Genomic DNA, 57,671 nt, shown 5'->3' with positions numbered 1-57,671 from the left:
GCGGTAGTCCTCCACCCGGGCCGGCAGGATCATCGACTCCACGGCGCTCGCCGGCATGGCGTACCCGGCCAGCTGCTCGAGGGTGGACAACACGGCATCGGTGCCGCGGGAGCGCGAGCCCACGCCTTGCCACTCGGTCAGGAACCGTGCGTACGCGACCTGCTCCACCGGCTCGACCTCGCGGCGCAGCGCGGCCAGCGAGCGACGCTTGATCAACGCCAGCACCTGGGTGTGGCAGAACTGGTCGACGTCCGGCGTCCCCGGCGCCGGGTCGACGAAGGAGCCACGGACCACGGTCCCGGCCCGGACCAGGTCGGAGCAGGCGGCCTCCACCACCGCGCGACCCAGCCCGTAGCGTGCGGCGACCACGGCGATGGTGAACGGCCCGTGGGTGCGGGCCCAGCGCTGCACGAGGTCCTGGATCGGGTGGCTGCTGGTGTCGGTCTCGAAGGCGGCGGCCACCCCGGGTGGCACCGGAACACCCAGACCGTCACGGAGCCGGGGCACGTCCTCGACCACCGCGACCATGTCCCGTCCGGCGATGCGGAGCCGGACAGCGCGACGGGCGCCGGTCAGCTCGTCCAGCGCACGCTCGAGGTCGAGCTCGCTCACCCGGTCGATGAGCTCGACCGAGGCGAACGGGCCGGCGGTCCGCAGCAGGTCGTACAGCTGCTCGGTGGTGGTGGCGCGGCGCTGCTCGCTCAGCCCCTGCAGATCGGCCTCGGTCGCCGCGATGACCTCGGGGTCGAGCAGCTGCCGCAAGCCGTCCTTGCCGAGCAGCTCGGCCAGCAGACCGGCGTCCAGGGACAGGGCCGCGGCCTTCTTCTCCGCGAGCGGCACGTCGCCCTCGTAGACGAAGGCGCCGACGTAGCCGAACAGCAGCGACTTGGCGAACGGCGACGGCTCGCGGGTCTCGACCTCCACCAGGCGGATGGTCCGGGCCGCGAGCTGGCGCTGCACCTCGATCAGACCGTCGAGGTCGAAGACGTCGGTCAGGCACTCCCGCATCGTCTCCAGCACGATGGGGAACTCCGGGTACTGCGCGGCGACGGTGAGCAGCTGCGCCGAGCGCATCCGCTGCTGCCACAGGGGCGAACGGGACTTGGGGTCGCGCCGGGGGAGCAGCAGGGCCCGGGCGGCGCACTCCCGGAAGCGGGCGGCGAACAGCGCCGACCCGCCGACCTCGTCGGTGACGATGGCCTCCAGCTGCTCGGGGTCGACGATCACCAGATCGGCACCGGGCGGCTCGGACTCGGTGTCGGGGACGCGGAGCACGATGCCGTCGTTCGTGGCGGTGGCCTGCACCTCCATGCCGTAGCGGTCCCGGGCGGCCCGCTCGATGGCCAGCGCCCAGGGGGTCAGCACGCCGGACCCGAGGGGGGAGTGCAGGCACACCCGCCAGTCACCGAGCTCGTCGCGGAACCGCTCCACCACCACCGTGGTGTCGGTGGGCAGCGCGGCCGTGGCCTCGTGCTGCTCCGCCAGATAGCTCTGCAGGTTGCGCGCCGCGAACTCGTCCAGCCCGGCCTCGCGCAGCCGATCGTACGCGACCCCGTGGTCGAGAGTGCCGATCTCGCGGACGAAGGCGCCGAAGGCGCGACCCAGCTCCAAAGGCCGGGGCGGCGAGTCGCCCTTCCAGAACGGCAGGCGGCCGGGCACACCCGGGGCGGGGGACACCAGCACCTGGTCGTGGGTGATCTGCTCGACCCGCCAGCTGGTGGTGCCGAGGGTGAACACGTCCCCGACGCGGGTCTCGTAGACCATCTCCTCGTCGAGCTCGCCGACCCGGCGACCGGGGTTGTGCTTGCCGGAGGCCGATCCCTCGCCGACCAGGAAGACACCGAAGAGGCCTCGGTCGGGGATGGTGCCGCCGGAGGTGACGGCCAGGCGCTGCGCACCGGGTCGCCCGGTGAGGACCCCGGTGTCGCGCTGCCAGACGATCCGCGGGCGCAGCTCGGCGAAGTCCTCGGAGGGGTAGCGCCCGCTGAGCATGTCCAGGGTCGCCTCGTAGGCACTGTGCGGGAGCTCGGTGAAGCCGTTCGCCCGACGGACCAGTGCGTAGACGTCGTCGGCCTTCAGCTCGGTCGGCGTCCCGTCCGGACCGCCGATGGCGGCGGCCGCCACCACGGCGACGATCTGCTGGGCCAGCACGTCGAGGGGGTTGCGCAGCGTCGCGACCTCCTCGATGGCACCGACCCGCATCCGCTCGACCACCACGGCGGACTCGATCAGGTCGCCACGGTGGTTGGGGAAGAACACCCCGCGCGACGTGGCACCCACCTGGTGACCCGCCCGGCCCACCCGCTGCAGCCCGCTGGCCACCGAGGGTGGCGCCTCCACCTGGACGACGATGTCGACAGCACCCATGTCGATGCCGAGCTCCAGCGAGGAGGTCGCCACCACGCACGGCAGCCGACCGGACTTGAGGTCGGCCTCGATCTGCGCCCGCTGCTCCTTGCTGACCGAGCCGTGGTGAGCCCGGGCGACCACCCGGGCGCCCGTGCTGCCGTCGTGACCGGCGCTCGACCCCGACTGCGCCATGATCTCGGCCGGCGGGGCGTGCGTGGTCGGTGTCCCCGGCGGCTCGGCTCCGCCGTCGGGTGGGGGGTCGGTGGCCCGCGCCTCCTCGTCCCGCTCGGCCCGCAGCTCGTTCAGGTGGGCGGTCAGCCGCTCCGCCAGCCGGCGGGAGTTGGCGAACACGATGGTGGAGTGGTGCGCGTCGATCAGGTCGAGGATCTGGTTCTCGACGTGGGGCCAGATCGACGGCCGGGGCGGCGGGGAGCCGTCGGAGTCGAGGTCCGGGCTCGGCGTCGAGGCGGTGGACGCCAGGTCACCCATGTCCTCCACCGGCACGACCACCGAGAGGTCCCACGCCTTCGACGCCGGCGGCGCCACCACCGTCACCGGATGGACGCCACCGAGGTAACGAGCCACCCGCTCCGGTGGCCGGACGGTCGCCGAGAGACCGATCCGCTGGAAGGGTCGGTGACTGCTCGCCTCGCCCGAGGTCCCGGCCTGCTCGGCGACCAGGGCGTCCAGCCGCTCCAGCGACAGGGCCAGGTGGGCCCCGCGCTTGGTGCCGGCGAGGGCGTGCACCTCGTCGATGATCACGGTCTGCACGTGGCGGAGCACATCCCGAGCCGCCGAGGTGAGCATCAGGAACAGCGACTCGGGGGTGGTGATCAAGATGTCCGGCGGCCGGCTGACGATCTTGCGCCGGTCACCGGCCGAGGTGTCGCCCGAGCGAACCCCGACGCTGATCGACGGCGGTGTCTGCCCCAGTCGGAGGGCGGTCTGGGTGATGCCGGCCAAGGGTGCCCGGAGGTTGCGCTCCACGTCGACGGCCAGCGCCTTGAGCGGCGAGACGTAGAGCACCCGGCAGCGTTGCTTGGCCGTCGGGTGCGGGTCCTTGATCAACGAGTCGAGGGCGGACAGGAACGCCGCCAGGGTCTTGCCCGATCCGGTCGGCGCGATGACCAGGGCGTTCTCGCCCGACGAGATGGCCCGCCACGCGCCGGCCTGGGCGGCGGTGGGCTCGGCGAACACCTCGGCGAACCAGGTGGCGGTCGCCGGGCTGAACGTGGCCAGCGGGTCCGCCGCCGTCGGGGTCTGAACAGGCACCCGCTCATCCTGCCCGGTGGCACCGACAGTCGGGGTCCTCGCGCCGGAGGGGAGCGTCCCGGCGGGAGCTGCGGTCCGGACTGATCCGGACGCTCCGGGGCGCGGCTGCTCACGTGGGCGGTGGTCCTCGCCGCCGCCGCAGTTGGGACTTCGGCGGGAGGCCCCTAGTCTCGTCCTCGCGGAGCAGGTGAGCAGACGGAGTGGACCGATGAAGGAAACCGAGCTGTGGGCGCGGCTGGACACCCATCTGGGTCGCGGCTACAGCCGAGTCTGGTCGGCCGAGCACAGCCTGGCCGAGCTGGACAGCCGGACCGTCGACCAGGCCTTGGCGGCCGGGCTGTCGGCCAAGGAGATCTGGCGCGCCGTCTGGACCGCCCTCGACCTGCCGGCCCGCGAGCGCTGACGCGTCGGCGTGTCGGGCTGTTGTTCGAACACGTGTTCGCCTAGGCTCGCTGGCACGAGATATCCACAGGTGAGAGACGACCTCGAGCGCTGTCCACAGATCTGATCGCGCCCCGGTCGGATGTCGGTGGGGATCCTTAGGGTCTTGGCGATCGAGAACACACAGCAGGCAGCCACCCGCAGGGGTGAACGAGAGGAACGACCGTGGCGGTAGCAGACCGGGACAAGGCGCTCGAGGCAGCGCTCGCCCAGATCGACAAGCAGTACGGCAAGGGCTCGGTGATGCGTCTCGGTGACGAGGTCCGGGCGCCCATCGAGGTCATCCCGACCGGTTCCATCGCGCTGGACCTGGCGCTCGGCATCGGTGGTCTGCCGCGCGGCCGCGTGGTCGAGATCTACGGACCGGAGTCCAGCGGCAAGACCACCGTCGCTCTGCACGCCATCGCCAACGCTCAGGCCGGCGGGGGCATCTGCGCCTTCATCGACGCCGAGCACGCGCTGGATCCCGACTACGCCGAGAAGCTGGGGGTTGACACCGACGCCCTGCTGGTGAGCCAGCCGGACAACGGTGAGCAGGCCCTGGAGATCGCGGACATGCTGGTCCGCTCGGGTGCGCTCGCGCTCATCGTCATCGACTCCGTCGCCGCCCTGACCCCCCGAGCCGAGATCGAGGGCGAGATGGGCGACAGCCACGTCGGTCTGCAGGCGCGGCTGATGAGCCAGGCGCTGCGCAAGATGACCGGCGCGCTCAACGGCGCCAACACGACAGCGATCTTCATCAACCAGCTGCGCGAGAAGATCGGTGTCATGTTCGGTTCGCCGGAGACCACCACCGGTGGACGGGCGCTGAAGTTCTACTCCTCGATCCGGTTGGACGTCCGGCGGATCGAGACCCTGAAGGACGGCCAGGAGATGGTCGGCAACCGGACCCGGGTCAAGGTCGTCAAGAACAAGGTCGCTCCGCCGTTCAAGCAGGCCGAGTTCGACATCCTGTACGGGCACGGCATCAGTCGCGAAGGCAGCCTGATCGACCTGGGTGTCGAGGTCGGGATCATCCGCAAGGCCGGCGCGTGGTTCACCTACGACAGCGACCAGCTGGGCCAGGGTCGGGAGAACGCCCGGAACTACCTCCGCGCCAACCCCGATCTGGCCAACGAGCTGGAGAAGAAGATCAAGGAGCTGATGAACATCGGCCCGCAGGTCGACGTGCCCGCCGGGGTCGATCCGGTGACGGGTGAGGTCGAGTTCTGAGCGAGATGACACCGTCTGATCCTGTCGAGCAGGCACGCGCCTGGCTGGAGGAGAAGACCGGTCAGCCGGCTCCAGAGCCCCTGGCGAGGGCCGAGTTCCTTACCGGGGCGGAGTCCCTTACCGGGGTGACCGGGGCCGGGGTGACCGGGGCCGGGGTGACCGGGGCCGCTGATCCAGTTCAGTCTGTCGGCGACCCTCGACCGGCGTCGCCGCGCGGCGCCTGGGGGGCGTCCGGCTCAGGTCTCTCCGCGGCCGAGTCTGGCCGCGCGTCGTACGTTCCGCGAGCCCCGGATTCTGACTCGTCGGGCGGAGACTCTCCCGGCGACGGCCGTTCCGACGGCAGTCCGGCCGGCCGGGGTGCGGGACCCGGAGGGTCACGCACCGCAAGGTCACGCACGCGGCGTTCGTCGACCCGGAGATCGTTCGGGGTGGGCACGTCGGAGCCGGACGACGGGCCACCCGAGCCCGACGCCGATCCGGTGGGCACGGCGCGCACCATCGCGCTGCGGAAGCTGACCGCGTCGGCCCGGACCCGGCACGAGCTGGACGAGGCCCTGCAGAAGAAGAACGTGCCGGACGAGATCGCCGCCGCGGTGCTGGACCGCTTGGAGGACGTCGGCCTGATCGACGACGGGGCCTTCGCCCAGAGCTGGGTGGAGTCCCGGCAGCAGCGTCGGCATCTGTCCCGCTCGGCCCTGCGCCGAGAGCTGCAGACCAAGGGGGTCGACCGCGAGCAGGTGGAGGCCGCGCTGGCCTCGGTGGACAGCGAGGACGAGCTGACGGCGGCCCGGACGCTGGCCGCCAAGAAGGTGTCGAGCATGCACGGCTTGGACCGGGTGGTGCGCGAGCGGCGGCTGGCCGGGGTGTTGGCTCGGCGCGGCTTCGGGTCGGGGATCGTCACGACGGTCCTGGGCGAGCTGCGCGACGGACAGGGTGCTTGACCGGCTGGAAGGTCCGCCCTAACCTGCACTCACGAGGTTTTACGGCAAAGTTGAACGAATAGTTGACATGTGTCGGGTTGTCCCCGGCGCGTGAGTGAAATCGTGAACATCCCCTTATCTGCTGACGCGTAGTCCCACAACTGCACAGGCGCCGCGCCGGGTTTGACCAGCACCTGGTCAGGCGCCGCGGCCTCTCTTCGTCTTTGCCGCAAGGCCTCTTGAAGGCGCGCTTCGGCGTGCAGACAGGAGTGCTAACGATGGTGGACTCTGGGCTTTTCGAGATCGCGGTCCTTGCGGGTATCTTCCTGCTCTTTCTCGTCGTCGCTGCGATCGCTTTTCTGACCTACAAGCGCCACACGAACAAGACCACGATGTCGGATCCGACCCCGGCGGAGGCTTCGCTCGACGAGGGGGCAGCGCTCCGGCAGCAGGAGGCCGAGGGGGCGGCGCTACGGGTCCGCTCCGACGCGGAGGCGTACGCCGGCGAGCTCCGGGCCAAAGCCGATGACCAGCTGGAGGCGATCGAGTCCGCGCGGCGGGAAGCCGAGGACGAGATCCGGCAGCGTCGGCACGAGCTCCGCGACCAGCGGCTCGAGATCGAGCGGCGCGAGCAGCGGTTGGCCGACCGCGAGGAGCGCCTCGACGGCGACAGCCGCGCGCTGGAGGAGAAGGCGCGGCACCTCGACGTCGTCAAGGCCGAGCTCAAGGCGCAGCGCCGGACCCTCGCCGAGGCCGAGGCCGACCACGAGCACGCCCTCGAGCGGATCGCCGGGCTGACCGCCGAGCAGGCCAAGGCCGAGCTGATCGCCGCCGTCGAGCACGACGCGAAGAGGCACGCCGTGATCCTGGCCCGCGACATCGAGCGCGAGGCGACCAAGCAGGCGGAGTCGCGGGCGCAGATGATCGTGGTCGGCGCGATCCAGCGGGTCGCATCCGAGCAGACGTCGGAGTCGGTGGTGTCGGCCGTCCACCTGCCCGGTGACGACATGAAGGGTCGCATCATCGGCCGCGAGGGTCGCAACATCCGGGCCTTCGAGCAGGTGACAGGGGTCAACGTGATGATCGACGACACCCCGGAGTCCGTGCTGCTGTCCTGCTTCGACCCGGTCCGGCGGGAGACCGCGCGGATGACGTTGACCGAGCTGGTCAAGGACGGCCGGATCCACCCCGCGCGGATCGAGGAAGTGCACGAGCGGAGCAAGGGCCAGATCGAGCAGCAGTGCCTGCGGGCGGCCGAGGACGCCCTGGCCGAAGTGGGCATCTCCGACCTGCATCCCGCGCTCATCCCCATCCTGGGCAGCCTGCGTTACCGGACCTCGTACGGGCAGAACGTGCTCAAGCACCTGGTCGAGTCCGGGCACATCGCCGGGCTGATGGCCGCCGAGCTCGGGCTGGACATCGCCCAGTGCCGCCGCGCCGCCTTCCTGCACGACATCGGAAAGGCGCTCACCCATGAGGTCGAGGGCTCGCACGCCATGATCGGCGCCGACCTGGCGCGCAAGTACGGCGAGAACGCCGACATCGTGCACGCCATCGAGGCCCATCACAACGAGGTCGAGGTGCGCACGGTGGAAGCGGTGCTGGTGCAGGCGGCCGACGCGATCAGCGGCAGTCGACCGGGCGCCCGGCGGGAGAGCATCGAGGCGTACGTGCAGCGGCTGGAGAAGCTGGAGAGTCTCGCCTCGGCCCACGCCGGGGTGGACAAGGTGTTCGCCATGCAGGCCGGACGCGAGATCCGGGTGATGGTGGCTCCGGAGCAGATCGACGACATCGAGGCGCAGGTGATGGCCCGTGACCTGGCCAAGCAGATCGAGGAGGAGCTGACCTACCCGGGGCAGATCAAGGTCGTCGTGGTGCGCGAGTCGCGGGCGACGGAGACCGCTCGGTGACCTCGACCGTCGACACCGGCCGTGCGGCAGCACCGGCTTCCTCGCCCGCGCCGCCCCTGGACGTGGTCTCGCTGCGGGCCGACGTCCCGGCCCTGGCGTCCGGCCTCGCGTTCTTCGACTCACCGGGCGGCACCCAGACCCCGTCCCCGGTGATCGAGGCCATCGCCGCCGCCCTGACCGCCCCCCTGGCCAACCGCGGCCACGACAACCCGGCTCAGCGCAACGCCGATCAGATCGTGGTGGACGCCCGGGCGGCGATGGCGGACTACCTCGGTAATGACGCCGCGGGGATCGTGTTCGGCCGCAGCGCGACCCAGCTGACGCTCGAGTTCGCCCGCACCCTGGCCCGGGACTGGGGGCCCGGGGACGAGGTGGTGGTCACCCGGCTCGACCACGACGGCAACATCCGCCCCTGGGTGCTGGCGGCCGAGCGGGTCGGCGCCACCGTACGGTGGGTCGACTTCGACCCGGCGACCGCGGAGCTGGATCTGGACCAGCTCGAGGCGAGCCTGACCTCCCGGACCCGGCTGGTGGCCGTCACGGGCGCCAGCAACCTGCTGGGCACGATCCCGGACCACGCCCGGATCGCCTCCCTGATCCACGGGGCCGGGGGTCCCGGGGCCGGCGGCCACGGGGGCGGGTGCAGAGCCAGGACCGTGTTCTGGGTCGATGCCGTCCACCTGGCCGCCCATGTCCGCGTCGACCGGGCCGCCCTCGGCGCCGACGTGGTGGTCTGCTCGCCCTACAAGTTCGGCGGTCCGCACCTCGGCGCGCTGGCCGCCGATCCCGCCTGGCTCGAGCAGCTGCGGCCCGACAAGCTGCTGCCGTCCAGCGACACGGTGCCGGAGCGGTTCGAGCTCGGCACGTTGCCGTACGAGCTCCTGGCCGGCACCACGGCGGCCGTGGACTACCTGGCCGGCCTGGGCGCGGGAGAGGACCGGGCGGACCGGCTGACCTCGGCCTTCGAGCGGCTCCACCTGCAGGAGCAGCAGCTGCTGACGCGGCTGGAGAACGGACTCCGCGCCCTGGGGGCCGTTCTGTACAGCGCAGCCTCCCGGCGCACGTCCACGGTGCTCTTCGACCTGCCCGGACGACCCGCCGGCGAGGTGAGCCTGGCCCTGGCGGCGCAGGGGGTCAACGCTCCCGCCGGGTCCTTCTACGCCCTCGAGGCGTCGCGGCATCTCGGGCTCGGAGACGATGGCGCCGTGCGCGTCGGCCTGGCCCCGTACAACGACCTCGACGACGTCGACCGGCTTCTCGGGGCCCTCCGGAACCTCCGCTGACCCGCGACCCGGGCGCACGCAAGACCCCGGCTCGCTCGAGACCCGGCTGGCCACGACCGGCGGCCGGCTCGGGCAGCCCGGCTACCGGGGCCCGGTGGTCTCCGCCGCCTCTTCCTGGCGGGCTTCCTCGGCGGCCAGGGCGGGGTTCGTGCCCGGGTCCAACGGACCGGGCTTGATGCCGCGCTTGCCGCTGCGCAGCCGGGACTCCAGCGCCCGGGCCACCCGCGTGAGCGCCCAGTTGATGACGATGTAGATGCCTGCCAGCACGATCAGGGTGGGGATGAGGTTGCCCTTGAAGACCGCCAGGTTCTGGCCCTGGCGGAGCAGCTCCAGGTAGGCGATGTTGTAGGCCAGCGCCGAGTCCTTGAGGATGACCACCAGCTGGCTGACGATCGACGGCAGCATGGCGGTGATGGCCTGGGGCAGCAGCACCGACCACAGGGTCTGGCCGGAGGTGAGCCCGATCGCGTAGCCCGCCTCGCGCTGGCCACGGGGCAGCGAGTGCACCCCGGACCGGACCAGCTCGGCGATGACACAGGCGTTGTAGAACGTCAGACCCACGACCGCGCCGAACAACGGCAGCGCGGTGCCGCTGATGCCGAGCGCGAACAGGCCGAAGTAGTAGGCGAAGAACATCATCATCAGCACCGGGATCGAGCGGAAGAACTCCACGAAGATCCCGCAGACGATGCGGACGGGGGCCAGCTCGGACAGGCGACCGAGACCGAGCAGGACACCGGCGGCGACGGCGATGACGACGCTGATCACTGCCGCCTGCAGGGTGCCGATCAGGCCCGGGATCAGGTAGTCCTTCCACGAGGACCACTCGAGGAACGGGAGCCACTTCGCGGCGGTGAGCTGGTTGTTGGTCGGGTTGGCGAGCCCCCGGATGATCAGGAACAGCAGCCCGAGAAGGAGCAGCACGCCGACGGCGGCCACGATCCGGTAGCGGACGAGGGCCTTGGGCCCGGGGGCGTCGAACAGGACGCTGGACTCGCTCATCGCTGCACCGCCAGCCTGCGGGACAACCAGGTGAAGAACAGGCCGACCGGCAGGGTGAGCACGACGAAGCCGAAGGCCATGATGAAGAACACCCAGTAGAGCAACGAGATGTTGAACTCGAACATGTTGCGCATCATCAGGGCCGGCTCGGCGACGCCGATGGTGGCCAGCACCGTCGTGTTCTTGGTCAGCGCGATCAGCGTGTTCCCCAACGGTGCGATGGCCCCTCGGAAGGCCTGCGGCAGGATGATCGTGGTGATGGTCGGGAGGAACGGCAGACCGATGGCCCGGGCGGCCTCAGCCTGACCCTGGGGCACGGTGTTGATGCCGCTCCTGATCGCCTCGGCCACGAACGAGGCGTGGTAGACCGAGAGCGCCACGACCCCCCAGCGGAAGTTGTTGTCGACGATCGAGGTCGGCGAGTCGGCGGGTGCCAGGTAGATCTGCAGGGTGTTCAGCAGGCCGAAGGCGCAGAAGAACACCACCAGCGTGAGCGGGGTGTTGCGGATCAGGGTGACGTACGCGGTGCCGAAGATCTGGAACACCCGGACGGGGGAGACACGCATGATCGCGACCACGGTGCCGATCACCAGCGCGCCGATCGCCCCGAAGAAGGTCAGCTTGATCGTCATCCAGAACGCGGCGAAGACGTTGTACTCATCCAGCAGGGTCTGCAGGCCGTCCATCGGCTCCCACCTTCAGCTCATCGGACAACGGACGGGTGGACCGCGCGCGGGCCGAGAGAGGTCCCGACCCGCGCACGGGCGGAAAGCGCTTCTCTCAGCTGCAGGCGTCCGGCTTCGGCGGGTTGGTGGCCGCATCGGGCTTGAAGCCCGAGGCGCCGACGGTGTCGGCGATCGCCTTCTCCCACGCGCCGTCGGACACCATCTTCTCCAGCGCGGTGTTGATCTTGCCGCACAGGTCGGTGTCGCCCTTCTTGATGCCGACGCCGTAGCGCTCTTCGGAGAACGGCTTGCCGACCACCTTGAGCTTGCCCTGGTACTGGGACTGGGCCGCGAAGCCCGCCAGGATCACGTTGTCGGTGGTGACCGCGTCGATGGCACCCGAGTTCAGGGCCTCGACGCACTTGGAGTAGGTGTCGTACTCCTGCAGCTGGACCCCGGAGGCGTAGTTGTCCTTGATCTTCTTCGCCGACGTGGAGCCGGTCACCGAGCACAGCTTCTTGCCGTTCAGGCTGTCCGGCCCGGTGATGTCGGTGTTGTCGGACTTCACCAGGAGATCCTGCCCGGCGATGAAGTACGGACCCGCGAAGGAGATCTTCTGCTTGCGGTCGTCGGTGATGGAGTAGGTGGCGAAGATCATCTTCACCTGGTCGCTCTGGATCAGCGTCTCGCGCTGGGCCGACGGTGACTCCTTGAACTCGACCTCGGTGTAGCCGAGCTCCTTCGCCACGTACTGCGCCACCTGGACGTCGAAGCCGGTGTACGTGTCACCCTCCTTGAGGCCCAGACCGGGCTGGTCGAACTTGATGCCGATGACGACCTTGCCGCCTTCGCCGGGAGCACCCCCGGTGTCGCTGTCCCCGCCACAGGCGGCCAGCGGTAGTGCGAGTAGGAGTCCGGCGCCGATGGCCAGGATCCGCTTGGTCAGCTTCATGCATTCCTCCGTTGGTAGGGCTCAACGCTGAGCTCTCAGATCGGTGGGCACCGATCAGTGGGTCAGGATCTTGCTCAGGAAGTCCTTGGCGCGGTTGCTCTTCGCGGCGGTGAAGAAGGTCTCCGGGTCGGCCTCCTCGACGATCTGGCCGTCGGCCATGAAGACCACCCGGTTCGCGGCCTTGCGGGCGAACCCCATCTCGTGGGTGACTACGATCATGGTCATGCCCTGGCGGGCCAGACCGACCATCACGTCCAGCACCTCGTTGACCATCTCCGGGTCCAGAGCCGAGGTGGGCTCGTCGAACAGGATGACCTTGGGGTCCATGGCCAGCGCGCGGGCGATGGCCACCCGCTGCTGCTGACCGCCGGAGAGCTGGGCCGGGTACTTGTCGGCCTGGCTGTCCACGCCCACGCGCTTCAGCAGCTCCATCCCGCGCTTCTTGGCCTCGGCCGCGGACTTCTTCCGCACCTTGATCGGACCGAGCGTGACGTTCTCGAGGATCGTCTTGTGCGCGAACAGGTTGAACGACTGGAACACCATCCCGACGTCGGCGCGCAGCTGGGCGAGGGCCCTGCCCTCGTCGGGCAGCGCCTTGCCGTCGATGGTGATCGTCCCCGACTGGATCGTCTCCAACCGGTTGATCGCGCGACACAGCGTGGACTTGCCGGACCCCGAGGGTCCGAGCACCACGACGACCTCGCCCTTGTGCACGGTGAGGTCGATGTTCTGCAGGACATGGAGGTCGCCGAAGTACTTGTCGACGTCGTCCAGCACGACCAACGGCTCCCCGATGCTGTCCGGGGCGACCGACGGTCCTTCGGTGGGGTCGTTCAGGTCAACCGGCTCCGCCGCTTCCGCCATGGGCCGACCCTAGACGAGATCATGCGGCAGCGGTGGGACGCGGATGTTGAGATTCGGTTACTTCCGGTGTCGGGCGAGAGGATCTCGTCCCAGGCGTCTCACCTGTCCGCACCGCCTCCGTCTGTCTCAGCCCCCGTCGATGCCCCACTCGCGGGTGACCGACGCCCCGGCCGGGATGATGATCATGTCGTCGTGGGTCGGTCCCGGGTTGAAGGCGTTCGGGCCGCACGTCATCGGCTCCAGCGCGATCGACAGGTCGCGGCGGTCGTTGCCGGTGAACACCTGGATCCAGTCCAAGCCCTCGCCCGCCCACAGCTCGGCCCACCGGTCTCCCCGTTCCAGCCGCGCCCGCCAGCGACCGTCCGCCCCCCGGGTCAGTCCGGACAGCGCCGTGTCGAACCGTCGCGCTCCCAGCGGTGCGGCGGTGCGCAGGTCCTCGTCGCGGCCCTCGACCAGGATGAGGTCCACCGGCAGCAGCCGGTCGTCGACATCGAGGTAGCGCTCGGCCGGCACCGAGATCACCACGTCGTCGACGGTGTCCTCACCGACAGTCAGATAGGGGTGCGCGGCGTAGCCGTACGGCACGGCTCCCGAGCCGAGGTTGCTGACGGTGACCGTGGTGACCACGCCGTCCTCGCCGACCGCGTGCACCACCGTGGCCTCGATGGCCCCCGGCCAGCCGGACTGCGGGTAGACCCGGACGCGCTGCTCGACCCGGTCCTCGCCGTGCGCCACCAGCTGCCAGGGAACGTGACGGACGAGGCCGTGGATGGCGTTGTGCCGGTCGGGCTCGGACAGCGAGAGCTGCTGGGCGGCGCCCTCGAAGGTGTAGCGGCCGTCGCGGATCCGGTTGGGCCACGGCAGCAGTTGCTGCCCCCGGCCACCGTGGATGACCTCGTCGGCGGCGAACCCGCGGACCACGTCCCGGCCGTCCACCGCGTACGAGCGCAGGGTGGCACCCACCTCGGTGACGACCGCGCGGCGCCTGCCGGCCACGATCTCGTACTGGTCTCCGGTCGGGTTCACCGCTGTGTGAGTCACGCTGTCCGACTGTAGTGACCGACGCTGTCCGTCTCCAGTGACTGCTCGGTGCGGCGGTGATCGGGACTATCCTGTGACCCGCCATGACCAGCCACACCGCCGCCCGGACGTACCAGATCCGCACCCACGGGTGCCAGATGAACGTGCACGACTCCGAGCGTCTCGCCGGGCTGCTGGAGGGCGCGGGCTACGCCAAGGCCGGCGACGCCGAGCAGGCCGACGTCGTGGTCTTCAACACCTGCGCCGTCCGCGAGAACGCCGACAACCGCCTGTACGGCAACCTCGGTCAGCTCGCTCCGGTGAAGAAGGCCAGACCCGGGATGCAGATCGCGGTCGGCGGCTGCATGGCTCAGAAGGACCGGGGGGTCATCCTCGAGCGGGCCCCGTGGGTCGACGTCGTGTTCGGCACCCACAACATCGGTCAGCTGCCGACGCTGCTGGAGCGGGCCCGGATCGCCGAGGAGGCGCAGGTCGAGATCGCCGAGTCGCTGGAGCGGTTCCCCTCCACGCTGCCGACCCGGCGCGACTCGGCGTACGCGGCCTGGGTGTCGATCAGCGTGGGCTGCAACAACACCTGCACGTTCTGCATCGTGCCGAGCCTGCGGGGCAAGGAGACCGACCGGCGCCCGGGGGACGTGCTGGCCGAGGTCGAGGCGCTGGTGGCCGAGGGCGTGCAGGAGATCACCCTGCTGGGTCAGAACGTGAACGCGTACGGGGTCGAGTTCGGGGACCGGCAGGCGTTCGCCAAGCTGCTCCGGGCGTGCGGGCAGGTCGAGGGCCTGGAGCGGGTCCGGTTCACCTCGCCGCACCCCAAGGACTTCACCGACGACGTGATCGCGGCGATGGCCGAGACCCCGAACGTGATGCCACAGCTGCACATGCCACTGCAGTCCGGGTCGGACCGGGTGCTCAAGGCGATGCGGCGGTCCTACCGCAGCAGCCGCTACCTGTCGATCATCGAGAACGTCCGCGCCGCGATGCCCCACGCGGCCATCACCACCGACATCATCGTCGGCTTCCCCGGCGAGACCGAGGACGACTTCGCCGCCACCCTCGACGTGGTGCGGGAGTCGCGGTTCGCGTCCGCCTTCACCTTCCAGTACTCGATCCGGGCCGGCACCCCGGCGGCCACCATGCCGGACCAGGTGCCCAAGGCGGTCGTCCAGGAACGCTACGAGCGCCTGGTCGAGCTGGTCGGGGAGATCTCCTGGGCGGAGAACCTGGCCCAGGTGGGGCGCACCGTCGAGGTGATGTTCGCCGACGGTGAGGGACGCAAGGACGCCGTCACCGCACGGCTGTCCGGCCGGGCGCGGGACAACCGACTCGTGCACGTCGCCGTGCCCGAGGACGACGCGCACCGACCGCGGCCCGGCGATCTCGCCGAGGTGGAGATCACCTACGCCGCTCCGCACCACCTGACCGCGGATCACGGGCTGCTGTCGCTGCGCCGGACTCGCGGGGGGGATGCCTGGCAGGCGCGGCGGGACGGCGCCGACGTGCCGGTCGCCCCGGGCTCGGTCGGCCTGGGCACTGGCGGGCTGGGCTCTGTCGGACTGGGAATGCCCGGACTCGGCGTACCGGCTCCGCTGCCGCCCGCAGCGGCCTGCGTCGTCGGCTGAGCCGGGCGTCTCGATCACTGGCGTTGCTGGATCAGGCGGAGGGCGTACGCGGGCCAGAACTGCCCGGCCGGCGGCTCGCCATCGCGACAGTTGCCGTCGGAGGCCCCGGGTTCCTTGATCCACAAGAAGGCCACGGCCCGTGCCCGGTCGGGCCCGATCCGAGGGTTCTGGCCCAGCGCCACGCCCGACGGGTTGCACCACGCGTCGATGCCAGCCGGGTCGGCGTCCGGGGCTCCGCGCCCGTTGCGGGAGACGTCGACGACGTACTGTTGGCCGCCGAGCGCGGCCGAGAGGGCGTCACCGTAGACCTGGTTGTCCGTCGTCGTGGCGAAGTTCGAGACGTTCAGGCTGAAGCCGTCAGCCCGAGCGGCTCCGCTGGCCCGCAAGGCCCCCGCCAGGGCGGAGGAGTCGGCGATCCAGCCCGGGTGGCCCGCATCGAGGTAGACGAAGGTGTTCTCGTGCGCGGCCAACAGGTCGACCGCCGCGGCCAGCATCGCGTAGGTGGCCGCTGCGTCACCGTCCTGCGCGCACTGCCCGCTCAGCGCCTGCGGGATGGCGTCCGGTTCGACGATGACCAGTGCCCGCTGGTCGGCGATGGCGTCGGCGACCGTCCGGACCCAGGCCAGGTAGCTGGACTGCTCGCCCGCCCCGCCGGCGGAGTAGGAGCCGCAGTCCCGACCGGGGCGGTGGTAGAGGACCAGCACCGGCAGCTGACCGCTGACCGCGGCGGCCCGGGTGACGCGTCGTGCCAGGGCGGTCGGATCGTCGTTCACCAGCCAGGTGGCGACGGGCTGGGAGCTGATGGGGCCCAGACCGTCCGCGGCGGTCGCGTCGCCCGCGGCGCGCAGCTGCTGCTCGGCCAGGGCTGCAGCCGACTGCGGGTCGACCCACAGGGTGGAGCCGGCAAGCGGATTGGCCGGCTCGGGGTCAGTGCCCGGGCCGCACGCCGCCGTCCCGGCCAGCACGGCCGCGGCGATCGCCCAGGCGACCATCCGCCGACGCAGCCTCATGGCGGCGGATGCTACGCGGCGTCAGGCGGCCGACTCGAGCTTGGCGGCGGTCTTGGCCAACTTGGCCTTCTTCAGCGCCTTCTTGTTGCGGGCGTTGGCGAAGAGGTGGCGGGCATCCTCCGGAGCGAGCTTGCCTTCGGACAGGAGCCGGATCGGACACCGCTTGCAGCGCGGTCGGTCCTCGCAGCACTTCTTCTTCGGTCGTACGGGCACGGAACGACCCTAGCAGTTAGGTGAGGGTTGCCTCACCCAGGCGACCGATGGAGGCGCTGACGAACCGGGGCCGTGGTCAGATGGTGATCATGACCGATGACTGGCAGTGGTTCTGGGCGGGGGAGGGCGGCCGCGACCGCATCCTGCGGGACGAGGTCGAGGGCCTGCACGCGCAGCTGTCGAGTGCCAGCTCGCAGACCCATCGGCTGAGCAGCCAGCTCGCCAGCTTGTCCGGTTCGATCGAGACCCGGTTGACCGCCCTGTCCGCGGCCTTCGACGCCTACGTCGAGCTCGGTGACGTGCGCGAGGAGCTAGCCGCCTTCGAGGAGTCGGCGAGGGTGCGGCGGTCGGTGATGACGGCCGTCGATGCCCTGGCCGGTGGGCGACCGGCCACCGCCATCGATCCGGGCGGTCTGGACTACTGGCTGCCGTACGCGATGAACGCCGTGATCGGGCTGGTCGGGGGACAGCCCGACCCGGCGGTCCTCGACCAGGCCCGGGCCCTGTCGCCGGAGGCGGACACGTTCGTGGTGGCGGCCTGCGGAGCACTCGGCCGGGGAGCCGTCGTCGCGCACCTGCTCCCGGGCGTGCTGGTGAGCGACACCGAGCTGACCGAGCACCAGCAGCGGATCTGGCGGGCCGCGGCTACCGGCGTCTTCGGCGACCTGGACGGTCTGGCCACGGTGTGGCAGCAGGCGCTGGAAGCCGAGCCCGTGGTCGGTTGGGCCTCCTGGGTGGACGGGTACGCGCCGGCTCCGGCTGACGGCATCGGCTGGCTGTGCGCCCTGGTCACTCCTGACGGTCCCTCGGTCTCGCCGACCGGGACCGCACCGCGGCGCGCCGTCGACACCCCGCTGGGTCAGCTCCTGCCCGAGCGGTCCGCCGTGGCGCTCCCGGTGACGGAGGTCGCCCCGGACGGCGAGCTCCGGGCGGTGGCCACCGACCTGATCGGGCGCGGGATGCCGGCGGAGACTCCGCTGCTGCAGCGCTCCCGGGAGCTGCGCGCGCGGATCGAGCGGCCCGGCGAGAGCCCGGGGCCGGCTGCCTCGTCGACCCCCGGCGAACAGCCGGCGACGGTGGTCTCCGAGGTCCGACGCGCTCTGCTGCTGCCCTCGACCTCGCCGGCGGTCAGGGCGACCCTGCTGTCCTGGGTCGGCGGCGCGCTGGCGGCGGTGACGAAGCGGCTGATGATCACCGTCACGCGGGCGCAGCCCGCCCAGGAGACGGTGCGGGTGGCCGGTGCGGAGGTCGTGGTGACCCCGCGGGGGGCCGAGCCGGCAGAGGTGGAGGCCGGCGTGGCGCGGCTGCACGCCCTGCACCACGTACCGCCCGCGCTGTCCGTCGGCCTGACCGCGGCGGCCGGTGTGGCCGTGCTGCTCACGTTGGTGCTGGCGGTGGTCGGCACCGACTGGGCCTGGCTGTTCGGTGTGGTTGCCGTCGGGTGCGCGATCGGTGCCGGTCGCCAGCTGCAGCGACGACGCGCGGCCGGGCGGGACGAAGGGGCCGCCGAGCACCGATTCCGGCAACAGGTCCGGGAGGCGACGGAGCGGGTGGGGCGGGCCGAGGAGCAGCGCTCGGCCGAGCTGGTTCGGCTGACCGGCGAGGCAGCTGCGCTGACGGCGCAGCTGCCCGCACCGGCCGGCTCGCGGACTCAGGCCGGCGGCTGAGTCCGGTTGTCGTCCATCGCCTTCTTGGCCTGCTCGGCCGCCTGGTCGATCTGGCTGCTGTGCTGACCACCGGTCTTCTGGTCGATCAGGTCTGCCGCCTTGTCGATGCCCTGATCGACCTTGTCGTTGTGCTCGTTCAGCAGGTCCTTGGCCTTGTCGAAGATGCCCATGCTCAGTTCCTCTCGCCGGTAGGTTCGGTCACGTCATGTCTACCCTGCAGCACCGACGGTCCTGCGTGGACCCCGCCATCGACCGTACGGTCGTGGTGGTCGGACCCACCGCCTCCGGCAAGTCCGGCCTGGCGATCGCCCTGGCCGAGCGGCTGATCGCCGGAGGTCGACCGGCCGAGATCGTCAACGCCGACTCGATGCTGGTCTACCGCGGGATGGACATCGGTACGGCGAAGCCCTCGGCCGACGAGCGGCAGCAGGTGCTGCACCACCTGGTGGATGTCCTCGAGGTGACCGAGACGGCCACGGTGGCGCAGTTCCAGACCCGGGCCCGAGAGGCGATCGCGGACTGTCGGGCTCGCGCGGTGGTGCCGATCGTCGTGGGTGGCTCGGCCCTGTACATCCGGGCGATCGTCGACGACTTCGTGTTCCCCGGGACGGATCCCGCCGTCCGTGCTCGGTGGGAGGCCGAGCTCGCCGAGGTCGGCTCGCCGGCACTCCACGCGCGGCTGGCCCTTCTCGACCCGGCGGCAGCAGCCGCCATCGAACCGGCGAACGGTCGGCGGGTGGTCCGTGCCCTGGAGGTCATCGAGCTGACCGGACAGCCGTACCCCGCGCAGCTGCCCGAGCGGCGGTATCTGCTGCCGGGGGTGGTCCAGCTGGGTCTGCGGCTGGAGCGTCCGGTCCTGGACGCACGCATCGAGCAGCGGGTCGCCGCCATGTGGGCCGCCGGGCTGGTCGACGAGGTCGCCCGACTGGCAGAACACGGCTTGCGGGAGGGCGTGACGGCCTCGCGGGCCCTCGGCTACCGACAGGTGCTCGAGCTGCTCGACGGACAGGTCGACGAAGCGGAGGCGCAGCGGCGTACGGTCGTCGCCACCCGTCGCTTCGCACGGCGCCAGGACTCCTGGTTCCGGCTGGATCCGCGGATCACCTGGTTGGCCTACGACCGGCCGGACCTGGTCGCCGCGGCCCTCGCAGCCGCTGAAGTGGAAGACTGAGCCTGTGCACAGCCGGACGTTCGCGAAGGGCCACGGGACGGAGAACGACTTCGTCCTGCTGGTGGACCGCGACGCCCGAGAGTCGTTGACCGACGACCAGGTCCGCTGGATCTGCGACCGGCGGGCCGGCATCGGCGCCGACGGGATCCTGCGGGCCGTCGCCGGGCGTCACATCCCGGAGTGGTCGGGTGATCCGGACAGCTGGTTCATGGACTACCGCAACGCCGACGGCTCGATCGCGGAGATGTGCGGCAACGGCGTCCGGGTGTTCGTCCGCCATCTGGTCGACGAGGGCCTGGTCGTCGGACCGACGGTGCCGGTCGGCACCCGGGCCGGACTGCGGATGACCGAGGTGCTGCCCGACGGCCGGATCCGGGTGGAGATGGGTCCGGCGCGGGTCGCCCTCGAGGACGTCCGGGTGCTGACCGCCGACCACCGGGACCTGGTCGCCGTCCCGGTCGACGTCGGCAACCCGCACGCCGTCAGCTTCGTCTCCGACCCCTCAGCCATCGACCTGCGGGACGCTCCGACCTGGTACCCGGCGGAGGCGTTCCCCGCCGGGGTCAACGCCGAGTTCGTCAGCTCCCGTGGCCCGCGGCACCTGGAGATGCGCGTCTTCGAGCGTGGGTCGGGGGAGACCCGCTCCTGCGGCACCGGCACGGTGGCCGCGGCCGCGGCCTGGCACCACCGTCACCACGACGGAGCCGTCGAACGCGCCCCCGCTGCGGGCGCCGTCGTCTACCGGGTCGACGTCCCCGGAGGAACCGTCGAGGTGGAGCTGGGGGAGCGGACCTACCTCACCGGGCCGGCCGTCATCGTGGCCCGGGGTGAGCTCCTCGTCCCGGCCGGACTCGACGCGTAGCCACCGACGCGGAGCAAACGGCTCGCGACTGTTGGTGCTACGTGCGATTCTTGACCCACGATGAGTGTGCCTGAATCCGAGTACGTGCCCACCTCCGCGCCGGACGCCGATGACGACTGGACGGCGGACCCCGCCGACGAGCGGTCCGCGGCCCGGGAGCACGAGCACCCCGACCGCGCCGACTACGACGGCCAGCAGCTGGACCGCGAGGAGCGGCAGTCGCTGCGCCGGGTGGCCGGCATGTCGACCGAGCTCACCGACATCACCGAAGTGGAGTACAGGCGGCTCCTGCTGGAGCGTGTGGTGCTGGTCAGCGTCTGGACCACCGGCAGCGAGGTGGACGCCGAGAACGCCATGGCCGAGCTCAAGCTGCTCGCGGAGACGGCCGGCTCGGAGGTGCTCGAAGGCCTGGTGCAGCGCCGGCAGCGTCCCGATCCCGCCACCTACATCGGTCGCGGCAAGGTCGAGGAGCTCCGGGAGATCGTGGTCGCCACAGGCGCCGACACCGTCATCTGCGACGGTGAGCTGGCCCCGGCGCAGCTGCGCAACCTGGAGGACAAGGTCAAGGTCAAGGTCATCGACCGGACCTCGCTGATCCTCGACATCTTCGCCTCGCACGCCAAGAGCGCCGAGGGTCAGGCCCAGGTCGAGCTGGCTCAGCTGCAGTACCTGAAGCAGCGACTGCGCGGCTGGGGCGGCAACCTGTCCCGGCAGGCCGGTGGTCGCGCGAGCGGCGGCGCCGGCATCGGCGGTCGCGGACCCGGTGAGACCAAACTGGAGACCGATCGCCGCCGGATCCACCGCCGGATCGCCAAGCTGCGCGCCACCTTGCGCGAGCTCGACGGCAACCGTCAGCTCAAGCGGGCCGAGCGTCGGCGTCACCAGGTGCCGTCGGTGGCCATCGTCGGCTACACCAACGCCGGCAAGTCGAGCGTGCTGAACCGCTTGACCGGGGCCGGTGTGCTCGTCGAGGACGCCCTGTTCGCCACCCTGGACCCGACCACCCGACGGACGCAGACCGCCGACGGACGGGTCTTCACCCTGACCGACACGGTCGGCTTCGTCCGCCACCTGCCGCACGACCTGGTCGAGGCGTTCGCCTCCACCCTGGAGGAGTCGGCCCAGGCGGATCTGCTGGTCCACGTCGTCGACGTCTCCGATCCCGATCCGGTCGGTCAGATCCGGGCGGTGCGGGGCGTGCTGGCCGACATCGGCGCCGGCGACCTGCCCGAGCTGGTGGTGCTGAACAAGTGCGACCAGGCGAGCGCCGAGGCGATCGCCACCCTGCGGACCGCCGCTCCCGGCGCCGTCGTCACCTCGGCCCGCACGGGCGAGGGGATCGAGGAGCTCCGCGCGGTCGTGGAGTCGCGACTGCCGCGGCCCGAGCGCGAGGTGCGGGTGCTGCTGCCGTACGAGCGGGGCGACCTGGTCAACCGGATCCACACCAGTGGCGAGCTGCTCAGCCTCGAGCACACCGAGCACGGCTCGCTGGTGACGGCGCGGGTCCACCCGGACCTGGCGGGCGAGCTGGCGCCGTACGAGCTCGCCGCCTCCAGCTGAGCGCAGCCTCGTCGATGACCGCGCCCGAGACCGGCGCCGCCACGGCTGCGTCCGGAGCCGCGACCACGTCCGGAGCCGGCGGCCGACCGACGGCGGCCGAGCAGACCGCCGCCGTGCTGGCCGCTGCCGTCGCGGAGATCGGTGGCCACGAGCGTCCCGGTCAGCTGGAGCTGGCCGCAGCGGTGGGCGACGCGTTCGACACCGGGGTCCACCTGCTGGCCCAGGCCGGGACCGGCACCGGCAAGTCGCTCGGCTACCTGGCCCCGACCCTGGTCCGACTCGCCCGCGGTGATCTCGACCGGGTGGTCGTGACCACGGCGACGCTCGCGCTGCAGGGCCAGCTGGCGGGCAAGGACATCCCCCACGCCCTGGACGCCGTCGAGGCCGTCACCGGCCGCCGGCCGCGGCACGCGATCCTCAAGGGACGCACCAACTACGCCTGCCTGCTCAAGGTGCGCGACGGTTCCGACGACCAGGCCGCCCTGATCCCGGCTTCGGAGCTGGTGGCGTCGTTGCAGGAGTCGCCCCGTGCGGCACCGGAGTCCGCGCTCGGTGCCGAGGTGCTGGCGCTGCGGGAGTGGGCCGAGGAGCAGGTGGACGCCGGTGCCCTCGCCGACCGCGACGACGCCCCCAGCCACACCGACCGCGGCTGGCAGCAGGTCTCCATCCCCGTTCGGGAGTGCCTGGGCACCCAGCGCTGCCCGCAGGGCGGGTCGTGCTTCGTGGAGAAGTCCCGGGAGGTGGCCCGGGCGGCCGAGCTCGTGGTCACCAACCACGCGCTGCTCGCCATCGACGCCATGCACGGCGGGACGGCCCTGCCCGAGCACCAGGCCGTGGTGATCGACGAGGCCCATGAGCTGACGGCCCGGGTGACCGGCGCGGCCTCGGCCGAGCTGAGTCCCGGCATCGTCGACCGGGTCGGCCGGCGGGCCCTGGGCTGGTTGGACGACGACGACCTGGCCACGGAGCTGCTGACGTCGGCGGACACGCTCAAGGACGCCCTGGAGGAGACCCCGCTGGAGCGGGTGGAGGACGCGAACCTCCCCGTGGTCGCCGCCTTCGAGGCCATCCGGTCGGTGACCCGGAGGGTGGTGACCGCCCTGGGCAGCGGCACCGACAAGAACGAGCCCGAGTGCCGGCAGGCGGCGGCCGCGGTCAAGGAGGTGTTCGACGTCGCCGAACGGATGGCGGCTCTGAGCGAGCACGACGTGGTCTGGGTGGCCGATCGCGAGCGGAGCGGCCGCGAGGCGCGGGTCGCACCGCTGACCGTGGCCGGGCTGATGCGGTCCCGGGTCTTCGGCGAGCACACCACGGTGCTCACCTCGGCCACGCTGAAGCTGGGTGGGGACTTCACCGGAGTGGCTGCGTCGGTCGGGTTGCGCGAGGACGAGCGCGTCCGGGACACCGCGGCGGCGCCGCCGCGCACCGAGGACGACGAGCGCCAGCCGTGGCTCGGCATCGACGTCGGCTCGCCGTTCTCGTACGAGAAGCAGGGCATCCTCTACCTCGCCCGGCGGATGCCGCAGCCGGGTCGAGACGGGATCAGCGAGGCCGTGCTGGAGGAGGTCGCCGAGCTGGTCTGGGCCGCCGGTGGCCGCACGTTGGGGTTGTTCTCCTCCCGCCGAGCAGCCGAGACCGCCGCCGTGCACGTCCGCAAGCAGCTGCCCAAGCTGAAGATCCTCTGCCAGGGGGACGCCCAGCTGTCGGAGCTGACCCGACGCTTCGTGGCCGAGGAGGAGTCCTCGCTGTTCGGGACGCTGTCGCTCTGGCAGGGCATCGACGTGCCGGGATCCACCTGCCGGCTGGTCATCATCGACCGGATCCCGTTCCCCCGACCGGACGAGCCGCTCACCGTGGCCCGCCAGCGGGCCGTCGCCGAGGCGGGCGGCAACGGGTTCATGGCGGTGGCCGCCAGCCACGCGGCGCTGCTGCTGGCCCAGGGGTCCGGACGGCTGATCCGACGGGTGAGCGACCGCGGGGTGGTCGCCGTCCTCGACCCGCGCCTGGTCACGGCCCGCTACGGCTCGTACCTGCGCTCCTCGATGCCGCCGATGTGGACCACGAGCGACCGGGAGACCGCGATCGGCGCGCTCCGGCGGCTGGACGAGACCGACTGACGAGCCGATCCGCCCCGGTGGTGGCGGCTGTAACACACGTGTGTGAGGCTCCCGGTATGGAGCACTCCTACGATTTCGACCTCGCGGTGATCGGCTCGGGCCCGGGCGGTCAGAAGGCGGCCATCATGGCGGCGAAGCTCGGCAAGCGGGTCTGTGTCATCGACGGGAAGCAGATGGTCGGCGGCGTCTGCGTCAACACCGGCACGATCCCGTCCAAGACGCTGCGCGAGGCCGTCCTCTACCTGACCGGGATGCAGCAGCGCGACATGTACGGCGCCAGCTACCGGGTCAAGAACGAGATCACCATCAGTGACCTGCTGAGCCGGCTCCAGCACGTGATCGGCCGCGAGATCGAGGTGATCCGCAACCAGCTGCTGCGCAACCACATCGAGCTGATGGCCGGCAGCGCGTCCTTCCTGGACCCCCACACCCTGTCGATCGACGGCGACGACCTGTCGACCATGCGGACGCTGACCGCCGCCAAGATCGTCGTGGCCACCGGCACCACGCCGGCCCGTCCGAAGTCCATCGACTTCGACGGCGTACGGGTGCTGGACTCCGACCAGATCCTGACCCTGGAGAGGGTGCCCGACTCGTTGGTGGTCGTCGGGGCCGGCGTCATCGGCGCCGAGTACGCGTCCATCTTCGCCGCCCTCGGCACCCGGGTCACCCTGGTCGAGAAGCGCGCCCAGATGCTCGACTTCTGCGACCAGGAGATCGTGGAGTCGTTGAAGTTCCACCTGCGTGACCTGTCCATGTCCTTCCGCTTCGGTGAGGAGGTGGCCTCGGTGGAGAGCTCCGGCCACGGGACGGTGACCACGCTCGCCTCGGGCAAGCGGATCGCCGCCGAGGTGGTGATGTACTCCGCCGGACGGCAGGGCAACACGGACGCGCTCGACCTGGGGATGGCGGGACTCGAGGCCGACGACCGCGGCCGGTTGGTGGTCGACGACACGTACGCGACAGCAGTTCCCCACATCTACGCGGTCGGCGACGTGATCGGCTTCCCGGCGCTGGCCGCGACCTCCATGGACCAGGGGCGGCTGGCGGCCGCGTACGCGTTCGGCGAGACCGTCAACGAGCTGCACCACCTGCAGCCCATCGGCATCTACTCCATCCCCGAGATCTCCTACTGCGGCCGCAGCGAGGTCGAGCTCACCAAGGACGCGGTCCCGTTCGAGGTCGGGATCTCCCGCTACCGCGAGCTGGCCCGCGGACAGATCATCGGCGACTCGTACGGGATGCTGAAGCTGATCGTGCACGCCGACACCCGGGAGATCCTCGGGGTGCACGTGTTCGGGACCAACGCCACCGAGCTGGTGCACATCGGACAGGCGGTGATGGGCTGCGGCGGCACCGTCGACTACCTGGTCAACACGGTCTTCAACTACCCGACGCTCTCGGAGGCCTACAAGGTCGCCGCGCTCGACGTGGCCAACAAGCTCCGAGCCGTCGCCCGCTTCACGAACCAGATGACGACCAACGAGCCCAGCTTGTTGTGAGGGCGGTCGCCGGCGCTACAGCCGGCGCAGGACCGCCACGACCTTGCCCAGGATCGACGCGTGGTTGCCGTCGATCGGGTCGTACGCAGGGTTGTGCGGCATCAGCCAGACCTGGTCGTCGGTGCGCTTGAAGGTCTTGACCGTGGCCTCGTCGTTCAGCAGGGCGGCCACGATGTCGCCGTTGATCGCCGTGGGCTGCTGACGCACGACCACCCAGTCCCCGTCGCAGATGGCGGCGTCGATCATGGAGTCGCCCCGGACCTCGAGCAGGAACACGGTGCCCTCGCCGACGAGCTGACGTGGGAGGGCGAACACGTCCTCCACCCGCTCCTCGGCCAGGATCGGACCGCCGGCCGCGATCCGCCCGATCACCGGCACGTGCACCGGCTCCGGGTAGGCGTCGTTGATGCCCGTCTCGTCGACCTCGACCTCGACCTCGGCCCGGGTGGGCGACAGCGGCCGCACCCTGGCCGCGTCGTTCGCCCCGGGAAGCAGGACCTCCAGCGCCCGTGGGCGGTTCGGGTCTCGACGCAGGAAGCCCTTGCCCTCCAGCACCTTCAGCTGGTGGGCGACGCTGGACGAGGACGCCAGCCCGACCGCGTCGCCCATCTCCCGGATGCTCGGCGGGTAGCCACGGGTCTCGACCGTCTCCTTGATCATCTCCAGGATCCGACGCTGCCGCAGCGTGAGGCCGTCGACACCGGCCGGGCCGTCGGGCAGCGTCGACACCTGACCCGTCTCGCCCAGCTGGGCGGCGACCTCGCTCGCTCGCGGGCGACCGCGCTTGCGCTGCGGCGTGGGGGGCTGCTCGTCCTTCGTGTTCGCCATGAGCAGCACTCTAGGGAAGGTCCGGCAGCCAATCAAACATCTGTTCGAGCGTGTCGTGACCGGGCTGCGGCGTCGCTGTGTCCGTGACCCCGGGCCCCCCGGACGACTGTCAGACCCTCCTGGTCGACTCTCACACCGGCCCGGGGGCGCGACGAACCAGAAGTGTCAGTGGCGGCGGGCAGGATCACGACCGAGAAGTTTTTCGAAAAGCCTTGCCAATCTCCTGAGGGCCGGGTAAGAATTCAAACAGGCGTTCTATCGAATGTCCGTTCGAGGTAGGAGGAAGCAATGACCCAGCTCCTGGTGGACCGGACCATGGTCGACGGGTGCGGCGAGATCGCACCGGCGGCCGTGCCGGCGACCCCGGCACCGCGGGCGCGACGCACTCCTGCTCGACAGCAGCCGGGACGCCAGGTGCGTCCGGGCCGGTCCCGGCGTGGATCGGGTCGCTCGTCCGTGCCGACCCTCCGGCCGGCAGCCTTCTGGGTGGCGCCGGACTCGGCGCGGCGTTCCGGAGCTGTCCGCTCCTGCACGCCTGCGGCGCCAGTGCTGGCCGAGGTCGCGGTCTCCCGCCCGACCTGGCGGTTGACCGATCGCGGTGTGGCGGTGGTCCTGGTGGTGGGGCTGATGATCATGGTCGCTGCGCTCACCGTGGTCGGTCTGACGGCGATGTCGGTGACCGGTGAAGGCCACCAGGTGAGCGTGTCCGCGGGTCTGCCCCGCTGAGGCCTGGTTCGTGCCGGGTTCGAGCCGGCCGCGATCGACCGGCCGGGATCGACCGGCCGCTCAGGGCGCGTCGCGCGGAGCCAGGTGTGCCCAGCAGCCGGGGTCGGTCCGGAGCACGTCGCGCAGTGACTGCGGGCTCCGTCCGGTGACCTGTTCGACCGTGTCGCTGACGGTCGCCACCTCGCCGTTGGCGATGGCCTGGTAGGAGCTGACCCAGCCTGTCACCTCGAAGTCGGGGGCGCCGTAGCCGCGGCGCGAGGCGTAGGCCTCGTCCTCGGACTCGGGGATGTAGCGCACCTCTCGACCGCTCACCGAGCTCAGCTCCGCGGCGACCTCGGTGAGTGTGAGTGCGGCGGGTCCCGTCACGTCCAGGGTCGCCCCCTGCCACCGCGCCTCCACCAGCACCCGGGCGGCGACGGCGGCCACGTCGTCATGGCTGACGGCCGCCACGGCGCCGTCCCCGGCGGGCCCGCGGATGACGCCGTCGTCGCCGGCCAGTCCCGCCAGAGCGCTGAGGTAGAGCGAGTCGCGCAGGAAGACGTGGTCCAGTCCGCTGCTCGCGATCAGCTGCTCGGTGTGGAAGTGGTCCCGGGCGAAGGTGAACGTGGCCTCGGGTGCCGCGCCCTGGAAGGAGAGGTAGACGATCTTTCGCACCCCGGCGTCGCCGGCGGCTTCGACCATCGCCCGGTGCTCGCCGACCCGGTCGGGGGACTCCCGCCCGCTGACCAGCAGCATCGTGTCGCAGCCACGGAGCCCGGCCCGGGCCCCGTCGCCGTCGGTGTAACCGGCGAAGACCGCGACCTCGGCGCCCAGCTGCGGCGCCCGCGTCGCGTCACGCACGAGCAGTCGAAGAGGTTGGTCCTGCTCGGCCAGCAGCCGGGCCACCCGGGAGCCGATGGCACCTGTGGCGCCGGTGAGAGCGATCATGACCCAGCACCGTACGGGTGGTGGCCGGGCGCGTGGTCGTCGGGCCGGCCGGACGCTGGTCCGGGGTCGACCGTTCGCGGGTGGTCGATCACCACCGTGGTCATCAGCAGGTCGGCGAAGGTCTGCCGCTTCGCGTGCCACAACGGCCAGAGGTAGCCGACGTACGCGATGCCGTCCAGGAGGTGGAGGAGATCGCGCAGGAACGCGTTCGCCGCACCCAGCGGCTGTCCGTTCACCTCGGCGACGAGGGCGGTCTGCAGCACCCGCTTGCCCAGTGACTGACCGGTGCGTCCCGCGGTGCGCCAGCGGTTCCACCACAGCCAGCCGAGAGCGGGCAGCAGGAGCACGAGCCCGCCGACCATCCACAGCAGCGCGGGCCGCAGCTGGTCGGTGAGCGGGGCCTGCGCCAGCGGCACGGAGCCGCGGGTGGTCAGCTGCCCGACGCCGACGTAGAAGAGCCAGTACCCGATCCAGAACGGGACGGCGGCCAGAGAGAGGGGTGCGACGTCGATCACGAACGCACCCACGCGGCGGCCCCAGTGCGCGTACGGGTAGACCGGCACCGGTGGCACCCAGGCCGGTGGCGCCGGCGCCGGCGCTGGAGACGGCTGCTGGTAGCTGCTCATGGCGGCTCCTCTTCTGGCAACCCGCGCGAGTGTAGGCCAGGCCCGGAGACCCCCGGACAGAACCGGCACCGGGCACAATGGCCGGGTGTCCACCGTCCGAGCCAGTGAGCGACGCCCGTTCCAGGCGGTCGGCGGGTTGAGGTGGCTGGCCGGCTACGCCGCCTTCGGGCTCGGCATCGCCACGCTGTACGCGACCACCGGCGTCGGCTTCCCGTGCCCCTTCCGAGCACTGACCGGCTGGGAGTGCCCGTTCTGTGGCGGCACCCGACTGGGCGCGGCGCTGTTGCACGGCGAGGTCGGTGCCGCCTTCGCGTTCAACCCGGTGGTCTTCATCAGTCTCGTGCTCGGCGTGGTCGTCGGCGCGGTGTGGGTCGTCGAGGCCCTCGGCGGGCCCCGGGTCCGCCCCCCGGCGACCTGGTCGAAGAACGCTCGCCGGGTCCGCCCGGCGACCTGGTGGGTGTGGGCGGGTGCGGCGGCGGCGCTCTACGTGGTGCTGCGCAACCTGCTCTGACTTCGCACACGCGCACTCGCGCAGTGGAGCAGCGAGTGACGACAACCCCGTGGCGAGCGCCCGCGCAGCGGAGCGCTCGGTTCTGACTGGACCGAGGAGTCGCGAACACGCTTTTCGTTCGCGGTGACGAGGGAAGTCAGAGCCCTTCGGCGCGTAGTGGAGCAGCGAGAGACGAACACCCCCCGTCGCGAGCGACCGCGCAGCGGAGCGCCCGGTTCTGACTGGACTGAGGAGTCGCGAACACGCTTTTCGTTCGCGGTGACGAGGGAAGTCAGAACCATTCGGCGCGCAGTGGAGCAGCGAGTGACGAACACACTGTCAGACCCCTTGCGCATACTGGATCTCAGTCGTACGGTATCTACATCTAGTAGTTACACCCGTGTGTTTCGTCCACAGTTAGTGGTCAGTTACCCACAGCGATCCACAGCCCCACCCACAAGCTATCCCCAGATCTGTCCCCAGGTCGTCCGCGAGAGGAGTCGAGATGCACTGCCCGTACTGTCGGCACACCGACTCCAAGGTGCTCGACTCCCGCGTGGCCGACGAGGGCGCGAGCATCCGCCGGCGGCGCCAGTGCCCCGCGTGCGAGCGACGTTTCACCACCACCGAGCAGATGCAGCTCGTCGTGGTCAAGCGCAGCGGGGTCGTCGAGCCGTTCAACCGCGACAAGGCGGTGTCCGGGGTCCGGAAGGCCTGCAAGGGCCGCCCGGTCACCGAGGACCAACTCGCTCGGCTGGGTCAGCTGGTGGAGGACTCGATCCGTGCCTCGGGTCAGCCGGAGATCCCGGCCGACGAGGTGGGGGTCGCCATCCTGGGCCCGCTCCGCGACCTCGATCAGGTGGCCTACCTGCGGTTCGCGAGCGTCTACCGGCAGTACGACTCGGTCGACGACTTCGAGGCCGAGATCGCGCTGCTCCGCGCGGAGTCGGAGCCCCTCGGCATCGAGCCCCTCGTCCCGGACCGGGTTGGTGACAGCCGGGTGAGCACCTTCGTCCCCCACAAGCGGAGTCCGGGTCGGGTCACCCCGCCCTGACCTCGCACCACCCGAGAGCCGGTTTCCCCTCAGCCGCTCTCACACCCCCATGACCCCGGGACGGGGTCCGCGCAGCAGGGGAAGGCTCGCGCGGACCTCGTCCCGGCTCCAGCAGGACATGTCAGAAAGGCAGTCAATGACCGAGACCACCCGCGCCACCAACGGCCGCTCCGATAAGCGGAACGGCCGGGCCCGCAGCAGCGCGCTGCGGCTCGCACCCGTGTTCAGCACGCCCGGCGTCCATCCGTACGACGAGGTGACCTGGGAGCGGCGCGACGTCGTCCAGACCAACTGGAAGACCGGCGAGGTGGTCTTCGAGCAGAAGGCCGTCGAGTTCCCGAGCACCTGGAGCGTCAACGCCTCCACGATCGTCACCACCAAGTACTTCCGCGGCGCCCTGGGCTCCGACGTCCGGGAGACCAGCCTGCGCCAGCTCATCGACCGGGTGGTGAAGACCTACCGCAAGGCCGGCGAGGACTTCGACTACTTCGTCGACGGTGACACCGCTGAGGTCTTCGAGCACGAGCTCACCTGGATGCTGCTGCACCAGTACTTCTCGTTCAACTCGCCGGTGTGGTTCAACGTGGGCACCAAGTCGCCGCAGCAGGTCAGCGCCTGCTTCATCCTGAGCGTCGACGACTCGATGGACTCCATCCTGAACTGGTACAAGGAGGAGGGCTTCATCTTCAAGGGCGGCTCCGGCGCCGGCCTGAACCTCTCCCGGATCCGCTCGTCCAAGGAGCTGCTCAGCTCCGGCGGCACCGCGTCCGGTCCGGTCTCCTTCATGCGCGGCGCCGACGCGAGCGCCGGGACGATCAAGTCCGGTGGTGCCACCCGCCGCGCCGCCAAGATGGTCGTCCTCGACGTCGACCACCCCGACATCGAGGAGTTCGTCGAGACCAAGGCCCGCGAGGAGAACAAGATCCGCGCGCTGCGCGACGCCGGCTTCGACATGGACCTGGGTGGTCGCGACATCACCTCGGTGCAGTACCAGAACGCCAACAACTCGGTCCGGGTCAGCGACACCTTCATGCGGGCGGTGGAGGACGAGTCGACCTTCGACCTGCGGGCCCGCAACGACAACCGGGTCGTCGAGACGGTCCAGGCGCGCGAGCTGTTCGACAAGATCGCCCAGGCGGCCTGGGCCTGCGCCGATCCCGGCATCCAGTACGACGACACGATCAACGACTGGCACACGAACCCCGAGACCGGCCGGATCACCGCGTCCAACCCGTGCTCGGAGTACATGTCGCTGGACAACAGCTCCTGCAACCTGGCCAGCCTGAACCTGCTGAAGTTCCTGCGCGACGACGACTCCTTCGACGCCGAGCGGTTCGAGCAGGCCGTCGAGCTGATCATCACCGCGATGGACATCTCGATCTGCTTCGCCGACTTCCCGACCGAGTCGATCGGTCAGACCACCCGCGACTACCGCCAGCTGGGCATCGGCTACGCCAACCTCGGCGCCCTGCTGATGGCCACCGGCCACGGGTACGACTCCGACGGCGGTCGGGCCTTCGCCGCGGCGATCACCTCGCTGATGACCGGTGTCTCGTACCGGCGCTCGGCCGAGCTGGCCGCCATCGTCGGTCCGTACGCCGGCTACGCCCGCAACGCCGACGCCCACAAGCGGGTGATGCGCAAGCACCAAGCCGCCAACGACTCGCTGCGGGTCTTCGGCAGTCTGGACGCCGACGTGCACAAGCGGGCCACCGCCGCCTGGGACGGTGTGGTCAAGCTCGGCGAGACCAACGGCTACCGCAACGCGCAGGCCAGCGTGCTCGCCCCGACCGGCACCATCGGCTTCATGATGGACTGCGACACCACCGGCATCGAGCCCGACTTCTCCCTGGTGAAGTTCAAGAAGCTCGTCGGCGGCGGGTCCATGCAGATCGTCAACCAGACCATCCCGCGGGCACTGAAGAAGCTCGGCTACACCTCGGAGACCTCCGAGGCGATCGTCGAGTACATCGCCGAGAACGGGCACGTGATCGACGCGCCCGGACTGCGGCCGGAGCACTACGAGGTGTTCGACACCGCGATGGGCAAGCGGGCCATCAAGCCGATGGGCCACGTGCGGATGATGGCGGCGGCGCAGCCGTTCCTGTCCGGTGCCATCTCCAAGACGGTCAACCTGCCGGAGACCGCCACGGTCGCCGAGATCGCCGACGTGTACCTGCAGGGCTGGAAGCTCGGCCTCAAGGCGCTCGCGGTCTACCGCGACAACTGCAAGGTCGGCCAGCCGCTCAGCGACGGCAAGGCGGAGAAGAACGCCGACGCGGTCGAGGTCGAGCCCACGGTGATCGAGAAGGTCGTCTACCAGCCGACCCGGAAGCGCCTGCCCAAGTCGCGACCGAGCCGGACCACGTCGTTCTCGGTCGGCGGCGCGGAGGGGTACATGACCTCCGGCTCCTACCCCGACGACGGTCTGGGCGAGGTGTTCCTCAAGCTGGGCAAGCAGGGATCGACCCTGGCCGGCGTGATGGACGCCTTCTCGATCGCGACCTCGATCGGTCTGCAGTACGGCGTCCCGCTGGAGACGTACGTGCAGAAGTTCACCAACCTGAAGTTCGAGCCGGCCGGTCTGACCGACGACCCGGACATCCGGATGGCGCAGTCGATCATGGACTACATCTTCCGCCGGCTGGCGCTGGACTACCTGACCTTCGACGAGCGGGCCGAGCTCGGCATCTACACCGCGTCCGAGCGGGCCCGTCAGGTCGAGACCGGTTCCTACCTCGCGGAGGAGGTCGAGGAGATCGAGTCGGAGTCGCTGAAGAACGACGCCGGCGACCAGGTCGACACCGACACCGGTGCAAGCTCGCCGGCGGCCGTCGCCAAGGCCGGGGTGGCACCTGCTCCGGCCGGCGCCCGGACCACCTCGGAGCTGTTCGAGGCCTTGACCGGGACCAGCGTCGACGCACCTCTGTGCCTCACCTGCGGCACGAAGATGCGGCCGAGTGGCAGCTGCTACGTCTGCGAGGGCTGCGGCTCCACCAGCGGCTGCAGCTGATCAGCTGACCGACGAACGGCCCCGAGGCTCTGGCCTCGGGGCCGTTCCCCGTTCTGGGCGCCGTCCCTGGGCGCAGCCTCGGTCAGGCGTGGTGCTGGACGATGTTGAGCACGTTGCCGTCCGGAGCGCGGAGGAAGAAGCGACGCACGCCCCAGGGCTCGGTCGTCAGCGGGTGCACGATCTCGTAGCCCGCCTGCTGGGCGGCGGCGTACGCCTCGTCGACGTCGTCGACCTTGACCGAGATCACCGGGTTCTCGGGGGCGGAGGCGTCGCGGCTGACGACCTGGAGATGCGCCCCGGTCTCGGGCGAGGTGAAGCGGGCCACCCAGCCGAGGTTGAACTCCTCGGTGGTCAGGCCGAGGTAGTCGGTGTAGAACTGTCGAGCCGCATCGACGTCGTCCACCCGCAGGTCGGCGATGATGTCCACCACACGCATGCGGCTCTCCTTCGTCAGCGGTTCGTTCGTTCAGGATCGCACTGGACCACGTGCCAGGTCCGCCGGGCCCGCGCCTACGATCGGGTCATGCCGTTGACAGGTGAGTACGAGCCCAGCCCCGAGCAGTGGGTACGCGAGCAGGTCGAGACCTACGAGCGGACCGGTGGTCGCGAGGCGAACACGCTGAGGGACACCGGCTTGCCGGTGGCGTTGTTCACCACCCGCGGCGCCAAGTCCGGCAAGCTGCGCAAGACCCCGCTGATGCGGGTGGAGCACGAGGGCGCGTACGCGTTGGTCGCCTCCAAGGGCGGCGCACCGCAGCATCCGCAGTGGTATCGCAACCTGCAGGCCGACCCGACCGCGCTGATGGTGCAGGACGGGCCGGAGCCGTTCGACGCGGTGGCGCGGGAGCTGTCCGGCGCCGAGCGCGACGAGTGGTGGGAGCGGGCCGTGGCCGCCTTCCCGCCCTACGCCGAGTACCAGGTGAAGACCGACCGGCTCATCCCGGTGCTGCTGGCCGAGCGCGTCGCCGACTAGCGTCCGGACCCGAGCGGGCCCAGGGTCGGGAGGGGTCCGGACGGCTCGACCGGGAACGCGTACGGCCGCAGGATCTGCGTCCGGACGATGAGGTCACCGACCTGGCGGGCCACCTTCTCCTCCGGTGGCCCCGGTGAGCGGAGCACGCCGTCGTGCAGGAAGGCCAGCGCGGTCAGGTCGTTGCTGTAGGTCTCCATCAGCTGCTCGGCCGGCCGGCCACCTCGCCGACGTGCCGCCCGCCGGGCCTCCCGTCGCGCGGCCAGGCTGCCGGCCAGGGCCACGTCGCCGGGGCTGACCCAGCCCCGGGCGACGGCGTCGGTGAGTGCGCGCTGAACGACCACGCCCTCCTGCTGACGGGCCCGCGTGGCGAGGACGACCAGCACGGCGAGCGCCGGCAGCATCACCACCAGGTAGGCGATCAGGAAGCCCCGGCCCTCGGCGACCATGGTGCTGCCGTTCCAGGTGGCGTGCAGCAGCACGGCGACCAGGTAGCCGAGCAACGGCGCCAGGATCCGGGCCTCCCGCGAGCGGGCCGTCACCGCCACCCCGAGACCGACGCCGATCGCGGCGGTGAAGAGCGGGTGGGCGAACGGGCTGAACAGACCGCGCACGATCGCGAGGGCGGCCAGCTCGGTCGGTCCGCCGTCGGTGAGGGCGCTCGAGTAGTAGAGGACGTCCTCGGTGAACGCGAAGCCGATCCCGGCCAACCCGGCGTAGACGACGCCGTCCACCACCCCGTGCAGCTGGCCGCGGCGCAGCCAGACGATCAGCACCAGGAACAGCCCCTTGGCCAGCTCCTCGGTCAGCGGCGCGATCACCACGGCGAGCCAGAAGTCGGACCGGGTGAAGGCGGCGATCACGAACTGCGCCGCGGCGGCGATCAGCACCGCTGCGCTGCCGCCCCAGATGAGCGCCGCCCAGCGGTACCGGCTCGGCTCCGGCTCCCAGCGGTCCAGCCAGAAGAAGAACCAGATCAGCAGCGGGAACGACGCCGCGGCGATCAGGGTCGAGATCAGCAACGGGACCGGGTCGCCGGCCAGCAGGAGCAACACGGCCACCAGCAGCAGAGCGAGGCCGAGGCCCACCATCGCGACGACTGTCAGCCGGGAACGCCGCCGGCGCGGCTGCAGGACGGCCGCCACGTTCGGGTCGGCCGCCCAGGGGACGACGGTGCCGGACAAGCGCGCCTCCTCGGTGACGGACGACCGGGGCGCCCGGCCGCTGGATGACGTCACTCTAGGGGGTCGAGCTCGGTGAGATGGGCCGGCCGGGACCGGGCCGTCCGGCGATGATGGGCGGCACAGCGACCGCGGACAGACGACGACGGAGGTGGAGCGACCGGTGCTCGGAGTGCTCGCCGGGTTCGTCACCATCGGTGCCGTGATCGGGCTCGGAGCGCTGCTCGCCCAGTGGCGCATCCTCGACGTCGAAGCGCAGAAGATGCTGTCCCGGCTCGCGTTCTTCGTGGCCAGCCCGGCGCTGGTGGTGACGGTGCTCGCCGACACCGACGTGAGCCAGATCTTCTCCGCCAACCTGGTCGCCTCGATCGGCAGCGTGGTGGTGGCCGCCCTGGTCTGGGTGCTGCTGGCCCGCCTCGCCTTCCGGCGCTCGGTCAGTGAGACGGTGATCGGGGCCTTCGGCTCGGCCTACGTGAACGCCGGCAACCTGGGGCTGCCGATCGCCGCGTACGCCCTGGGCAACGCCTCCCTGGTGGTGCCCATGCTGCTCACCCAGATGCTGATCCTGCAGCCGGCCGGTCTGATGGCGCTCGACCTGGCCACGGCCAAGGTGAAGGACCTCTCGCGGGGCGCATGGCTCTGGTACATGCTGACCCGCCCGTTCCGCAACCCGCTGACCGTGGGGTCCTTGGTGGGTCTGCTGCTGTCGGTCACGGGGGTGTCGATCCCGCCGCTGATCGGTGACCCGCTGCACCTGGTGGCCAACATGGCGGTGCCGGGGATGCTGCTGGCGTACGGGGTCTCGCTCCGTCTCGGGCCCAAGCCGGCCGCGGGGGCCGAGAGCCTGCCCGTGGCCACGGTCGCCGTCCTGAAGATCGTGGTGCAGCCGCTGGTCGCCTTCCTGATCGCCCGTTACGCGATGGGCCTCGCACCCGCCGATGTCTTCGCCGTGACGGTGATCGCCGCGCTGCCGACCGCCCAGAACGTGTTCACCGTGGCGGTCCGCTACGGCACCGGCGTGGTGCTGGCCCGGGACTCCATCTTCATCACCACCATCCTGGCCGTGCCCGCCCTGGTCCTGATCGCCGCGCTGCTGACCTGATCGCCGCGCTGCTGACCTGATCGCCGCGCTGCTGACCTGATCGCCGCGCTGGTGACCTGCGCTCACCCCGCTCGGTCGGCGGTGGGCGACGCTGGGTAGGTTCGACGGCGGAGCGACATCCGTCACCGGACGACCGGCAGGAGGGCAGCAGATGGCCGAGATCGACGACTTCGATCTCGATCGGAGCACGGCCCAGGCCTGGTCTGAGTTCTCGGTCCGGCTGGCCGAGGTGATCTCGATGATCGACGAGTCCGCCGACCTGACCATCCGCTCCTTCTCGGCCGGTGACGAGCCGCCGTTCGTCCGGCTCTCCAGCCCCGAGCGGCTGGCCATCCGGGCCGAGGCCGCCGGCAACGGTTCCCTGGGCGCGAGCTACCAGCTCTCCGACAGCCAGCAAGCGGCCCTGCTCGCGGCGGGTTGGCGGGCGCCCGACGAGACCTGTCCGAACTTCAGCAGCGACCACTCCCAGGACGCCGCCGAGGAGATCGCCGAGCTGGTCGTCGGCGCGCTGCGTGACGTCTACGGGGTGCAGCACCCGGTCTTCCTGGACCCCGACCAGCTGGCCGAGATCCTGCGCACCGAGCCGTCGGTGATCGAGGGCCCCGACGGCGCCACCACGGTGTCGAGCGGGACCCTGCTGGACGGCGACGCGGGCGGTGGCGGATCCGGTCTGGAACGGGTGCCGGCCGGCCGGGGAGTGACGATGACCGCTGTCCTGCCCGCCGACCGCGACCACCTCGAGGCCCTGGTGGAGACCGAGCTGACCGCGTCGCTCGGTCACCCGCCGATCCGGGACGAGGAGGGTGACATCGTCATCCGGGTCGGCTCGACGCTGCTGTTCCTGCGGACGGCAGCCGACGCCCAGGACGTGGTGCTGTTCTCCGCCGTGGTGCACGACGTCGACGGTCGCTCCCGGGCGACCGAGGTGCTGAACGACCTCAACGTGGAGGCGCGCTGGGTCAAGTTCCAGCTCGTCCGCGACCGCGTCTTCGTCCTCACCAGCGTCCCCGCCCGCCCGTTCGTGCCGGCGCACCTGCACCAGGCCGTTCGGGTGATGTCCGACGTCGCCGACGGGGTGGACGACGAGCTGGCCGCCAAGCTCGGCGGGCGGACCACCTTCGGTGGCGAGCTGTGAGTCCGCGGCTTCCGGGACCAACGACCCTGCCGACACCGGGATCGGCGCGGCAGGATCGATGAGCGGCCGGCTCTCCCGCCCGCGCCCGTCAGGAGGATCCATGTCCAACCACCAGCGCTTCACGGCGCTGCCGTCGACCGAGTGCCTCGCACTGCTGCACGACCACACCATCGGTCGGGTCGGCTGGACCTCGGCAGACGGCCAGCAGATCCTGCCGGTCACCTACGCGGTGCGGGACGGGGTGATCATCTTCCGGACGTCGCCGTACGGGGCTCTGGCCGAGCTGCGCAAGCCGCGCCAGGTGGCGTTCGAGGTGGACGAGTTCGACGTACGGACCCGTACGGGTTGGAGCGTGCTGGTGCAGGGGGCTGCGGCAGCGGCCGCCCATCCCGACGAGCTGGAGGGACGCTGGCTGCAGGACGAGCCGATCCCGTGGGCGACCGGGGTCAGGAACCTGTTCGTCGTGATCACCCCCGAGCACGTGTCCGGCCGGACGCTGACCGCGTGAGCGCCCCGGAACAGGGTCCCCGCACCCGGATCTTCCTGCTCGACGACCACGAGATCGTCCGCCACGGCCTGCGGGACCTGTTCGAGTCCGAGCCGGACCTGGAGGTGGTGGGGGAGAGCGGGTCGGCGAAGGAGGCCGAGCGGATCATCCCCGCGCTGCGCCCCGACGTGGCCGTGCTGGACGCCCGGCTGCCGGACGGCAGCGGCATCGACGTGTGTCGGGCCATCCGCTCCCGTGACCCCGCCATCCGGGGCCTGATCCTCACCTCCTACGACGACGACGAGGCGCTCTTCGCCGCGATCATGGCGGGTGCGTCGGGCTACGTGCTCAAGCAGATCCGCAGCACCGACCTCGTCGACGCCGTCCGACGGGTCGCCGCCGGACAGTCGCTGCTCGACCCGGCCGTCACGACACGGGTGCTCGACCGGCTGCGGCACGCCGACGACGCCCCGTCCGAGCTGGCCCAGCTGACGGAGCGGGAACGGGAGATCCTCGAGCTGATCGCCGAGGGCCTGACCAACCGGCAGATCGGCGAGCGTCTCTACCTGGCCGAGAAGACGGTCAAGAACTACGTGTCCAGCCTGCTGGCCAAGCTGGGCTTCGAACGACGTACGCAGGCCGCCGTGCTCGCGGCCAAGCTGCTCGGCTGACAGCCCGGGGGACCCGCCGGCTCGGGACCTTCGCCCCGGCGGAGGAGCGACCTGCGGCACTGCCGGCGCCGGTGTCCCGGGGCTTGGATGGAGGTATCGGCAGACAGCCGAGATCAGACCTCAGGAGTGCACGATGAGCAACATCACCCAGGAGCCCGTCACCACGGTCCCCACCGACACCGGCCGGCCGGTCGTCACCAGCTCGGCCGCCCGTCGGGTGCTGGCCGTGCTCCGCCTCATGTTCGGGTTCACCTTCCTGTGGGCCTTCTTCGACAAGACCTTCGGTCTGGGTTTCGCCACCCCGTCCGCCAAGGCCTGGATCAACGGCGGCAGCCCGACCAAGGGCTACCTCAGCGGCTCGGAGGGCCCGTTCTCCGGCTTCTACCACGCCATCGCGGGCAACGGTGTCGTCAACGTGCTCTTCATGCTCGGCCTGCTCGCCATCGGCGTGGCCCTGATCCTCGGCATCGGTCTGCGGATCGCCGCGGTGGCCGGCGGCCTGATGTACCTGATGATGTGGTCGGTCGTCCTGCCCCTGAGCACCAACCCGATCATCGACGACCACCTCACCGGTGCGGTGACCCTGGCCCTGTTCGCCCTCACCGGCGCCGGCGCCACCTGGGGTCTGGGTCGCTGGTGGGCGGGCCAGGAGGTCGTGGCCCGGAACCCCTGGCTGCGGTAGGTCCGAGACCAGCCGGGTGCGTGGGGGATCCGGTGGTGGAGCGGTGCGGTTCGGCGGTGACTACGCTGCCGACTGCACCGCTTCGCGGCGTCCGGACACCGACAGACTCGACCACGAAGGTGACATGAGCGACGGATCTCAGCAGCGTGACGTCGAGGCCGCGACGAGCGCCGCCGTCGACCGGTACGCCGACGCGCTGCTGGACGCGGTGCTGGGACTGGCCGGTGACCTGGAGCTGAAGGACCTGCTGGCCCGGATCGTGTCCCGGGCGCGCGAGCTGACCGGTGCCCGCTACGGCGCTCTCGGGGTGCTGCGGTCGGACTGGGCGAGCACCCCGGGGCCGCGCCTGGCCAGCTTCCACCAGGTCGGTCTCACCCCCGAGCAGGTCGAGCAGATCGGCCCGCTGCCGGAGGGCCACGGGATGCTGGGTCTGCTGGTCGAGGACCCACGGGTCCTGCGGCTCACCGATCTGGCCGCCCACCCGGCCTCGGTCGGGTTCCCCGCGCACCACCCGGCGATGGGCACGCTGCTGGGCGTCCCGGTCCGCGTCCGCGGCGAGGTGTTCGGCAACCTCTACCTGACCGAGAAACCCGGGGGGTTCACCCCAGTTGACCAGCGTCTGGTCGAGGGTCTGGCGGCCGCCGCCGGGGTGGCGGTCGAGAACGCTCGTCTGTTCGCGGAGGCGAAGTCCCGGCAGCGCTGGCTCGGGGCGGCCGCCGGGCTCGCACCGCAGCTGAGCGTCGACCTCCGGCGTGCCGCCGAGCTGGTCGCCGAGGGCGCGTTCGCCGCGGACGAGTGCCGGGGGGTCCTCGTCTCGTTGACCGAGGTCGACGGGCTGAAGGACGCGGGAGCCGAGGCAGCGGTCGGTGACCTCGATCCGCTCCTGGGCCGGTCGCTGCCGACCGCCCCCGCCCCCGTTCACCTGACCGGGGCCGAGCTGGCCGCGTACGGGGTCGAGGTCGGGCACCTGCTGGTGGTCACCTTCTCCGTGCACCACCGACCGCTCGGGCTGATCGCCCTGCACCGGGACACCCCCTACCGAGCTGACGAGCGCGAGGTGGTGGTCGCCTTCGCCAGCCACGTCTCCCTGGCCATCGACCACGCGCTCAACGAGCGCAACCGGCAGCGTCTGGCGGTCTACACCGACCGCGACCGGATCGCCCGGGACCTCCACGACCAGGTCATCCAGCGCATCTTCGCCGTCGGCCTGGGACTGCAGAGCACGCTGCGCCGGCTGGACGACCGGGAGCTCAACGACCGGGTGGTCGGCTACATCAACGCCCTCGACGCCACCATCGTCGACATCCGGACCACCATCTTCTCCCTGCAGCACGAGGAGACCGGTGAGGTGCGCAGCCTGCGCACCGAGCTGTTCGCGGTGGTCGCCGACCTGTCCGAGGTGCTCGGGTCCGATCCCCGGGTGACCCTGGTCGGGCCGCTCGACCAGAGGGTCCCCGAGGGGCTGCGCGCCGACGTCCTCGCCGTGGTCCGGGAGTCGCTGACCAACGTGGCCAAGCACGCCCGGGCGTCGCGCGTCGCCGTCCGGGTGACCGCCGACCCGTCAGCGCGCCGGCTCGAGATCCAGGTGGACGACAACGGGGTCGGCATCGGCGAGGACCGCCACGGCGGCCACGGTCTGCGCAACGCCGAGGTCCGTGCCGAGCGCGCCGGCGGGCGGACCCGGGTCGGGCTCCGGCCGGAGGGCGGGACCCGCTTCTCCTGGCAGGTGCCGCTGCCCGACTGACGACTGATCCGGCTGATCCGGCTGATCCGGCTGGGGACCTGACCGGGGGGACCATGGTCCGACGCTCCTGGGCACACCGACCCTGTCGTGCCGCCGTGGCGGAGACGAGACTGGAGACCCACCACGAGGAGAGACCATGACGACGCACGAGGACTACTGGCTGGCGATGTCGCGGGGAGCCAAGGTCGTCGAGCTCGACCGGGCGGAGTCCCTCGAGCTGCTCACGGGCAAGAAGGTCGGCCGGTTGGCCTTCCAGCACGAGGGCGCACCGATGATCATGCCGATGAACTTCGCCGTCACCGGAGAGCGCCTGGTCATCCGCACGCTGGCGTACGGCGCGGCGGCGCGTGCCGTCGGCAGCCCGGTGGCCTTCGAGGTCGACGACATCGACGACTTCCTCGAAGCCGGCTGGAGCGTGGTGGTCACCGGCACCGCGACGCTGCTCACCGAGGCGGAGCTGTCCCGGTTGCTCGAGGACGCCCCGCACCCGTGGGCGGAGGGCCCCCGCACCCTCTTCCTCGGCGTGCCGCTGGACCAGGTGACAGGGCGCCGGCTGCTGCCACGCTGACGTCGGACGCAGCGGGCCGGGTCGGGACGACCCGCACGCACGGGACGGGCCCGTCCGAGCGGACTAGCATGGTCGGAATGTCCGGACCCGAGCTGACCAGCGTCGACGTCCCCGGACTGGCGCACCCGATCACCTACGACCCGGCGCTGCCGATCAGCCTGTGGCGCGAGGAGATCGCCCGCACCATCGCCGACCACCAGGTGGTGGTCATCGCCGGCGAGACCGGCTCGGGCAAGACCACCCAGATCCCCAAGATCTGCCTGGAGCTGGGTCGTCGGAACATCGGTCACACCCAGCCGCGCCGGATCGCGGCCCGCAGCGTGGCCGAGCGGGTGGCCGAGGAGCTGCACTCCTCACTGGGAGACCTGATCGGCTACCAGGTCCGCTTCACCCGCAAGGCCTCGGCCGAGACCCGGGTCAAGATCATGACCGACGGGGTGCTGCTGGCCGAGATCGGCCATGATCGTGATCTTCGTCGCTACGACACGATCATCATCGACGAGGCGCACGAGCGCAGTCTCAACATCGACTTCCTGCTGGGCTACCTGAAGGTGCTGCTGCCCCGAAGGCCCGATCTCAAGATCATCATCACCTCCGCCACCATCGACACGGACCGCTTCGCCGCCCACTTCGCCGACGCCGACGGCACCAGCGCACCGATCATCGAGGTCTCCGGGCGGACGTACCCGGTCGAGGTGCGCTACCGCCCGATCCTGGCCGATGGGGAGGCCGACCAGGTCGGTGGCATCTGCGCGGCGATCACCGAGCTGAGCGCGGTGGGGGACGGTGACATCCTGGTGTTCTGCTCCGGCGAGCGGGAGATCCGCGATGCCGCTGACGCGATCACCGCGATGGACCTGCGTCGGACCGAGGTGCTGCCGCTCTACGCCCGTCTCTCCGCAGCGGAGCAGCACCGCGTGTTCAACACGCACACCGGCCGGCGGATCGTGCTGGCCACCAACGTGGCCGAGACCTCCCTGACCGTGCCCGGGATCCGGTACGTGGTGGATCCCGGCACCGCCCGCATCTCCCGCTACTCGGCCCGGACCAAGGTCCAGCGGCTGCCGATCGAGCCGATCTCGCAGGCCTCGGCCAACCAGCGCGCCGGGCGCTGCGGCCGGGTGGCGCCCGGGGTCTGCATCCGCCTGTACGACGAGGAGGACTTCGCCGCCCGGCCGGAGTTCACCGAGCCGGAGATCCTGCGCACCAACCTGGCCTCGGTGATCCTGCAGATGACCGCCGCCGACCTCGGCGCCATCGCGACCTTCCCCTTCGTGGAGGCGCCGGACGCCAGCCAGATCAACGACGGTCTGCGGCTGCTCGCTGAGCTCGGCGCGCTGTCCTCGGGGCTCGGGGAGCGCCCGCGGCTCACGGGCATCGGTCGCCGGCTGGCGCAGATCCCGGTGGACCCGCGGATGGGCCGGATGCTGCTGGCCGGGGAGCGGCTCGGCTGCCTGGCCGAGATCATGATCATCGTCGCCGGCATGTCCATCCAGGACCCGCGCGAACGACCGGTGGAGGAGCGCGACAAGGCCGAGGCCCTGCACCGTCGCTTCTGGGCGCCGATGGCCGGGGTCGACGAGACCACGGACGCCGACCAGGGGCCGGCCGGTGAGCAGGCCGACCGGAAGGCTGACCCCCCGGCCCCGGACGGCAGCGACTTCCAGGCGTGGCTGCGGCTGTGGGACTACCTCCGCAGCCAGCAGCGAGCCCTGTCCGGCAACGCGTTCCGCCGGATGTGCCGCCAGGAGCACCTGCACTTCCTGCGGATCCGGGAGTGGCAGGACCTGCATGCCCAGCTGCGCGACATCGCCCGCGACCTGAAGCTGCAGCGCAACACCGCCCCGGCCCCGATCGAGCGGGTGCACACAGCCATCCTCACCGGTCTGCTGTCCCAGGTGGGGCTCGCCGACGTCAAGGAGGAGCCCGCCAGGGGACAGCGGAAGCCTCGGGGTCGGGCGCCGTTGCGGGAGTACATCGGGGCCCGCGGCACCCGGTTCGCCATCAACCCGGGCTCGTCGCTGGCCCGGACCCAACCGCCGCTGGTGATGGCCGGCGAGATCGTGGAGACCACCCGGTTGTGGGCCCGTACGGTCGGTCCGGTGACCGCCGGGCAGGTGGAGGAGGTCGGCGCCCACGTGCTCAAGCGCACGTACGCCGAACCGCACTGGTCCACCCGGCAGGCCGCGGTGCTGGCCTCGGAGACGGTCAGCCTGTTCGGGGTGCCGATCGTCGCCGGCCGGCGGGTCCCGTACGCGCGGGTCAACCCGGTCGAGGCCCGCGAGATCTTCCTCCGGGCCGCCCTGGTCGAGGGGCAGTGGACGACCCGGCACCACTTCTTCGCCGACAACCAGCAGCTCCGGGCGGAGGCCGCCGAGCTCGAGGAGCGGACCCGTCGCCGGGACCTGGTGGTCGACGACCAGGTCATCTACGACTTCTACGACGCCCGGGTGCCCGCCGACATCACCTCCGGCGCGCACTTCGACCGCTGGTGGAAGACGACCCGGCACGAGCAGCCGGAGCTGCTCACCTTGACCATGGACGACCTGGTGGTCGCCGACCCCAGCGGGGGCGGGGCGGCGTTCCCGGACCACTGGACCGTGCGGTCGCCGCAGGGCGAGGAGCACGACCTGGAGGTGAGCTACCGGTTCTCCCCGGGCGATCCGCGGGACGGGGTCAGCGTGGAGATCCCGCTGGCCGTGCTGAACCAGCTGGACGAGACGCCGTTCTCCTGGCAGGTGCCCGGGATGCGGTCCGAGCTCGTCACCGAGATGATCCGGGCGCTGCCGAAGGCGGTCCGCAAGACGCTGGTGCCGGCGCCGGAGTACGCCGCCCGGGCGCTGCGCTGGCTGGCCGACCACCCGGCCGACGGGGGCACGCGCGAGGCGCTGCCCCAGGCGCTGGCGCGGGCGCTGCGGGGGCTGACCGGAGAGCGGGTCCACCCCGGAGACGTCGACCTGGAGCGGGTGCCCGCCCACCTGCGGGTGACGTTCGTGATCACCGGCGACCGCGGCGAGGTCGCGGTCGGCAAGGACCTCGCCGCCCTGGCCGAGGAGCTCGCGCCGAAGGTCCAGCAGACGCTCAGCCGGGCCGCGGCGGAGCACACGAGGGCCGGGGCGACCGACTGGGTGTTCGGCACCATCGAGGCCACCGTGCAGCTGACCCGGGCCGGGCACCGCGTCGTCGGCTACCCGGCGTTGGCCGACGAGGGCACGTCCGTCGGGCTGATGGTGGCCGAGAACGCCGAGCGGCAGCGGTCCAGCCACCGACGCGGGCTGCGCCGCCTCGTCCAGCTGCAGACCCCGGACCCGACGAAGTGGGTCGTCTCCCACCTCGGCAACACCGACAAGCTGTCGCTGGGGACCAGTCCGTACGCCGGTGTTCCGGCCCTGCTGGCCGACGCGCGACTGGCGTCGGTGGGTGAGCTGATCCGGCGGGCCGGCGGGGACCAGACCCGGGATGAGGCCACTTTTCGGCGGCTCTGCGACACCGTGCGCTCCGACAACGCCGACCAGATGCGGTCCATCGTGAACGTGGTGGCTCAGACGCTGACCCTGCGACAGCGCGCCCTCTCCCTGGTGCCCCGGGCGGCGGCGGTGGCCCCGGCGGCCGCCGAGGACGTGTCCGAGCAGCTCGGCAACCTGGTGTTCGCCGGGTTCGTGGCCGCCACCGGCTACGAGCACCTGGTCGACGTCCCGCGCTACGTGTCGGCCGCCGAGCAGCGCCTCACCGCCCTGATCGCCGCTCCCGCCCGCGACCAGCGGGCGGCCGAGGTGATCGGTCGCAGCGAGGACGCGTACGCCGCCGCCTGCGACCTCGCGCCGGCCGGTCCGCTGCCGGAGGACCTGGACGCGATCGGCTGGCTGCTCGAGGAGCTGCGGGTCAGCCTGTTCGCGCAGAACCTGCGGACGAAGGTGCCGGTGTCGGAGAAGCGGGTGACCACCGCCATCGCCGAGGTCCGTCGCCGTCTCGGCGGCTGAGCCCACCGGGTTCCGGTGGGCTGGGTAGGTTGGGACCCATGTTGGACCCGCGCGAGCTCTACACGGTGCACGAGGACGTCCTGGCCGGTCTGGCCGGCCACCGGCCGGTCCTGGTGCACCAGCTCGACGGCTTCGTGGACGCCGGGCAGGCCGGTCGCCTGCTGGCCGCCCACCTGATCGAGCAGCTGGACTCGGAGGTGGTGGCGGTCTTCGACCACGACCAGCTCCACGACTACCGCAGCCGCCGGCCGGCGATGATCTTCGACACCAACCAGTGGCGCTCGTACGCCGACCTGCAGCTCCGCCTGCTGAAGATGACCGACGAGCAGGGCGAGGTGTTCCTGCTGCTCTCAGGACCCGAGCCCGACGTCCAGTGGGAGCGGCTGGCGGCGGCGGTGATCGGGTTGGTCGAGCAGCTCGACGTGCGGCTGACCGTGACCCTGCACGGCATCCCGATGGCGGTGCCGCACAGCCGGCCGATCACCGCGACCGCGCACGCCACCGACCCCGAGCTGGTCCAGGGCTACCGCAGCTGGATCGACCGGGTCGAGGTGCCGGCGAGCTTCACCGGTCTGCTGGAGTACAGGCTGGGACAGCTGGACCGCCAGGCGATGGGGTTCGCCGCGCACGTGCCGCACTATCTCGCGCAGGCGACGTTCCCCCAGGCGGCGTTGGCCCTGACCCAGCAGCTCAGCCAGGCGACCGGGCTCGCCATCCCGCTGGAGTCGTTGGAGGAGGCCTCGGCCAGCAACCTGACCGACATCAACCACGAGATGGCCCAGTCGGCGGAGGTGCAGGAGCTGGTCGCGACCCTGGAGCAGCAGTACGACGCGATGGTGGCCGACGCCAGCCAGCAGGTCCCGAGCGCGGACGAGATCGGTGCCGAGTTCGAGCGCTTCCTGGCCGAACGGGACCGCACCGAGGAGTGAGCCCGGGGTCGCTCGCTAGGCTCCGCGCATGCCCCAGTCCGTGACCGAGCTCGTCGAGCTGCTGGACCTCGAGGAGATCGAGGTAGGCCTCTTCCGTGGCCGCCAGCCCAAGACCGCGCTGCAGCGGGTGTTCGGGGGCCAGGTCCTCGCCCAGGGGCTCGTGGCGGCCTCACGCACGGTGCCGGAGGACCGTCGGCTGCACTCGATGCACGGCTACTTCATCAGGCCGGGCCGGACCGACCTGCCGATCGTCTTCGACGTGGAGAACATCCGCGACGGGCGCTCGTTCTCGGCCCGGCGGGCCGTGGCCCGCCAGGGTGGGCAGGTCATCTTCTTCGCCTCGTCGTCGTTCCACACGCCGGAGGACGGGGTCGAGCACGCCGACGCCGCGCCGGGCGACGTCCCCGACCCGGAGGACTGCCCGACCCTGAGCGAGGTGCTGTCGAAGGCGTCCGGGCGGCCCGCGTCGCTGTGGGAGCAGGAGTGGGGCGCCCTGGAGGTCCGCTACGTCGGCGACTCGCGTCCGCCGGACGGGGCCCTGGTCGACCCGGACCACCCCGCCCGGGCCCGGGTCTGGATCCGTACGTCGGGAGCGCTGGGCGAGGACCCCCGGCAGCACCAGAGCGCGCTGGCGTACGCCAGTGACCTCACCCTGCTGTCGGCCAGCGCCACCCCGCACGGGCTGATCATCGGGCTCAACGTGCAGGCGGCCTCGATCGACCACGCCATGTGGTTCCATCGCCCGTTCCGGGCCGACCAGTGGCTGCTCTACGACCAGGTGTCACCGTCGGCGTCCTCAGCCCTCGGTCTGTCGACGGCGCGGCTCTTCCAGGGCGGGAGCCTGGTCTGCACGGTGGCCCAGGAGGGCCTCATCCGGCCGCTCCGCGAGCGGTGACAGCTGGGTCGGGCCGACTGATCGCGTGACCTGGCCGCTGGTCGCGCGACCGGATGCCGCCGGGACGTCACGTACGGTCACCGGGCCCGCCGACGACCTGACCGGATGCCGCCGTGACGTCACGTACGGTCACCGGGCCCGCCGAGCACCCTGCCCGGATGCCGCCGGGACGTCACGTACGGTCACCGGGCCCGCCGACGACCTGACCGGATGCCGCCGGGACGTCACGTACGGTCACCGGGCCCGCCGAGCACCCTGCCCGGATGCCGCCGGGACGTCGCGTACGGTCGCCCGGCCCGCCGAGCACCTGGCCGGATGCCGCCGGCGAGTCGCGTACGGTCAGCCGGCCCGCCGAGCACCTGGCCGGATGCCGCCGGCGAGTCGCGTACGGTCACCGGGCCTGCCGACGACCTGACCGGATGCCGCCGGCGAGTCGCGTACGGTCACCGGGCCTGCCGACGACCTGACCGGATGCCGCCGGGACGTCACGTACGGTCACCCGGCCGCCGACGACCTGACCGGATGTCGCCGGGACGTCACGTACGGTCACCGGGCCCGCCGACGACCCGCCGCCGACCCGCTGACCACCCCCACGGACGACGGAGCCCGCCCCCGGAATCCGGGGGCGGGCTCGCGACGTGGTGCAGGGGGAGCGGAGGTCAGGCGGCCAGGACCGTCTTGTTCCGCAGCTTGGCGATGGCGTGCCGCTCGATCTGACGGACCCGCTCAGCGGTGATGCCCCAGACCGCGCCGATGTCGGCGAGCTTGGCCTGACGACCGTCGAGGAGGCCGTAGCGGCGACGGACGACGTCCGCGGACCGCTCGTCCAGCTCGTCGAGCAGGGACTCGAGGCGCTGGTGCTCCTCGGCGTCCATGTAGACCTCGTCCGGACCCGGCATGGGCTCGCGGGCGATCAGGTCTCCGAGGGCGGTGTCCCCACCTTCCTCGACGGGAGCGTCCAGCGAGACGTGCTCACGGCCGTAGCGGATCAGGTCCAGGACCCGATCGACCTCGATGCCCATCTCGTCGGCGATCTCGACGACCTCCGGGTCGCGACCCAACCGGCGCTCCAGGGTGCGACGCACGGCGCCGACCTGGTTGACCTGCTCGGCCACGTGCACCGGGAGCCGGACGATCCGGCCCTGCTGGGCGATACCCCGGCTGATCGACTGCCGGACCCACCAGGTGCCGTAGGTGGAGAACTTGAAGCCCTTGGTGTAGTCGAACTTCTCGACCGCCCGGATCAGACCGGTGTTGCCCTCCTGGACCAGGTCCAGCAGCGGCATCTGCGACCGCCCGTACTTCCGGGCCACCGACACCACGAGCCGCAGGTTCGCGGTGACGAACCGCTGCAGCGCGCGCTGACCGTCCTCGATCAGGAACTCGAGCTCGTCGGCCGTGGGCCGCTTCGCCTTGCGGCCCCGCTCCGCCGAGGTGACCTCGCCGGACCGGATCTTCTCCGCGTAGAGCCCGGTCTCGATCGTCTTGGCCAGCTCGACCTCCTCCGCCGCGGTCAGCAGCGGGGTCTTCGCGATGCCCTCCAGGTAGAGGCCCACCGCGTCCTTGCCATCTATGCCTTCAGATACTCGATTGCGTGTGCTCGTTGCTACCACGTCGGCCCCTTTCGTTGCCTGTGCAACTTGTCTAACGTCCGGGGGCGCTCGCAGGATTCCTGCGGAGCCCTGAAGATACCCTGAGATCAACCCCTGGCCTGTTGTGAACGATTCGTCGCCGCACGGTGGTGCGGATGCGAAGTCGTTGTCGAACTGACGTAACGACGCGGGAATTGTTGAGGTTCCGGGGCCGATGAGAATCTCACGGGCAGGGGGTCGGAACGGGATGACGACGTTCTCGCAGCACCAGGTGCTGGTCTCCGGTCTCGGGTTCCCGGAGTCGCTGCGGTGGGCCGACGGAGCCCTCTGGTACGCCGACTGGTCGGCCGGGGCGGTGTACCGGCTGGACGCTGACCTCACGCCCCGGGTGGTGGCCCGGTGCGCGAGCTTCCCCCTCTGCTTCGACCTGCTGGCCACCGCGGACGGCCTCCGCCCGCTGCTCGTGTCGACCCCCGATCGGGCCGTCCTCCTCTCCTCCGGCGCCGACGAGGAGCCGCTCCCGTACGCGAGCCTGGCCGGGCTCGGCGACCATCCCTGGAACGAGATCGCGCTGACCGGCGACGGGTCGGCGTACGTCAACAACATCGGCTTCGCCTACGGCGGGGCGGTGGATCCGTCCCGGGCCGGCCCGGTCGGCTTCATCGTGCTGGCCAGGCCGGATGGCAGCGTCGAGCGGGTGGCCGACGGACTGGAGTTCCCCAACGGGATGGCCGTGGTCGACGACGGCCACACCCTGTTGGTGGCGGAGTCCTGGGGGAGCCGACTGACGGCGTACGGGATCGCGGCCGACGGGGGGCTGTCCGACCGCCGGGTCTGGGCCGAGACGCCCGGGCTGCATCCCGATGGCATCGACGCGCACGACGACCGCGACGGGAACGTCACCGTCTCGCTGGCCGACGTCGGCACCGGCTGCTGCGTCCGGGTCGGCGAGGGCGGCGAGATCCTGGACCGGGTGGAGCTGCCCCAGTCGGCCTTCGACTGCGTGGTCGGCGACCTGGGTTCCGGTCCGACCCTCTACGTGGCGGTCAACGACTTCGGTGGCGACCCGGCCGCCGGACCGGCCGGCAAGATCCTCGCCGTTCCGCTGCGTTGAACCGCCCGGGCGCTCATCCACCTGCGCCGGGACGTGAGCGGGAAGACGACGTGCCCGGCGTGCGGAGGAACGATGAGTGAAGGCAACGCTTCACCGCCTTCACGAAGAGCGACGACGTAGCCGGTGAAAGCACGTCGTCGTCGCGAGCGGCCCCATCAGCCCGCGCCCACCTGGTCGATCAGCCAGGCGTACTCGAACGCCTTCTCCCGCCAGGCCTTGTAGCGCCCGCTGACCCCGCCGTGACCGGCCACCATCTCCGTCTTGAGCAGGATCGGCCGGTCGTCGCCGTTGGTGGCGACCCGGCGGAGTGCGGCCACCCACTTGGCCGGCTCCACGTAGTAGACCCGGGTGTCGTTCAGGCTGGTGGTGGCCAGGATGGCGGGATAGGCCTCGGCGGTCACGTTCTCGTACGGCGTGTAGGACTTCATGTAGGCGTACACCTCGGGGTCGTGCAGCGGGTCGCCCCACTCCTCCCACTCGATCACCGTCAGCGGCAGCTCGGGATCGAGGATCGTGGTCAGCGAGTCCACGAACGGCACGGCTGCGTGGATGGCCCGGAAACGTTCCGGGGCCAGGTTGGCCACCGCGCCCATCAGCATCCCGCCGGCGCTGCCCCCGGCCGCGGCCAGGCGCGCGGGTGAGGTGTAGCCGCCCTCGACCAGGAAGTCCGCGGCCGCGATGAAGTCGGTGAACGTGTTCTTCTTGGTCAGCGTCTTGCCGTTGTCGTACCAGCTGCGGCCCAGCTCGCCACCACCCCGGATGTGGGCGATGGCGTAGACGAAGCCGCGGTCCAGCAGCGACAGCCGCGGGATCGAGAAGCTGGGGTCGATGGAGATCTCGTACGAGCCGTAGCCGTAGAGGAAGCCGGGCGCGGACCCGTCCAGCGGCACGTCGGCCCGTCGCACGATGGACAGCGGGACCCGGGTGCCGTCCGGAGCGGTGGCCCAGCCGCGCTCCTGCACGTAGTCGGACGGGGCGTAGGCGCGGCCGTCCAGTCCGGGGAGCACCGGGGTCTGCTTGCGCAGCGTCAGCTCGCCGCCGTCGAGGGCGTGGTCGTAGATGGTGGCCGGGGTGACCATCGACTCGAAGCCGATCCGGATGGAGTCGGTGACGTAGTTCGGACCGCCCACGGCGTAGACGTCGAAGAGCGGCTCGTCGAAGGCGATGTCGTGACCGGAGGTCAGCTCACCGGTGGCGGAACGCGGTAGCACGTGCACCCCGGTCAGCCCGTCCCGACGGAGCGAGACGACGGCATGACCGGCGTACGCGGCCACCCCGGTGATCCGGACCCCGGGGGTGTGGGGGAGCACAGGCGTCCACTGCTCGTGGCTGGTCGCGTCCAGCGGCGCCTCGGCGAGCTCGAAGTCGGGGGCGCCGTCGTTGTGGACGATGAGCAGCCGGTCGCCGGCCGGCTCGATGTCGTACTCCACGCCCTGGCGGCGCGGGGCCACCAGGCGCGGGGTCCCCTCCGGGTCGGCGGTCGACAACAGCCGGTACTCGCTGGTCAGCTTGCTGCCGACCCCGAGCACGATCCAGGCCTCGTCCCGGCTGGAGCCGACCCCGACCCAGAACCGCTCATCGGGCTCGGTCAGCACCTCCGCGTCGGTCTCGACGTCGGTGCCGAGGCGGTGCCGCAGCACCACGTACGGCCGCCAGGAGGCGTCGGCCCGGGTGTAGAACAGGTGCGTCTCACCGGCCCAGGCCACCCCGTACGCGATGTCGGGGATCTCGTCGGGCAGGGGCTCGCCGGTGGCCAGGTCGACGATCTTCAGCAGATAGCGCTCGTCCCCGGCCACGTCGGTCGCGTACGCCAGCAGGGTGCCCGCCGGAGACACCGCGAAGGCGCCGATGGAGAAGAACTCCTGCCCGGCCGCGGCCACGTTGGCGTCGAGCAGGACCTGCTCGTCGTCGATGGCGCCCTCGATGTCGGGAGGGGTGCCGGGTCCGTGGGTGGCCGGGGTGCGGCAGTAGATCGGGTACTCCGAACCCTCCACCGTGCGGACGTAGTACCAGTAGGCGCTCTCGCTGCCGGTCGTCCCGTCCCGGTGGACGGTGTAGGTGGGCACACTCAGGTCGGTCTCCTGGGTGCGCGCCTTGATCTCGGAGAACACGGCCTCGGTCAGGTCGGACAGGTGCCCGGTGCGCGCCTCGGTGTAGGCGTTCTCCGCCTCCAGGTAGGCGATCACGTCGGCGTCCTGCTTGTCCCGGAGCCACTCGTACGGATCGAGGAAGACGTCGCCGTGGTGCTCCCGGCGGACCGGTCGCCGGTCGGCGACGGGGGGCTGCGGTGTGCTCACCGCGGGGCTCGGGGAGGACGGAGCGGCAGGACGAGGTTCAGACACGAGGGCCGAGCGTAGCCGCCGCCCGGGGTGTGCGACAGGATACGGGCATGGGTGCAGAGGTCGATGCGACGCAGTTCAGCCGTGAGGACCGCAAACGGCACCGCGAGAAGGTCCGTCGCGGGCTCGACGCGTTCGCCCGGATGCTGACCGCCGCGCACTTCGACTTCGAGCGACCGATGACCGGGCTGGAGATCGAGCTCAACCTGGTCGACGACGCGATGGAACCGGCGATGCGCAACGCCGAGGTGCTGGCCGCCATCGCGGACCCGATGTTCCAGACCGAGCTCGGTCGCTTCAACGTCGAGATCAACGTCGCGCCCCGGCGGCTGGCCGACGGTGGTTTCGCGTCCTTCGAGGAGTCGGTCCGGCGGGCGCTGAACGCCGCCGACGACAAGGCCGAGGCGATCGGCACCCACCTGGCCATGGTCGGTATCCTGCCGACCCTCATGCCCGAGCACGTCACCCTGGACTCCGTCAGCGAGAACCCGCGCTACTCGCTGCTGGACCAGCAGATCTTCGCCGCCCGCGGCGAGGACCTGGAGATCGTCATCGACGGCGTCGAGCGGCTCCAGATGGTCTCCGACACGATCATGCCGGAGGCCGCCTGCACCTCCACCCAGGTGCACCTGCAGGTCAGCCCGGACGACTTCGCGGGCTACTGGAACGCCGCCCAGGCGGTGGCGGGGATCCAGGTCGCGGTGGGCGCCAACTCGCCGTACCTGTTCGGTCGGGAGCTGGTCGCGGAGTCCCGGATCCCGCTGTTCGAGCAGAGCACCGAGACCCGGGCCGAGGAGCTCAAGACCCAGGGCGTACGACCGCGGGTCTGGTTCGGAGAGCGCTGGATCACCTCGATCTTCGACCTGTTCGAGGAGAACTCCCGCTACTTCCCAGCCCTGCTGCCGATCAGCACCGACGAGGACCCGATCCAGGTCCTGGACGACGGTGGCGTGCCCACCCTGGACGAGCTGCGGCTGCACAACGGCACGGTGTACCGCTGGAACCGGCCCGTCTACGACATCAGCGGCGGCAAGCCCCACCTGCGGGTGGAGAACCGGGTGCTGCCGGCCGGGCCCACGGTGGTCGACACGATGGCCAACGCGGCCTTCTTCGCCGGTCTGGTCCGCGCCCTGGCCGACGACGACCGGCCGATCTGGAGCCAGATGTCGTTCCAGGCCGCTAACGAGAACTTCACGGCGGGGGTCCGGAACGGCATCAACGCCGACGTCTACTGGCCCCGGATCGGCCAGGTGAAGGTCGCCGAGCTCGTCGTCCGGCGGTTGCTGCCGATGGCGGCTGAGGGGCTGCGGCTGTGGGGCGTCGCGGACGCCGAGAGCGCCCGGCTGCTGACCGTGATCGAACAGCGCTGCCTGCGTGCGGCCAACGGTGCGACGTGGCAAACTGCGGAGGTGTCGCGCCGGGAGCGGGCCGGGGCGTCTCGGCCGGAGGCCCTGCGCGGGATGCTCGGGACCTACCTCGAGCTGATGCACAGCAACGAACCCGTCCACGAGTGGGAGACGCGCACATGACCGAGGCCGCACCGACCAGTCAGACCGTGGCCAACGGCTCGGCTGCCCCGGACGCCGGATCGGTCATCGTGGTCGGCTACTCGGCCAAGCCCGAGGGTCGCGCCGCGCTGCGTCGGGCCATCGCCGAGGCCCGGCTGCGGACCTCCCGGCTGATCGTGGTGCACACCTCACCGGACGCGGAGGTCGCCCAGCTGACCTCGGAGCTGACGACGTCGGGGATCCCGTACGAGGTGTCGGTGCCGACCGACGACCTCGACCCTGCCGAGGAGCTGATCGCGGCCGCCGACCGGACGGACGCGGAGTTCATCGTGATCGGGCTGCGCCGTCGGTCCCCGGTCGGCAAGCTGCTGCTCGGCAGCAACGCCCAGCGGGTGCTGCTCGACGCGAGCTGCCCGGTGCTGGCGGTCAAGGCCGAGGAGCACTGACCGCTCCTCCTGGCCCCGTCGCGCCGGTGTCCGGCCGCGTCCGGGGAAGGTGTCGGCGCTGCCGTTCGGGACCCTTTCGCGGCAGTCAATCCAAGAAACCCTTGAACAACGTGTCAGAATGTCCGTTGGAGCACCTATTGACATCCACTGGGCGCTGCCTGCCCTGAAACCGGTGGGCGTTCCCAGCGTTCGACCCCCGCACCGCCCGACTCGCACGTCTCCGAGAGGTTCTTTGTGACATCCCCCTCCGAAGTCCATCTGTCAGATCCGGCCGTGGAGGCTGCTACCGGCCGAGCGAGTCAGGTGAGTTCTCCGGCGACGAAGAAGGCCACGGCCAAGAAGGCGCCCACCCGGTTGAAGGCGGTCGACTCCGACGAGCAGAGTGACCCGGAGCCGGGCGCAGCGGCCAAGAAGGCGCCCGCCAAGCGTGCGCCCCGGAAGGCTCCGGCCAAGAAGGCCGCCGCCGGCGGTGGCGCCGCGGCCGGCGCCGCGAAGGAGGACGACACCCCCGAGCTGGAGCCCGAGGCGATCGACCTCGTGGTCGAGGACATCGAGCTGGAGGCCGTGGTCGTGGACGGCGACGCCGCCACCCCGAAGCTGACCGTCGAGGTCCAGGGCGACGAGGTCGTGGTCACCGTCGGCAAGAAGCGGACCCTGGACGACGTCGACGAGTCCTCCTTCGAGCCGGTCGTCGAGGCCAAGCTGGAGGGCGAGCTCAAGGAGGACCAGGGCTTCACCCTGTCCGCGGCCGACGACGCCGACGAGCCGGAGCAGCAGGTGATGGTGGCCGGCGCGACCGCCGACCCGGTGAAGGACTACCTGAAGCAGATCGGCAAGGTCGCGCTTCTGAACGCCGAGCAGGAGGTCGAGCTCGCCAAGCGGATCGAAGCCGGCCTGTTCGCCGACGAGATGCTCAATGACGACAGCGCCAAGGTGGCCGCCAAGCAGCGCGACGACTTCGACTGGATCGCCGAGGACGGGCGACGGGCCAAGAACCACCTGCTGGAGGCCAACCTCCGCCTGGTGGTGTCGCTGGCCAAGCGCTACACCGGCCGCGGCATGCTCTTCCTCGACCTGATCCAGGAGGGCAACCTCGGTCTGATCCGGGCGGTCGAGAAGTTCGACTACACCAAGGGCTACAAGTTCTCCACGTACGCGACCTGGTGGATCCGGCAGGCCATCACCCGGGCCATGGCCGACCAGGCCCGGACCATCCGCATCCCGGTGCACATGGTCGAGGTCATCAACAAGCTGGCCCGCGTGCAGCGCCAGATGCTCCAGGACCTGGGTCGCGAGCCCACCCCGGAGGAGCTCGCCAAGGAGCTCGACATGACCCCGGAGAAGGTGGTCGAGGTCCAGAAGTACGGGCGCGAGCCGATCTCGCTGCACACGCCCCTGGGCGAGGACGGCGACTCCGAGTTCGGTGACCTGATCGAGGACTCCGAGGCCGTGGTGCCCGCCGACGCCGTCAGCTTCACCCTGCTGCAGGAGCAGCTGCACGACGTGCTGGACACCCTCAGCGAGCGTGAGGCCGGTGTGGTCTCGATGCGCTTCGGTCTGACCGACGGCCAGCCAAAGACCCTGGACGAGATCGGCAAGGTCTACGGCGTCACCCGTGAGCGGATCCGTCAGATCGAGTCCAAGACGATGTCGAAGCTGCGCCACCCCTCCCGCTCCCAGGTCCTGCGCGACTACCTGGACTGAGGTTCGGCACGGGCCCCAGGCTCTTTTCGCTCGGGCGTTGTCGTCCGCTGAAGTTCGTTCTGCTCGGGTTTGTCGGTTCTGCTCGATCTATAGCCCGAGCAGGACCCACAAACCCGAGCAGAGTCGTCGTCGCCTCCGGGTGGTGGTCCACCCGACTCGAGAGAACTGGCCGGCTGGCGACCGGTTGTCCACAGACGGTGGATAAGTCGTACCGGCGGGTGGCCTTCGCTTTACGGCATCCGATCATCTGTCCGGATGAACGAGAACGTGATCTTCGTGAGGGAGCTCCGAGGCAACGGTTTCAGCGGCGACGAGGTGGCCAGGATGGTCACGCGTGGCGAGCTGGTCAGGATCCGACGCGGGGCCTACGTCCGCCCTCCAGCCGAGTCCACTGATCCCTTCGGTGAGCTGCGTGACTCCCATCGGCGCCTGATCGACGCCACCCTGCCGCAGCTCCATCCCCGTGCGGTCCTCAGTCACGGCTCGGCCGCGGTGCTCCACGGGCTGCCGCTCTTCCCCGCCATGCTGGACACGGTGCACGTCACTCGTGACCGCCAGGGCGGTGGCGTACGCCGACGGACCCTCCGGGTCCACGGGTCGGCTCTTCGGGACGTGGACCGCTGTGTCGTCGGCGACCTCCTCACCACCTCGCTGGCGCGGACTGTCACCGATCTCGCCCGCTGCCTGCCGTACGAGCAGGGCGTCGCCGTCGCCGATGCGGGGCTGGCGCTTCGAGCGGACCCGGCCCTGCTCCTGGAGGCACTGGACCAGGCGAGGTCCTGGCACGGCGGTCCACAGGCCCGGCGCGTGCTCGCGGTGGCGGACGGTCGCAGCGAGAGCGTGGGCGAGTCCTTCAGTCGACTCACGATCAACCAGGCCGGCTTGCCGACCCCAGTGCTGCAACTCGAGGTGTTCGACGACCACGGGGTCCTGATCGGCCGCTGCGACTTCGCCTGGCCCGACCGCAGGACGCTGGGCGAGTTCGACGGCCGCGTGAAGTACGGGCGGTTGCGGCGACCGGGCGAGACAGCCGAGCAGGCCGTGCACCGGGAGAAGCTGAGAGAGGACGCGCTCCGGGACCAGGGTTGGCAGCTGGCGCGATGGACGTGGGACGACCTCTGCCGTCCCGGGGTGATCGCCGACCGGCTGACGCGGGCCTTTGCCCGGGCCGGCACACCGTGGGGCGGCTGACGGCTGTGCCGCCCGAGCCGGCCCCCGAAAGTTGCTCGGGTTTGTCGGCTCTGCTCGATCTATAGACCGAGCAACACCGACAAACCCGAGCAGAACCCACGGCGCGACCATCCAGGGCCGCCGCATAATGGGGCATG

General features: G+C 71.0%; 49 protein-coding genes (1 of these 49 only partly in view). 33 read left to right on the top strand and 16 right to left on the bottom strand.

Features of this window, described 5'->3' with window-relative positions; genetic code table 11:
* Positions 1-3,621, bottom strand: the 5' portion of a protein-coding gene (locus ABD714_RS07540; RefSeq protein WP_344811688.1) for an ATP-dependent helicase. 1,107 nt of this gene lie to the left of the window's left edge; the window shows 3,621 of its 4,728 coding nt (coding positions 1-3,621); it begins with the start codon at positions 3,619-3,621; its stop codon lies off the left edge, out of view.
* A 208-nt stretch (positions 3,622-3,829) separates the two neighbouring features.
* On the opposite strand from ABD714_RS07540, the gene ABD714_RS07535 reads away from it, so the two are divergent.
* From ABD714_RS07535 to ABD714_RS07515, 5 genes are all read left to right on the top strand, one after another.
* A complete protein-coding gene (locus ABD714_RS07535) occupies positions 3,830-4,024 on the top strand; it encodes a DUF3046 domain-containing protein (RefSeq protein ID WP_344811687.1) in 195 nt (64 codons plus the stop codon).
* A 203-nt stretch (positions 4,025-4,227) separates the two neighbouring features.
* Positions 4,228-5,274 carry a recombinase RecA gene (recA, locus tag ABD714_RS07530; protein ID WP_344811686.1) on the top strand — a complete coding sequence of 349 codons (1,047 nt, stop codon included), beginning with the start codon at positions 4,228-4,230 and terminating at the stop codon, positions 5,272-5,274.
* A gap of 428 nt (positions 5,275-5,702) precedes the next feature.
* On the top strand, positions 5,703-6,215 hold the full coding sequence (locus ABD714_RS07525; protein ID WP_344811685.1) for a regulatory protein RecX: 513 nt from the start codon (positions 5,703-5,705) through the stop codon (positions 6,213-6,215).
* Between the two features lie 257 nt (positions 6,216-6,472).
* On the top strand, positions 6,473-8,104 hold the full coding sequence (gene rny, locus ABD714_RS07520; protein ID WP_344811684.1) for a ribonuclease Y: 1,632 nt from the start codon (positions 6,473-6,475) through the stop codon (positions 8,102-8,104).
* The gene (locus ABD714_RS07515) at positions 8,101-9,387 is read left to right on the top strand and encodes a cysteine desulfurase-like protein (RefSeq protein WP_344811683.1); all 1,287 of its coding nucleotides are present in this window, start codon (positions 8,101-8,103) and stop codon (positions 9,385-9,387) included. Before rny ends, ABD714_RS07515 begins: the two co-directional genes overlap by 4 nt.
* 81 nt (positions 9,388-9,468) lie before the next feature.
* Here the strand turns inward: ABD714_RS07515 and ABD714_RS07510 are convergent, their stop codons facing one another.
* From ABD714_RS07510 to ABD714_RS07490, 5 genes are all read right to left on the bottom strand, one after another.
* Positions 9,469-10,389 (bottom strand): amino acid ABC transporter permease, encoded by a 921-nt coding sequence (locus tag ABD714_RS07510; protein ID WP_344811682.1) that lies wholly within the window; start codon positions 10,387-10,389, stop codon positions 9,469-9,471.
* A complete protein-coding gene (locus tag ABD714_RS07505; RefSeq protein WP_344811681.1) occupies positions 10,386-11,075 on the bottom strand; it encodes an amino acid ABC transporter permease in 690 nt (229 codons plus the stop codon). Before ABD714_RS07505 ends, ABD714_RS07510 begins: the two co-directional genes overlap by 4 nt.
* A 94-nt stretch (positions 11,076-11,169) precedes the next feature.
* Positions 11,170-12,006 carry a glutamate ABC transporter substrate-binding protein gene (locus tag ABD714_RS07500; protein ID WP_344811680.1) on the bottom strand — a complete coding sequence of 279 codons (837 nt, stop codon included), beginning with the start codon at positions 12,004-12,006 and terminating at the stop codon, positions 11,170-11,172.
* 54 nt (positions 12,007-12,060) lie between these two features.
* Positions 12,061-12,870, bottom strand: coding sequence for an amino acid ABC transporter ATP-binding protein (locus tag ABD714_RS07495; protein ID WP_425562351.1), 810 nt, complete (start codon positions 12,868-12,870; stop codon positions 12,061-12,063).
* A gap of 126 nt (positions 12,871-12,996) precedes the next feature.
* Positions 12,997-13,911, bottom strand: coding sequence for an aldose 1-epimerase family protein (locus ABD714_RS07490; RefSeq protein WP_344811679.1), 915 nt, complete (start codon positions 13,909-13,911; stop codon positions 12,997-12,999).
* Between the two features lie 83 nt (positions 13,912-13,994).
* Here ABD714_RS07490 and miaB point away from each other — a divergent pair, with 83 nt between their 5' ends.
* Positions 13,995-15,530 carry a tRNA (N6-isopentenyl adenosine(37)-C2)-methylthiotransferase MiaB gene (gene miaB, locus ABD714_RS07485; RefSeq protein WP_344811678.1) on the top strand — a complete coding sequence of 512 codons (1,536 nt, stop codon included), beginning with the start codon at positions 13,995-13,997 and terminating at the stop codon, positions 15,528-15,530.
* A gap of 14 nt (positions 15,531-15,544) precedes the next feature.
* Here miaB and ABD714_RS07480 read toward each other — a convergent pair whose 3' ends face one another.
* Both ABD714_RS07480 and ABD714_RS07475 read right to left on the bottom strand, forming a co-directional pair.
* A complete protein-coding gene (locus ABD714_RS07480; protein WP_344811677.1) occupies positions 15,545-16,540 on the bottom strand; it encodes a glycoside hydrolase family 6 protein in 996 nt (331 codons plus the stop codon).
* A 21-nt stretch (positions 16,541-16,561) separates the two neighbouring features.
* The gene (locus tag ABD714_RS07475; protein ID WP_344811676.1) at positions 16,562-16,753 is read right to left on the bottom strand and encodes a hypothetical protein; all 192 of its coding nucleotides are present in this window, start codon (positions 16,751-16,753) and stop codon (positions 16,562-16,564) included.
* 89 nt (positions 16,754-16,842) lie between these two features.
* Between ABD714_RS07475 and ABD714_RS07470 the strand changes: the two genes are divergently transcribed.
* Positions 16,843-18,420 carry a hypothetical protein gene (locus ABD714_RS07470; protein WP_344811675.1) on the top strand — a complete coding sequence of 526 codons (1,578 nt, stop codon included), beginning with the start codon at positions 16,843-16,845 and terminating at the stop codon, positions 18,418-18,420.
* Here the strand turns inward: ABD714_RS07470 and ABD714_RS07465 are convergent.
* Entirely contained in the window at positions 18,405-18,590 is a 186-nt protein-coding gene (locus ABD714_RS07465; RefSeq protein ID WP_344811674.1) for an antitoxin, read from the bottom strand. The two genes, ABD714_RS07470 and ABD714_RS07465, sit on opposite strands and share 16 nt — an antisense overlap.
* A gap of 35 nt (positions 18,591-18,625) precedes the next feature.
* Here ABD714_RS07465 and miaA point away from each other — a divergent pair, with 35 nt between their 5' ends.
* From miaA to sthA, 5 genes are read left to right on the top strand one after another with little or no spacing between them, the layout of a single operon-like run.
* On the top strand, positions 18,626-19,591 hold the full coding sequence (gene miaA, locus ABD714_RS07460) for a tRNA (adenosine(37)-N6)-dimethylallyltransferase MiaA (protein WP_344811673.1): 966 nt from the start codon (positions 18,626-18,628) through the stop codon (positions 19,589-19,591).
* 4 nt (positions 19,592-19,595) lie between these two features.
* A complete protein-coding gene (dapF, locus tag ABD714_RS07455; RefSeq protein WP_344811672.1) occupies positions 19,596-20,453 on the top strand; it encodes a diaminopimelate epimerase in 858 nt (285 codons plus the stop codon).
* Between the two features lie 60 nt (positions 20,454-20,513).
* Entirely contained in the window at positions 20,514-22,013 is a 1,500-nt protein-coding gene (gene hflX / locus ABD714_RS07450) for a GTPase HflX (RefSeq protein ID WP_344811671.1), read from the top strand.
* 14 nt (positions 22,014-22,027) lie between these two features.
* Positions 22,028-24,130 carry an ATP-dependent DNA helicase gene (locus tag ABD714_RS07445; RefSeq protein WP_344811670.1) on the top strand — a complete coding sequence of 701 codons (2,103 nt, stop codon included), beginning with the start codon at positions 22,028-22,030 and terminating at the stop codon, positions 24,128-24,130.
* Positions 24,131-24,186: 56 nt separating this feature from the next.
* Positions 24,187-25,632, top strand: coding sequence for a Si-specific NAD(P)(+) transhydrogenase (sthA, locus tag ABD714_RS07440; protein WP_344811669.1), 1,446 nt, complete (start codon positions 24,187-24,189; stop codon positions 25,630-25,632).
* Positions 25,633-25,647: 15 nt separating this feature from the next.
* On the opposite strand, the gene lexA is transcribed toward sthA, so the two are convergent.
* On the bottom strand, positions 25,648-26,460 hold the full coding sequence (lexA, locus tag ABD714_RS07435) for a transcriptional repressor LexA (protein ID WP_344811668.1): 813 nt from the start codon (positions 26,458-26,460) through the stop codon (positions 25,648-25,650).
* A gap of 288 nt (positions 26,461-26,748) precedes the next feature.
* Between lexA and ABD714_RS07430 the strand changes: the two genes are divergently transcribed.
* Complete coding sequence (locus tag ABD714_RS07430) at positions 26,749-27,186, top strand: hypothetical protein (protein ID WP_344811667.1); 438 nt, start codon at positions 26,749-26,751, stop codon at positions 27,184-27,186.
* 60 nt (positions 27,187-27,246) lie between these two features.
* Here ABD714_RS07430 and ABD714_RS07425 read toward each other — a convergent pair whose 3' ends face one another.
* Both ABD714_RS07425 and ABD714_RS07420 read right to left on the bottom strand, forming a co-directional pair.
* Complete coding sequence (locus ABD714_RS07425) at positions 27,247-28,113, bottom strand: SDR family oxidoreductase (protein ID WP_344811666.1); 867 nt, start codon at positions 28,111-28,113, stop codon at positions 27,247-27,249.
* Complete coding sequence (locus tag ABD714_RS07420; RefSeq protein WP_344811665.1) at positions 28,110-28,739, bottom strand: RDD family protein; 630 nt, start codon at positions 28,737-28,739, stop codon at positions 28,110-28,112. The genes ABD714_RS07425 and ABD714_RS07420 overlap by 4 nt, the downstream gene beginning before the upstream one ends.
* Before the next feature lie 85 nt (positions 28,740-28,824).
* On the opposite strand from ABD714_RS07420, the gene ABD714_RS07415 reads away from it, so the two are divergent.
* The 3 genes from ABD714_RS07415 to ABD714_RS07405 all read left to right on the top strand — a co-directional run bounded on the left by ABD714_RS07415 (position 28,825) and on the right by ABD714_RS07405 (position 33,296).
* Positions 28,825-29,250: a DUF2752 domain-containing protein gene (locus tag ABD714_RS07415; protein ID WP_344811664.1), complete on the top strand. Its 426-nt coding sequence runs from the start codon at positions 28,825-28,827 to the stop codon at positions 29,248-29,250.
* Between the two features lie 484 nt (positions 29,251-29,734).
* On the top strand, positions 29,735-30,283 hold the full coding sequence (gene nrdR, locus ABD714_RS07410; protein ID WP_344811663.1) for a transcriptional regulator NrdR: 549 nt from the start codon (positions 29,735-29,737) through the stop codon (positions 30,281-30,283).
* A gap of 136 nt (positions 30,284-30,419) precedes the next feature.
* Complete coding sequence (locus ABD714_RS07405) at positions 30,420-33,296, top strand: vitamin B12-dependent ribonucleotide reductase (RefSeq protein WP_344811662.1); 2,877 nt, start codon at positions 30,420-30,422, stop codon at positions 33,294-33,296.
* 82 nt (positions 33,297-33,378) lie between these two features.
* Here the strand turns inward: ABD714_RS07405 and ABD714_RS07400 are convergent, their stop codons facing one another.
* On the bottom strand, positions 33,379-33,732 hold the full coding sequence (locus ABD714_RS07400) for a VOC family protein (RefSeq protein ID WP_344811661.1): 354 nt from the start codon (positions 33,730-33,732) through the stop codon (positions 33,379-33,381).
* An 87-nt stretch (positions 33,733-33,819) separates the two neighbouring features.
* Here ABD714_RS07400 and ABD714_RS07395 point away from each other — a divergent pair, with 87 nt between their 5' ends.
* A complete protein-coding gene (locus ABD714_RS07395) occupies positions 33,820-34,269 on the top strand; it encodes a nitroreductase family deazaflavin-dependent oxidoreductase (protein ID WP_344811660.1) in 450 nt (149 codons plus the stop codon).
* Here ABD714_RS07395 and ABD714_RS07390 read toward each other — a convergent pair.
* The gene (locus ABD714_RS07390; protein WP_344811659.1) at positions 34,266-35,450 is read right to left on the bottom strand and encodes a PrsW family intramembrane metalloprotease; all 1,185 of its coding nucleotides are present in this window, start codon (positions 35,448-35,450) and stop codon (positions 34,266-34,268) included. The genes ABD714_RS07395 and ABD714_RS07390 overlap by 4 nt on opposite strands.
* A gap of 148 nt (positions 35,451-35,598) precedes the next feature.
* On the opposite strand from ABD714_RS07390, the gene ABD714_RS07385 reads away from it, so the two are divergent.
* From ABD714_RS07385 to ABD714_RS07335, 11 genes are all read left to right on the top strand, one after another.
* A complete protein-coding gene (locus ABD714_RS07385) occupies positions 35,599-36,549 on the top strand; it encodes an AEC family transporter (protein ID WP_344811658.1) in 951 nt (316 codons plus the stop codon).
* Between the two features lie 151 nt (positions 36,550-36,700).
* Positions 36,701-37,684 carry a T3SS (YopN, CesT) and YbjN peptide-binding chaperone 1 gene (locus ABD714_RS07380; protein ID WP_344811657.1) on the top strand — a complete coding sequence of 328 codons (984 nt, stop codon included), beginning with the start codon at positions 36,701-36,703 and terminating at the stop codon, positions 37,682-37,684.
* Between the two features lie 100 nt (positions 37,685-37,784).
* Positions 37,785-38,192, top strand: coding sequence for a pyridoxamine 5'-phosphate oxidase family protein (locus ABD714_RS07375; RefSeq protein WP_344811656.1), 408 nt, complete (start codon positions 37,785-37,787; stop codon positions 38,190-38,192).
* On the top strand, positions 38,189-38,842 hold the full coding sequence (locus tag ABD714_RS07370) for a response regulator (RefSeq protein WP_344811655.1): 654 nt from the start codon (positions 38,189-38,191) through the stop codon (positions 38,840-38,842). Before ABD714_RS07375 ends, ABD714_RS07370 begins: the two co-directional genes overlap by 4 nt.
* A gap of 133 nt (positions 38,843-38,975) precedes the next feature.
* A complete protein-coding gene (locus ABD714_RS07365) occupies positions 38,976-39,524 on the top strand; it encodes a hypothetical protein (protein WP_344811654.1) in 549 nt (182 codons plus the stop codon).
* 124 nt (positions 39,525-39,648) lie between these two features.
* Entirely contained in the window at positions 39,649-41,268 is a 1,620-nt protein-coding gene (locus ABD714_RS07360) for a GAF domain-containing sensor histidine kinase (RefSeq protein WP_344811653.1), read from the top strand.
* Between the two features lie 136 nt (positions 41,269-41,404).
* Entirely contained in the window at positions 41,405-41,836 is a 432-nt protein-coding gene (locus ABD714_RS07355; RefSeq protein ID WP_344811652.1) for a pyridoxamine 5'-phosphate oxidase family protein, read from the top strand.
* 77 nt (positions 41,837-41,913) lie between these two features.
* The gene (gene hrpA / locus ABD714_RS07350; RefSeq protein WP_344811651.1) at positions 41,914-45,816 is read left to right on the top strand and encodes an ATP-dependent RNA helicase HrpA; all 3,903 of its coding nucleotides are present in this window, start codon (positions 41,914-41,916) and stop codon (positions 45,814-45,816) included.
* 38 nt (positions 45,817-45,854) lie between these two features.
* Positions 45,855-46,745, top strand: a complete 891-nt coding sequence (locus tag ABD714_RS07345) for a proteasome assembly chaperone family protein (RefSeq protein WP_344811650.1) — start codon at positions 45,855-45,857, stop codon at positions 46,743-46,745.
* 28 nt (positions 46,746-46,773) lie between these two features.
* A complete protein-coding gene (locus tag ABD714_RS07340) occupies positions 46,774-47,640 on the top strand; it encodes an acyl-CoA thioesterase (protein WP_344811649.1) in 867 nt (288 codons plus the stop codon).
* Between the two features lie 25 nt (positions 47,641-47,665).
* Complete coding sequence (locus ABD714_RS07335; RefSeq protein WP_344811648.1) at positions 47,666-48,055, top strand: hypothetical protein; 390 nt, start codon at positions 47,666-47,668, stop codon at positions 48,053-48,055.
* Between the two features lie 244 nt (positions 48,056-48,299).
* Here the strand turns inward: ABD714_RS07335 and ABD714_RS07330 are convergent, their stop codons facing one another.
* Positions 48,300-49,253 carry a sigma-70 family RNA polymerase sigma factor gene (locus ABD714_RS07330; RefSeq protein WP_344811647.1) on the bottom strand — a complete coding sequence of 318 codons (954 nt, stop codon included), beginning with the start codon at positions 49,251-49,253 and terminating at the stop codon, positions 48,300-48,302.
* A gap of 226 nt (positions 49,254-49,479) precedes the next feature.
* On the opposite strand from ABD714_RS07330, the gene ABD714_RS07325 reads away from it, so the two are divergent.
* On the top strand, positions 49,480-50,346 hold the full coding sequence (locus ABD714_RS07325; RefSeq protein ID WP_344811646.1) for an SMP-30/gluconolactonase/LRE family protein: 867 nt from the start codon (positions 49,480-49,482) through the stop codon (positions 50,344-50,346).
* Between the two features lie 155 nt (positions 50,347-50,501).
* On the opposite strand, the gene ABD714_RS07320 is transcribed toward ABD714_RS07325, so the two are convergent.
* Positions 50,502-52,643, bottom strand: coding sequence for a S9 family peptidase (locus tag ABD714_RS07320; RefSeq protein ID WP_344811645.1), 2,142 nt, complete (start codon positions 52,641-52,643; stop codon positions 50,502-50,504).
* Positions 52,644-52,735: 92 nt separating this feature from the next.
* Here ABD714_RS07320 and ABD714_RS07315 point away from each other — a divergent pair, with 92 nt between their 5' ends.
* From ABD714_RS07315 to ABD714_RS07300, 4 genes are all read left to right on the top strand, one after another.
* Positions 52,736-54,214 (top strand): glutamate-cysteine ligase family protein, encoded by a 1,479-nt coding sequence (locus ABD714_RS07315; protein WP_344811644.1) that lies wholly within the window; start codon positions 52,736-52,738, stop codon positions 54,212-54,214.
* Complete coding sequence (locus ABD714_RS07310) at positions 54,211-54,639, top strand: universal stress protein (protein ID WP_344811643.1); 429 nt, start codon at positions 54,211-54,213, stop codon at positions 54,637-54,639. The genes ABD714_RS07315 and ABD714_RS07310 overlap by 4 nt, the downstream gene beginning before the upstream one ends.
* A 234-nt stretch (positions 54,640-54,873) precedes the next feature.
* Positions 54,874-56,343, top strand: a complete 1,470-nt coding sequence (locus ABD714_RS07305) for an RNA polymerase sigma factor (protein ID WP_344811642.1) — start codon at positions 54,874-54,876, stop codon at positions 56,341-56,343.
* A 255-nt stretch (positions 56,344-56,598) separates the two neighbouring features.
* Positions 56,599-57,534 (top strand): type IV toxin-antitoxin system AbiEi family antitoxin domain-containing protein, encoded by a 936-nt coding sequence (locus tag ABD714_RS07300; protein WP_344811641.1) that lies wholly within the window; start codon positions 56,599-56,601, stop codon positions 57,532-57,534.
* Positions 57,535-57,671: the final 137 nt, after the last annotated feature.

This window comes from Microlunatus aurantiacus, from assembly GCF_039536605.1.
Classification (GTDB): Bacteria; Actinomycetota; Actinomycetes; order Propionibacteriales; family Propionibacteriaceae; genus Microlunatus; species Microlunatus aurantiacus.
The sequence above is the reverse complement of the archived record's forward strand: the minus strand, read 5'-3'. Positions and strand labels throughout refer to the sequence as shown.

Bases quoted from the DNA above. Each gene is read 5' to 3' on its own strand.
- ABD714_RS07310 (WP_344811643.1), top strand. From the start codon at position 54,211: ATGACCGAGGCCGCACCGACCAGTCAGACCGTGGCCAACGGCTCGGCT.
- sthA (WP_344811669.1), top strand. From the start codon at position 24,187: ATGGAGCACTCCTACGATTTCGACCTCGCGGTGATCGGCTCGGGCCCG.
- ABD714_RS07480 (WP_344811677.1), bottom strand. From the start codon at position 16,540: ATGAGGCTGCGTCGGCGGATGGTCGCCTGGGCGATCGCCGCGGCCGTG.
- ABD714_RS07300 (WP_344811641.1), top strand. From the start codon at position 56,599: ATGAACGAGAACGTGATCTTCGTGAGGGAGCTCCGAGGCAACGGTTTC.
- ABD714_RS07380 (WP_344811657.1), top strand. From the start codon at position 36,701: ATGGCCGAGATCGACGACTTCGATCTCGATCGGAGCACGGCCCAGGCC.
- ABD714_RS07405 (WP_344811662.1), top strand. From the start codon at position 30,420: ATGACCGAGACCACCCGCGCCACCAACGGCCGCTCCGATAAGCGGAAC.
- ABD714_RS07425 (WP_344811666.1), bottom strand. From the start codon at position 28,113: ATGATCGCTCTCACCGGCGCCACAGGTGCCATCGGCTCCCGGGTGGCC.
- hflX (WP_344811671.1), top strand. From the start codon at position 20,514: ATGAGTGTGCCTGAATCCGAGTACGTGCCCACCTCCGCGCCGGACGCC.
- miaB (WP_344811678.1), top strand. From the start codon at position 13,995: ATGACCAGCCACACCGCCGCCCGGACGTACCAGATCCGCACCCACGGG.
- ABD714_RS07535 (WP_344811687.1), top strand. From the start codon at position 3,830: ATGAAGGAAACCGAGCTGTGGGCGCGGCTGGACACCCATCTGGGTCGC.
- ABD714_RS07355 (WP_344811652.1), top strand. From the start codon at position 41,405: ATGACGACGCACGAGGACTACTGGCTGGCGATGTCGCGGGGAGCCAAG.
- ABD714_RS07470 (WP_344811675.1), top strand. From the start codon at position 16,843: ATGACCGATGACTGGCAGTGGTTCTGGGCGGGGGAGGGCGGCCGCGAC.
- ABD714_RS07345 (WP_344811650.1), top strand. From the start codon at position 45,855: ATGTTGGACCCGCGCGAGCTCTACACGGTGCACGAGGACGTCCTGGCC.
- ABD714_RS07375 (WP_344811656.1), top strand. From the start codon at position 37,785: ATGTCCAACCACCAGCGCTTCACGGCGCTGCCGTCGACCGAGTGCCTC.
- rny (WP_344811684.1), top strand. From the start codon at position 6,473: ATGGTGGACTCTGGGCTTTTCGAGATCGCGGTCCTTGCGGGTATCTTC.
- nrdR (WP_344811663.1), top strand. From the start codon at position 29,735: ATGCACTGCCCGTACTGTCGGCACACCGACTCCAAGGTGCTCGACTCC.
- ABD714_RS07430 (WP_344811667.1), top strand. From the start codon at position 26,749: ATGACCCAGCTCCTGGTGGACCGGACCATGGTCGACGGGTGCGGCGAG.
- ABD714_RS07505 (WP_344811681.1), bottom strand. From the start codon at position 11,075: ATGGACGGCCTGCAGACCCTGCTGGATGAGTACAACGTCTTCGCCGCG.
- ABD714_RS07340 (WP_344811649.1), top strand. From the start codon at position 46,774: ATGCCCCAGTCCGTGACCGAGCTCGTCGAGCTGCTGGACCTCGAGGAG.
- ABD714_RS07360 (WP_344811653.1), top strand. From the start codon at position 39,649: ATGAGCGACGGATCTCAGCAGCGTGACGTCGAGGCCGCGACGAGCGCC.
- ABD714_RS07500 (WP_344811680.1), bottom strand. From the start codon at position 12,006: ATGAAGCTGACCAAGCGGATCCTGGCCATCGGCGCCGGACTCCTACTC.
- ABD714_RS07510 (WP_344811682.1), bottom strand. From the start codon at position 10,389: ATGAGCGAGTCCAGCGTCCTGTTCGACGCCCCCGGGCCCAAGGCCCTC.
- ABD714_RS07465 (WP_344811674.1), bottom strand. From the start codon at position 18,590: ATGGGCATCTTCGACAAGGCCAAGGACCTGCTGAACGAGCACAACGAC.
- ABD714_RS07365 (WP_344811654.1), top strand. From the start codon at position 38,976: ATGAGCAACATCACCCAGGAGCCCGTCACCACGGTCCCCACCGACACC.
- ABD714_RS07420 (WP_344811665.1), bottom strand. From the start codon at position 28,739: ATGAGCAGCTACCAGCAGCCGTCTCCAGCGCCGGCGCCGGCGCCACCG.
- hrpA (WP_344811651.1), top strand. From the start codon at position 41,914: ATGTCCGGACCCGAGCTGACCAGCGTCGACGTCCCCGGACTGGCGCAC.
- ABD714_RS07495 (WP_425562351.1), bottom strand. From the start codon at position 12,870: ATGGCGGAAGCGGCGGAGCCGGTTGACCTGAACGACCCCACCGAAGGA.
- ABD714_RS07400 (WP_344811661.1), bottom strand. From the start codon at position 33,732: ATGCGTGTGGTGGACATCATCGCCGACCTGCGGGTGGACGACGTCGAT.
- miaA (WP_344811673.1), top strand. From the start codon at position 18,626: ATGTCTACCCTGCAGCACCGACGGTCCTGCGTGGACCCCGCCATCGAC.
- ABD714_RS07325 (WP_344811646.1), top strand. From the start codon at position 49,480: ATGACGACGTTCTCGCAGCACCAGGTGCTGGTCTCCGGTCTCGGGTTC.
- ABD714_RS07315 (WP_344811644.1), top strand. From the start codon at position 52,736: ATGGGTGCAGAGGTCGATGCGACGCAGTTCAGCCGTGAGGACCGCAAA.
- lexA (WP_344811668.1), bottom strand. From the start codon at position 26,460: ATGGCGAACACGAAGGACGAGCAGCCCCCCACGCCGCAGCGCAAGCGC.
- ABD714_RS07445 (WP_344811670.1), top strand. From the start codon at position 22,028: ATGACCGCGCCCGAGACCGGCGCCGCCACGGCTGCGTCCGGAGCCGCG.
- ABD714_RS07395 (WP_344811660.1), top strand. From the start codon at position 33,820: ATGCCGTTGACAGGTGAGTACGAGCCCAGCCCCGAGCAGTGGGTACGC.